Annotated in this window: 54 protein-coding genes (1 of these 54 running past the window's edge); 26 read left to right on the top strand and 28 right to left on the bottom strand. The window is 43.6% G+C overall.

The genetic code is table 11. The annotated features are described in order from the left end of the window. From sucD to sdhC, 8 genes are all read right to left on the bottom strand, one after another. Positions 1 to 248 carry the 5' portion of a succinate--CoA ligase subunit alpha gene (gene sucD / locus ACED48_RS12950; protein WP_004734209.1) on the bottom strand. 625 nt of this gene lie to the left of the window's left edge, so 248 of the gene's 873 nt are visible here — the first part of the coding sequence; its start codon is at positions 246 to 248; the stop codon falls past the left edge of the window. Then, complete coding sequence (gene sucC / locus ACED48_RS12945; protein ID WP_010436793.1) at positions 248 to 1,414, bottom strand: ADP-forming succinate--CoA ligase subunit beta; 1,167 nt, start codon at positions 1,412 to 1,414, stop codon at positions 248 to 250. Before sucC ends, sucD begins: the two co-directional genes overlap by 1 nt. A gap of 206 nt (positions 1,415 to 1,620) precedes the next feature. Continuing rightward, entirely contained in the window at positions 1,621 to 2,829 is a 1,209-nt protein-coding gene (odhB, locus tag ACED48_RS12940; protein ID WP_017056410.1) for a 2-oxoglutarate dehydrogenase complex dihydrolipoyllysine-residue succinyltransferase, read from the bottom strand. Positions 2,830 to 2,850: 21 nt separating this feature from the next. Beyond that, positions 2,851 to 5,667: a 2-oxoglutarate dehydrogenase E1 component gene (gene sucA, locus ACED48_RS12935; protein WP_017056409.1), complete on the bottom strand. Its 2,817-nt coding sequence runs from the start codon at positions 5,665 to 5,667 to the stop codon at positions 2,851 to 2,853. Between the two features lie 98 nt (positions 5,668 to 5,765). Next, positions 5,766 to 6,479, bottom strand: a complete 714-nt coding sequence (locus tag ACED48_RS12930) for a succinate dehydrogenase iron-sulfur subunit (RefSeq protein WP_017056408.1) — start codon at positions 6,477 to 6,479, stop codon at positions 5,766 to 5,768. Positions 6,480 to 6,491: 12 nt separating this feature from the next. Continuing rightward, complete coding sequence (gene sdhA / locus ACED48_RS12925; RefSeq protein ID WP_017056407.1) at positions 6,492 to 8,258, bottom strand: succinate dehydrogenase flavoprotein subunit; 1,767 nt, start codon at positions 8,256 to 8,258, stop codon at positions 6,492 to 6,494. Further along, positions 8,259 to 8,606 (bottom strand): succinate dehydrogenase, hydrophobic membrane anchor protein, encoded by a 348-nt coding sequence (sdhD, locus tag ACED48_RS12920; RefSeq protein ID WP_017056406.1) that lies wholly within the window; start codon positions 8,604 to 8,606, stop codon positions 8,259 to 8,261. After that, on the bottom strand, positions 8,600 to 8,992 hold the full coding sequence (gene sdhC, locus ACED48_RS12915; protein WP_019820486.1) for a succinate dehydrogenase cytochrome b556 subunit: 393 nt from the start codon (positions 8,990 to 8,992) through the stop codon (positions 8,600 to 8,602). Before sdhC ends, sdhD begins: the two co-directional genes overlap by 7 nt. A gap of 417 nt (positions 8,993 to 9,409) precedes the next feature. Here sdhC and ACED48_RS12910 point away from each other — a divergent pair, with 417 nt between their 5' ends. Beyond that, entirely contained in the window at positions 9,410 to 10,699 is a 1,290-nt protein-coding gene (locus ACED48_RS12910; protein ID WP_017056404.1) for a citrate synthase, read from the top strand. A gap of 136 nt (positions 10,700 to 10,835) precedes the next feature. On the opposite strand, the gene ACED48_RS12905 is transcribed toward ACED48_RS12910, so the two are convergent. Continuing rightward, entirely contained in the window at positions 10,836 to 11,594 is a 759-nt protein-coding gene (locus ACED48_RS12905; protein WP_017056403.1) for a Nif3-like dinuclear metal center hexameric protein, read from the bottom strand. Positions 11,595 to 11,701: 107 nt separating this feature from the next. Here ACED48_RS12905 and ACED48_RS12900 point away from each other — a divergent pair, with 107 nt between their 5' ends. Next, positions 11,702 to 12,460, top strand: coding sequence for a DUF1853 family protein (locus tag ACED48_RS12900; protein WP_017056402.1), 759 nt, complete (start codon positions 11,702 to 11,704; stop codon positions 12,458 to 12,460). A 113-nt stretch (positions 12,461 to 12,573) separates the two neighbouring features. On the opposite strand, the gene pgm is transcribed toward ACED48_RS12900, so the two are convergent. Further along, positions 12,574 to 14,220, bottom strand: coding sequence for a phosphoglucomutase (alpha-D-glucose-1,6-bisphosphate-dependent) (pgm, locus tag ACED48_RS12895; RefSeq protein WP_017056401.1), 1,647 nt, complete (start codon positions 14,218 to 14,220; stop codon positions 12,574 to 12,576). Between the two features lie 91 nt (positions 14,221 to 14,311). Beyond that, the gene (gene seqA, locus ACED48_RS12890) at positions 14,312 to 14,851 is read right to left on the bottom strand and encodes a replication initiation negative regulator SeqA (RefSeq protein WP_017056400.1); all 540 of its coding nucleotides are present in this window, start codon (positions 14,849 to 14,851) and stop codon (positions 14,312 to 14,314) included. A 93-nt stretch (positions 14,852 to 14,944) separates the two neighbouring features. Here seqA and ACED48_RS12885 point away from each other — a divergent pair, with 93 nt between their 5' ends. From ACED48_RS12885 to fldA, 3 genes are all read left to right on the top strand, one after another. Further along, the gene (locus ACED48_RS12885) at positions 14,945 to 15,706 is read left to right on the top strand and encodes an alpha/beta fold hydrolase (protein WP_017056399.1); all 762 of its coding nucleotides are present in this window, start codon (positions 14,945 to 14,947) and stop codon (positions 15,704 to 15,706) included. 108 nt (positions 15,707 to 15,814) lie between these two features. After that, positions 15,815 to 16,033, top strand: coding sequence for a DUF2788 domain-containing protein (locus ACED48_RS12880; protein ID WP_017056398.1), 219 nt, complete (start codon positions 15,815 to 15,817; stop codon positions 16,031 to 16,033). Positions 16,034 to 16,091: 58 nt separating this feature from the next. Beyond that, positions 16,092 to 16,625 (top strand): flavodoxin FldA, encoded by a 534-nt coding sequence (gene fldA, locus ACED48_RS12875; RefSeq protein WP_017056397.1) that lies wholly within the window; start codon positions 16,092 to 16,094, stop codon positions 16,623 to 16,625. A 94-nt stretch (positions 16,626 to 16,719) separates the two neighbouring features. On the opposite strand, the gene ACED48_RS12870 is transcribed toward fldA, so the two are convergent. Continuing rightward, positions 16,720 to 17,229 carry a DUF4442 domain-containing protein gene (locus ACED48_RS12870; RefSeq protein WP_017056396.1) on the bottom strand — a complete coding sequence of 170 codons (510 nt, stop codon included), beginning with the start codon at positions 17,227 to 17,229 and terminating at the stop codon, positions 16,720 to 16,722. A gap of 207 nt (positions 17,230 to 17,436) precedes the next feature. On the opposite strand from ACED48_RS12870, the gene fcrX reads away from it, so the two are divergent. After that, entirely contained in the window at positions 17,437 to 17,886 is a 450-nt protein-coding gene (fcrX, locus tag ACED48_RS12865; RefSeq protein WP_004734226.1) for a ferric iron uptake transcriptional regulator FcrX, read from the top strand. Positions 17,887 to 18,054: 168 nt separating this feature from the next. Here the strand turns inward: fcrX and glnS are convergent, their stop codons facing one another. Both glnS and nagE read right to left on the bottom strand, forming a co-directional pair. After that, positions 18,055 to 19,722, bottom strand: a complete 1,668-nt coding sequence (gene glnS, locus ACED48_RS12860; RefSeq protein WP_017056395.1) for a glutamine--tRNA ligase — start codon at positions 19,720 to 19,722, stop codon at positions 18,055 to 18,057. A gap of 302 nt (positions 19,723 to 20,024) precedes the next feature. Then, a complete protein-coding gene (nagE, locus tag ACED48_RS12855; RefSeq protein ID WP_032547903.1) occupies positions 20,025 to 21,584 on the bottom strand; it encodes an N-acetylglucosamine-specific PTS transporter subunit IIBC in 1,560 nt (519 codons plus the stop codon). A 473-nt stretch (positions 21,585 to 22,057) separates the two neighbouring features. On the opposite strand from nagE, the gene nagA reads away from it, so the two are divergent. The 4 genes from nagA to asnB all read left to right on the top strand — a co-directional run bounded on the left by nagA (position 22,058) and on the right by asnB (position 27,984). Then, a complete protein-coding gene (nagA, locus tag ACED48_RS12850) occupies positions 22,058 to 23,194 on the top strand; it encodes an N-acetylglucosamine-6-phosphate deacetylase (protein WP_017056393.1) in 1,137 nt (378 codons plus the stop codon). A 2-nt stretch (positions 23,195 to 23,196) separates the two neighbouring features. Continuing rightward, positions 23,197 to 24,411: an ROK family protein gene (locus ACED48_RS12845; RefSeq protein WP_017056392.1), complete on the top strand. Its 1,215-nt coding sequence runs from the start codon at positions 23,197 to 23,199 to the stop codon at positions 24,409 to 24,411. Between the two features lie 84 nt (positions 24,412 to 24,495). Continuing rightward, positions 24,496 to 26,082, top strand: coding sequence for a cation:proton antiporter family protein (locus ACED48_RS12840; RefSeq protein WP_017056391.1), 1,587 nt, complete (start codon positions 24,496 to 24,498; stop codon positions 26,080 to 26,082). 231 nt (positions 26,083 to 26,313) lie between these two features. Then, positions 26,314 to 27,984 carry an asparagine synthase B gene (asnB, locus tag ACED48_RS12835; protein WP_017056390.1) on the top strand — a complete coding sequence of 557 codons (1,671 nt, stop codon included), beginning with the start codon at positions 26,314 to 26,316 and terminating at the stop codon, positions 27,982 to 27,984. Between the two features lie 83 nt (positions 27,985 to 28,067). Here asnB and rfaH read toward each other — a convergent pair whose 3' ends face one another. Beyond that, a complete protein-coding gene (rfaH, locus tag ACED48_RS12830) occupies positions 28,068 to 28,574 on the bottom strand; it encodes a transcription/translation regulatory transformer protein RfaH (RefSeq protein WP_017056389.1) in 507 nt (168 codons plus the stop codon). A gap of 499 nt (positions 28,575 to 29,073) precedes the next feature. Here rfaH and ACED48_RS12825 point away from each other — a divergent pair, with 499 nt between their 5' ends. Next, entirely contained in the window at positions 29,074 to 30,471 is a 1,398-nt protein-coding gene (locus ACED48_RS12825) for a peptide MFS transporter (protein WP_029626982.1), read from the top strand. A gap of 87 nt (positions 30,472 to 30,558) precedes the next feature. Here the strand turns inward: ACED48_RS12825 and hemH are convergent, their stop codons facing one another. The 3 genes from hemH to htpG form a co-directional block, all read right to left on the bottom strand. Continuing rightward, positions 30,559 to 31,521 carry a ferrochelatase gene (gene hemH / locus ACED48_RS12820; protein ID WP_017056387.1) on the bottom strand — a complete coding sequence of 321 codons (963 nt, stop codon included), beginning with the start codon at positions 31,519 to 31,521 and terminating at the stop codon, positions 30,559 to 30,561. Between the two features lie 268 nt (positions 31,522 to 31,789). After that, positions 31,790 to 32,434, bottom strand: a complete 645-nt coding sequence (adk, locus tag ACED48_RS12815; RefSeq protein WP_017056386.1) for an adenylate kinase — start codon at positions 32,432 to 32,434, stop codon at positions 31,790 to 31,792. Between the two features lie 388 nt (positions 32,435 to 32,822). Further along, complete coding sequence (gene htpG / locus ACED48_RS12810; RefSeq protein WP_017056385.1) at positions 32,823 to 34,727, bottom strand: molecular chaperone HtpG; 1,905 nt, start codon at positions 34,725 to 34,727, stop codon at positions 32,823 to 32,825. Positions 34,728 to 34,997: 270 nt separating this feature from the next. On the opposite strand from htpG, the gene ACED48_RS12805 reads away from it, so the two are divergent. The 4 genes from ACED48_RS12805 to ACED48_RS12790 all read left to right on the top strand — a co-directional run bounded on the left by ACED48_RS12805 (position 34,998) and on the right by ACED48_RS12790 (position 37,628). Next, positions 34,998 to 35,909, top strand: a complete 912-nt coding sequence (locus ACED48_RS12805; protein WP_017056384.1) for a transcriptional regulator — start codon at positions 34,998 to 35,000, stop codon at positions 35,907 to 35,909. Between the two features lies 1 nt (position 35,910). Further along, a complete protein-coding gene (locus tag ACED48_RS12800) occupies positions 35,911 to 36,426 on the top strand; it encodes a regulatory protein ToxS (protein ID WP_017056383.1) in 516 nt (171 codons plus the stop codon). A gap of 115 nt (positions 36,427 to 36,541) precedes the next feature. Next, positions 36,542 to 37,297: a sulfite exporter TauE/SafE family protein gene (locus ACED48_RS12795; protein WP_017056382.1), complete on the top strand. Its 756-nt coding sequence runs from the start codon at positions 36,542 to 36,544 to the stop codon at positions 37,295 to 37,297. Positions 37,298 to 37,316: 19 nt separating this feature from the next. Then, positions 37,317 to 37,628, top strand: a complete 312-nt coding sequence (locus tag ACED48_RS12790; protein ID WP_017056381.1) for a SelT/SelW/SelH family protein — start codon at positions 37,317 to 37,319, stop codon at positions 37,626 to 37,628. Positions 37,629 to 37,653: 25 nt separating this feature from the next. Here the strand turns inward: ACED48_RS12790 and yfcE are convergent, their stop codons facing one another. From yfcE to ACED48_RS12765, 5 genes are read right to left on the bottom strand one after another with little or no spacing between them, the layout of a single operon-like run. After that, the gene (gene yfcE / locus ACED48_RS12785) at positions 37,654 to 38,199 is read right to left on the bottom strand and encodes a phosphodiesterase (RefSeq protein ID WP_017056380.1); all 546 of its coding nucleotides are present in this window, start codon (positions 38,197 to 38,199) and stop codon (positions 37,654 to 37,656) included. A gap of 47 nt (positions 38,200 to 38,246) precedes the next feature. Beyond that, positions 38,247 to 38,654, bottom strand: coding sequence for a CBS domain-containing protein (locus ACED48_RS12780; RefSeq protein WP_017056379.1), 408 nt, complete (start codon positions 38,652 to 38,654; stop codon positions 38,247 to 38,249). Further along, positions 38,651 to 39,001, bottom strand: a complete 351-nt coding sequence (locus tag ACED48_RS12775) for a P-II family nitrogen regulator (protein WP_017056378.1) — start codon at positions 38,999 to 39,001, stop codon at positions 38,651 to 38,653. Before ACED48_RS12775 ends, ACED48_RS12780 begins: the two co-directional genes overlap by 4 nt. Continuing rightward, the gene (locus ACED48_RS12770; RefSeq protein ID WP_017056377.1) at positions 38,991 to 39,785 is read right to left on the bottom strand and encodes a DUF1538 domain-containing protein; all 795 of its coding nucleotides are present in this window, start codon (positions 39,783 to 39,785) and stop codon (positions 38,991 to 38,993) included. The genes ACED48_RS12775 and ACED48_RS12770 overlap by 11 nt, the downstream gene beginning before the upstream one ends. After that, positions 39,782 to 40,516 (bottom strand): DUF1538 domain-containing protein, encoded by a 735-nt coding sequence (locus ACED48_RS12765; protein ID WP_017056376.1) that lies wholly within the window; start codon positions 40,514 to 40,516, stop codon positions 39,782 to 39,784. The genes ACED48_RS12770 and ACED48_RS12765 overlap by 4 nt, the downstream gene beginning before the upstream one ends. A 301-nt stretch (positions 40,517 to 40,817) precedes the next feature. Between ACED48_RS12765 and ACED48_RS12760 the strand changes: the two genes are divergently transcribed. The 6 genes from ACED48_RS12760 (at position 40,818) to ACED48_RS12735 (ending at position 45,934) form a co-directional block, all read left to right on the top strand. Further along, positions 40,818 to 41,732, top strand: coding sequence for a TIGR01777 family oxidoreductase (locus ACED48_RS12760; protein ID WP_017056375.1), 915 nt, complete (start codon positions 40,818 to 40,820; stop codon positions 41,730 to 41,732). 43 nt (positions 41,733 to 41,775) lie between these two features. Continuing rightward, positions 41,776 to 42,603 carry an SDR family oxidoreductase gene (locus tag ACED48_RS12755; protein WP_017056374.1) on the top strand — a complete coding sequence of 276 codons (828 nt, stop codon included), beginning with the start codon at positions 41,776 to 41,778 and terminating at the stop codon, positions 42,601 to 42,603. Positions 42,604 to 43,001: 398 nt separating this feature from the next. Further along, entirely contained in the window at positions 43,002 to 43,856 is an 855-nt protein-coding gene (locus ACED48_RS12750) for a co-chaperone YbbN (RefSeq protein WP_017056373.1), read from the top strand. Positions 43,857 to 44,052: 196 nt separating this feature from the next. Beyond that, complete coding sequence (locus tag ACED48_RS12745; protein ID WP_017056372.1) at positions 44,053 to 44,982, top strand: SPFH domain-containing protein; 930 nt, start codon at positions 44,053 to 44,055, stop codon at positions 44,980 to 44,982. A 3-nt stretch (positions 44,983 to 44,985) separates the two neighbouring features. Further along, on the top strand, positions 44,986 to 45,435 hold the full coding sequence (locus ACED48_RS12740) for an NfeD family protein (RefSeq protein ID WP_017056371.1): 450 nt from the start codon (positions 44,986 to 44,988) through the stop codon (positions 45,433 to 45,435). A gap of 319 nt (positions 45,436 to 45,754) precedes the next feature. After that, on the top strand, positions 45,755 to 45,934 hold the full coding sequence (locus ACED48_RS12735) for a hypothetical protein (protein WP_017056370.1): 180 nt from the start codon (positions 45,755 to 45,757) through the stop codon (positions 45,932 to 45,934). A gap of 69 nt (positions 45,935 to 46,003) precedes the next feature. On the opposite strand, the gene cueR is transcribed toward ACED48_RS12735, so the two are convergent. The 5 genes from cueR to zipA form a co-directional block, all read right to left on the bottom strand. Then, positions 46,004 to 46,396 (bottom strand): Cu(I)-responsive transcriptional regulator, encoded by a 393-nt coding sequence (gene cueR, locus ACED48_RS12730; protein WP_017056369.1) that lies wholly within the window; start codon positions 46,394 to 46,396, stop codon positions 46,004 to 46,006. A gap of 93 nt (positions 46,397 to 46,489) precedes the next feature. After that, positions 46,490 to 47,293 carry a DUF2057 family protein gene (locus tag ACED48_RS12725; RefSeq protein WP_017056368.1) on the bottom strand — a complete coding sequence of 268 codons (804 nt, stop codon included), beginning with the start codon at positions 47,291 to 47,293 and terminating at the stop codon, positions 46,490 to 46,492. A gap of 97 nt (positions 47,294 to 47,390) precedes the next feature. Beyond that, the gene (locus ACED48_RS12720) at positions 47,391 to 48,491 is read right to left on the bottom strand and encodes a porin (RefSeq protein WP_017056367.1); all 1,101 of its coding nucleotides are present in this window, start codon (positions 48,489 to 48,491) and stop codon (positions 47,391 to 47,393) included. Positions 48,492 to 49,015: 524 nt separating this feature from the next. Continuing rightward, a complete protein-coding gene (gene ligA / locus ACED48_RS12715) occupies positions 49,016 to 51,028 on the bottom strand; it encodes an NAD-dependent DNA ligase LigA (RefSeq protein ID WP_017056366.1) in 2,013 nt (670 codons plus the stop codon). Positions 51,029 to 51,120: 92 nt separating this feature from the next. Beyond that, entirely contained in the window at positions 51,121 to 52,155 is a 1,035-nt protein-coding gene (gene zipA, locus ACED48_RS12710) for a cell division protein ZipA (protein WP_017056365.1), read from the bottom strand. A gap of 228 nt (positions 52,156 to 52,383) precedes the next feature. On the opposite strand from zipA, the gene cysZ reads away from it, so the two are divergent. From cysZ to crr, 5 genes are all read left to right on the top strand, one after another. Beyond that, positions 52,384 to 53,142, top strand: coding sequence for a sulfate transporter CysZ (gene cysZ / locus ACED48_RS12705; protein WP_017056364.1), 759 nt, complete (start codon positions 52,384 to 52,386; stop codon positions 53,140 to 53,142). A 222-nt stretch (positions 53,143 to 53,364) separates the two neighbouring features. Beyond that, entirely contained in the window at positions 53,365 to 54,333 is a 969-nt protein-coding gene (gene cysK, locus ACED48_RS12700) for a cysteine synthase A (protein WP_017056363.1), read from the top strand. Positions 54,334 to 54,635: 302 nt separating this feature from the next. After that, positions 54,636 to 54,893 (top strand): HPr family phosphocarrier protein, encoded by a 258-nt coding sequence (locus tag ACED48_RS12695; RefSeq protein ID WP_004734263.1) that lies wholly within the window; start codon positions 54,636 to 54,638, stop codon positions 54,891 to 54,893. Between the two features lie 136 nt (positions 54,894 to 55,029). Continuing rightward, on the top strand, positions 55,030 to 56,754 hold the full coding sequence (ptsI, locus tag ACED48_RS12690; RefSeq protein WP_017056362.1) for a phosphoenolpyruvate-protein phosphotransferase PtsI: 1,725 nt from the start codon (positions 55,030 to 55,032) through the stop codon (positions 56,752 to 56,754). Between the two features lie 106 nt (positions 56,755 to 56,860). After that, positions 56,861 to 57,370, top strand: coding sequence for a PTS glucose transporter subunit IIA (crr, locus tag ACED48_RS12685; protein ID WP_004737851.1), 510 nt, complete (start codon positions 56,861 to 56,863; stop codon positions 57,368 to 57,370). The last annotated feature ends 301 nt before the right edge of the window (positions 57,371 to 57,671 follow it).

Below are 57,671 nucleotides of genomic sequence, written 5' to 3'. Positions count from 1 at the left end.
AGGATTGCATCTTTACAGAAAGGAGCTGGTACGTAAATAACTGTTGCAGTTGCGCCAGTTACTTCTACTGCTTCACGTACTGTGTTGAATACTGGAAGGCCTAGGTGAGTTTGACCACCTTTACCAGGTGAAACACCACCAACCATTTGCGTACCGTATGCGATAGCTTGGTCTGAGTGGAATGTACCTTGACCGCCAGTGAAACCCTGACAGATTACTTTAGTGTCTTTGTTAATTAATACAGACATTATTTAGCCTCCGCAGCAGCAACAACTTTCTGAGCAGCATCTGTTAGAGATTCAGCTGCAATGATATCAACATCAGAATTAGCAAGTACTTCGCGACCTAGGTCTGCGTTTGTACCTTCTAGACGAACAACGACAGGAACTGTTACGCCTACTTCTTTAACTGCACCGATAATACCTTCAGCGATCATGTCACAACGAACGATGCCACCGAAGATGTTTACTAGTACTGCTTTAACATTGTCATCAGAAAGGATGATCTTGAATGCTTCAGCTACACGTTCTTTTGTCGCGCCGCCGCCTACATCAAGGAAATTTGCTGGCTTGCCGCCGTGTAGGTTTACGATATCCATCGTACCCATCGCAAGGCCTGCACCGTTAACCATACAGCCAACGTTGCCATCTAGTGCTACGTAGTTCAGTTCCCACTGTGCTGCGTGTGCTTCGCGCTCATCTTCTTGAGATGGATCGTGCATTTCACGCAGTTTTGGCTGACGGTACATTGCGTTTGAGTCAATGTTGATCTTGCCGTCAAGACAAAGCAGGTTGCCTTCGCCAGTAATTACAAGCGGGTTGATTTCTAGTAGGGCTAGGTCGTACTGAGAGAACATTTGGCCAAGACCCATGAAGATCTTAACGAACTGTTTGATTTGATCGCCAACTAGACCAAGTTTGAACGCCAGTTCACGGCCTTGGTAAGCTTGAGGGCCCACTAGAGGATCGATCGCTGATTGGTGAATCAACTCTGGAGTTTCTTCAGCGATTTTCTCAATGTCCACACCGCCTTCAGTTGACGCCATGAATACAATTTTGCGCGTTGCACGGTCAACAACAGCACCTAGGTAAAGTTCGTTAGCAATGTTTGATGCTTCTTCAACTAGGATCTTTGTTACAGGCTGACCATTAGCGTCTGTTTGGTAAGTCACTAGGTTTTTACCTAGCCACTTTTGTGCAAACTCTTTAACGCCTTCTTTCGTGTCATGTAGCTCTACGCCGCCTGCTTTACCGCGGCCACCAGCGTGTACTTGACACTTAACGACTTTCTTGGCTGTACTGATACGACCTGCAGCTTCGAAAGCTTCTTGTGCAGTATCACATGCGAAACCTTCTGGTACAGGCAAACCGAATTCTGCAAACAGCTGTTTGGCTTGGTATTCATGCAAATTCATTTTGATATTCCGTTTATTTTCCCTTAAGGGATTATTATTTCCATAACGACACAGTTTCCTGTGTTACGTCTGTAGGGTCTTCTCAAATCAACTGCTGTCCATTTTCTAATGGCTTTACAGTTCAATTGAAGGCCAGACGTTGAGCAGCCTAGCCTTTGAAACTTTTTACGTCTAGCTAACGGGGTTAACTAGACGTTTTAGCGATACTAAACGTCTAATAGCAGACGTGCAGGATCTTCTAGAAGCTCTTTGATGGTCACTAGGAAGCCAACTGATTCACGACCATCAATTAGACGGTGGTCGTAAGAAAGCGCTAGGTACATCATTGGTAGAATCTCTACCTTGCCATCAACAGCCATTGGACGGTCTTGGATTTTGTGCATACCCAAAATTGCCGCTTGAGGCGGGTTGATGATTGGCGTAGACATTAGAGAACCAAAGACACCACCGTTTGTGATAGTGAAGTTACCGCCCATCAGTTCATCAACAGTTAGCTTGCCGTCACGGCCTTTGATCGCTAGCTCTTTGATGCCTTTTTCGATATCAGCGAAACCTAGTGTGTCACAGTCTTTCAGTACTGGAGTCACTAGACCACGTGGCGTAGATACCGCCATGCTGATGTCGAAGTAGTTGTGGTAAACGATATCGGTACCATCGATAGAAGCGTTCACTTCTGGGAAACGCTTCAGTGCTTCTGTTACTGCTTTCACGTAGAAAGACATGAAACCAAGACGCGTATCGTGACGCTTCTCGAATTGGTCTTTGTACTGCTTACGAAGGTCCATGATTGGCTTCATGTTCACTTCGTTGAAAGTCGTCAGCATTGCTGTGCTGTTTTTCGCTTCTAGAAGACGGTTTGCAACTGTCTTACGTAGGCGAGTCATTGGCACGCGTTTTTGGCTGCGAGCCGCTGCTGGCGCTTCAACTGCTGGTGCAGATGCTGCTGCAGGAGCCGCTTTCGCTGCTGCTAGGTGTGCGTCGATGTCTTCACGAGTAATACGACCACCCACACCAGTGCCTTTAACGTCAGCTGGTTGTAGGTTGTGCTCAGCAAGCAGGCGACGAACAGCTGGGCTTAGTGCGTCGTTGTTCTCTTCTGTTAGCGCAGCTTTATGGCGCTTATCAGGAGATGCTTCTGTATCTTCAGTGGTGTCTTTCGTTGGTTCACCAGCGACAGCACCCGGCTTGATTTTAGCCAGAAGCTGCTTCGAAAGTACCGTAGCACCCTCTTCTTCGATGATAGCTTCCAGAACACCCGCTTCAGGAGCTGGTACTTCTAGAACTACTTTATCTGTTTCGATATCTACAATGACTTCATCACGTGCAACCGCTTCGCCCGGTTTTTTGTGCCAAGTAGCAACTGTTGCATCAGCCACAGATTCAGGTAAATCTGGAACCAGAATTTCAATTGTCATGTGCGTATTTTCCTTTTACTTCTAGTTCTTAAGTAGGGTCAAAGCGTCGTCAACTAACGCTTTTTGTTGTTTCAAGTGTACCGACATATAGCCAACAGCTGGTGATGCTGATGCAGGACGACCTGCGTATTGAATATCAGCACCTACTGGGATAGCAGCTCGGAAATTATGTTGGCTACTGTACCAAGCACCTTGGTTTTGTGGCTCTTCTTGACACCAAACGTAATCGACTACATTTGTGTACTGTGCGATAGCAGCTCTCACATCCTCATAAGGGAACGGGTAAAGTTGCTCAATACGTACAATAGCGACATCGTCTTGCTCGTTCTTACGTCTTTGGTCAAGCAGGTCAAAGTAAACCTTACCTGAACAGAACACGACGCGTTTTACGTTCTCAGGAACCAGATCATCGATTTCTGCGATAGCTGGTTGGAACGTGCCTTCTGCTAGGTCTTCCATAGAAGAAGTACACAGAGGATGACGAAGCAATGATTTTGGTGACATTACAATCAGAGGACGACGCATTGGACGAACAACCTGACGACGGATCATGTGGTAAACCTGAGCCGGTGTTGAAGGTACAACAACCTGCATGTTTTGTTCAGCACATAATTGAAGGTAACGCTCAAGACGAGCAGAAGAGTGCTCAGGGCCTTGGCCTTCATAACCGTGAGGAAGTAGCATTGTTAGACCACATAAACGTGCCCACTTTTGCTCACCTGACGAGATAAATTGGTCGATAACCACTTGTGCACCGTTTGCGAAGTCACCGAATTGTGCTTCCCAAAGCGTTAGACCACCGGGCTCTGCTGTCGCGTAACCATACTCAAACGCCAGTACAGCTTCTTCAGATAACACGGAGTCAAACACTTGGAATGGCCCTTGTTTATCATGAATGTTCTCAAGAGGAACATAAGTGCTAGCATCAGATTGGTTGTGCAGTACTGAGTGACGGTGGAAGAAAGTACCACGACCAGAATCTTGGCCAGAAATACGAATACGCTTCCCGTCGTCGACCAGTGTTGCGTAAGCTAAAGTTTCAGCCATACCCCAATCGACTTGCTTCTCACCATTCACCATAGCAATTCGATCGTTGTACAGTTTATTTACTCGGCTTTGCAGCTTATGGCTGTCTGGGTATTGGCAAAGTTTGTTACCAAGCTCTTTCAGACGCTCGAGATCAACTTTGTTATCCCACTCAATATTCCAGTCGTGCCCTAGATAAGGGGACCAATCTACTGAATGAAGAGCCATCGGACGCCACTCTTTAACCACGACTTCACCGTGATCAAGAGCATCACGATATTCGTTAACGAGTTGCGTAGAAGTATCGATACCAAACTCACCACGCTCCATCAACACGTCTGCATAAAGCTTGCGTGGTGTTGGGTGCTTCTTGATTTTTTGATACATCAAGGGCTGTGTTGCATTCGGCTCATCGGCTTCGTTGTGACCGTGGCGACGGTAACAAACCAAATCAATAACAACATCACGTTTGAACGTATTTCGGTAGTCTAATGCAAGGCGAGACACAAATGCCACCGCTTCTGGATCATCCGAATTAACGTGGAAAATAGGCGCCTGAACCATCTTTGCAATATCAGTGCAGTACATAGTCGAACGAGTATCGCGAGGATTAGATGTTGTAAAACCAACTTGGTTATTTACAACGATACGAACCGTACCGCCTACACAGAAACCACGAGCTTGAGACATGTTAAACGTCTCTTGTACCACACCTTGGCCAGCAATAGCAGAATCACCGTGGATAGTAATTGGAAGTACACGGCTGCCATCTTTATCGTCTAGGCGATCTTGGCGAGCACGTACTGAACCGATAACTACCGGGTTTACGATTTCTAAGTGAGATGGGTTAAATGCTAATGCTAAGTGAACGTTGCCGCCTGGTGTTGCGAAGTCCGCAGAGAAACCTTGGTGGTATTTCACATCACCGGTTCCCCATGTGTCGTCGTGCTTACCCGCAAATTCGTCAAATAGGTCTTGTGGCTTTTTACCTAGCACGTTGACCAACATATTTAGACGACCACGGTGAGCCATACCAACAACGACTTCACGCATGCCTTGTCCACCAGCATGACGAATAAGTTCCTTCGTCATTGGGATCAACGCATCACCACCTTCCAATGAGAAGCGTTTTGCACCTGGGAACTTAGCACCAAGATAGCGCTCAAGACCTTCAGCAGCGGTTAGCTCTTCTAGGAAAGCTTGCTTTTCTTCTTTATCGAAGGAGGGTTGACCAGAAACAGACTCTAAACGTTGTTGAATCCAACGTTTTTGCTCTGTATTCGTCATGTGCATGTATTCAGCACCAATCGAACCACAATAAGTTTGCTTTAGAGATTTGTAGAGATCTTTAAGTACCATCGTCTCTTGGCCAATGGCGTAAGATCCGACGTTAAACGTCTCATTGAGGTCATCTTGGGTAAGAGTGTGGAAAGAGGGATCCAGTTCAGCGACTGTATCTCTTTTCCATAAACCTAGGGGGTCTAAATTTGCAGCTTGATGCCCTCGGAATCGATAAGCATTGATAAGTTGCAGAACCTTTACTTGTTTCGCATCGACATCTGGATCACTAACTTGGACATTGTAATGCTTTGTTTCTTGAGCGAGTCGACGGAAGTATTCACGAATGCGAGAGTGTGGTTGTTCCACCGTTTCTGAAGCTTGCACAGGCAATTCTTCGAAAACACTTCTCCATTCGTCACTTACCGAGTCGGGGTCACTTAGATACAGTTCGTAGAGTTCTTCTACGTACGTTGCATTGGCGCCAGCCAAGTGTGAAGACTCGAGCCATGCCTTCATCACGCCGTTGTGCATATTTTCCCTTAACCAGTAGTTTTCACGTTTGCTGCGGTCTATGCCGAGCTATTAAAAGGCCGCCCCAAAGCTTCTAGGGCGGCAATTTTTTATATCACTTAAACCGAGCGATTCACTAACATGGTCTTGATGTGACCAATCGCTTTCGTCGGATTTAATCCCTTAGGACAAACACTTACACAATTCATTATGCCATGGCAACGAAAAACGCTAAATGCATCATCAAGATCGGACAAACGTTCGTCTGTCGCAGTATCTCGGCTATCAATTAGCCAGCGGTACGCCGCCAGCAGGCCTGCTGGCCCGATGAATTTATCAGGGTTCCACCAGAATGATGGGCAAGATGTTGTACAACATGCACACATGATACATTCGTACAATCCATCTAAGTGCGCACGTTCCTCAGGACTTTGTAAGTTTTCGCGTGCCGGTGGTACATTGCCATCAGACACTAGGAATGGTTTCACTTTCTCGTAGTTATCGTAGAACTGAGTCATGTCAACAATCAGGTCACGAACAACAGGCAAGCCAGGCAATGGACGAATAACAATCTTGTCTTGGCCAGAAAGCGCAGACAACGGCGTAATACACGCTAGACCGTTCTTACCATTCATGTTCAAACCATCCGAACCACATACACCTTCACGGCATGAGCGACGGAATGAGATGGTTGGATCTTGCTCTTTTAACAGAATAAGCGCATCCAAAAGCATCATGTCTGAACCTTCATCCACCTCTAAGGTATATTCCTTCATATAAGGCTTCTGATCGACATCTGGATTGTAACGGTATAAAGAGAAATTCAGTTTCATGGTCATATCTCCTTAGTACGTACGTGCTTTAGGTGGGAACGCTTCACGATGGATAGGTTCCATATTTACACCACGCTTAGTCATGCTCTCTGACTCTGGATTGTAAAGAGAGTGGCATAGCCATTGCTCATCATCACGGTCAGGGAAATCGAATCGAGCGTGTGCACCACGGCTCTCTGTACGGAAGTTTGCAGCAACAGCCGTTGCGAATGCCGTTTCCATCAAGTTTTCAAGCTCTAGACACTCGATACGTTGAGTGTTGAACTCTGTAGACTTATCAGATAGGTGTGCATTATTCAGACGCTCGCGAATTGCTTTAAGCTCTTCTAGGCCTTCAGCCATTGCTTTGCCTTCACGGAATACTGAGAAGTTGTTCTGCATACATTGCTGAAGATCTTTACGGATTTGCGCTGGATCTTCGCCGTCTGTGCTGTTTTCCCAACGGTTGTAACGCTCTAGTGAACGCTCAATGTCAGCTTCAGTTGCAGGCTTAGCTTCGTCTTGCTTCTTCAGTGTCTCACCTAGGTGTAGACCTGTCGCACGACCAAATACCACTAAATCAAGCAGTGAGTTACCACCTAGACGGTTGGCGCCATGTACTGATACTGATGCGATTTCACCACAAGCAAATAGGCCCTGGATTTCAACATCGCTTCCGTCTTCCGTTTGCTTAATAGCTTGACCAGAAACTTGTGTTGGAACACCACCCATCATGTAGTGGCATGTCGGGATTACTGGGATTGGCTCTTTCACTGGATCAACGTGAGCAAAGGTACGAGAAAGTTCACATACGCCAGGAAGACGAGATTCAAGTGTCTCTTTACCTAGGTGATCAAGCTTAAGCTTGATGTGCGGACCCCAAGGGCCATCGCAGCCGCGACCTTCACGAATTTCAACCATCATTGAACGAGCAACAACATCACGACCCGCTAAGTCTTTAGCGTTTGGTGCATAACGTTCCATGAAGCGTTCGCCATCTTTATTGAGAAGGTACCCCCCCTCACCACGGCACCCTTCTGTTACCAATACACCTGCGCCAGCGATACCCGTTGGGTGGAACTGCCACATTTCGATGTCTTGCATAGGAACGCCAGCACGAATCGCCATACCAACACCGTCACCAGTGTTAATGTGTGCATTGGTTGTTGATGCGTAGATACGACCAGCACCACCAGTCGCAAGGATTGTTGCCTTCGCTTTGAAGTAGCAAACTTCGCCCGTTTCCATACAAAGCGCGGTTGTACCTAAGATTGCACCATCTTCGTTCTTAACAAGATCCAGTGCATACCACTCAGAGAAAACCGTCGTTTTGTGCTTAATGTTTTGTTGGTAAAGTGTGTGAAGCAGTGCGTGACCAGTACGGTCGGCTGCAGCTGCGGTACGAGCCGCTTGCTCACCACCAAAGTTTTTAGATTGTCCACCGAAAGGACGCTGGTAAATAGTACCGTTCTCGAAACGAGAGAAAGGTAGGCCCATTTTTTCAAGTTCGATTACCGACTCAGGACCGTTTTTACACATGTATTCGATAGCGTCTTGGTCACCGATGTAATCAGAACCTTTAACGGTGTCGTACATATGTTGTTCCCAATGGTCTTCGTGCGCGTTACCAAGAGCAACAGTGATGCCGCCTTGTGCTGAAACCGTATGAGAACGAGTAGGGAAAACTTTAGAAAGCAATGCACAAGATAGGCCTTGCTCAGAAATTTGCAGTGCGGCACGCATACCTGCACCACCAGCGCCGATAACTACGGCATCAAACTCACGAACAGGAATAGTCACTTACGCACCCCACAAAATAAACAGACCAGAGAAGAAATATCCAAGAAGAACTGCAACAACACCGACTTGAAGACCAACACGCAGTTTTGCGCATTTGATGTAGTCAGTTAGTACTTGCCATAATCCGATCCACGCGTGAACCAAAACAGAAGTAAGCGCTAACATGGTGAATACTTTAGTGAAGGTTCCACCAAAGAATTGAGTCCAAGATACGTAAGAGATATCACCAGAGAAAGCACAGAAGCTCACTAGGTAGATAGTGTAAAGAGTCATAATGATGGCAGTTGCACGAATAAGTAGATAATCGTGAACACCATTACGACCAAAAGTGGAAACGTTGTTTACCATACTAAGATCCCCGCTAATAGAGACAATACCGCTGTTGCTGCGAATGCAACCTTAGCGCTCTTAGCGCCAGACTCCAGCTCTTCAAAGTGACCTAAGTCCATAAGAAGGTGACGAATACCACCAGCAATGTGGTAAGCCAAAGCGGTTAAAATGCCCCACAGAATAAACTTCACGAAGAAACCATCGACAATGTCGCTAGCTTCCATAAAGCCTACTGGGGATGAGAGGGAAATGGATAGTAACCAAAGCAAAATTCCAATCGCGACAAAAGTTATCACCCCAGACACACGGTGTAGGATGGAAGCTATTGCTGTGATCGGAAAGTGGATGGTCTGTAAATCTAAATTAACAGGTCTTGTCTTTCTTTCTTTCACGGGCTTGCTCACTCAGCTCCATTGAGCATTATGGTCATTAAATAACCTTATGATATTGTTATGGACAAAATTTGATCGCAAACCTTCAAAATTTAACATTAACTTAACAAATAACTGAAGTTGAGCCTTAGATAATTGTAAAATATTTGTTAATCGCTAGACTAAGAAAGCCACCTCACATTTCTTCTTAGCCTTTCGTTTATAAGGTTTTAACCAAACTTTTCAGCGCCACTATACGGCTGGCAACATTCTAATACAATTGACGTAACAAATAATGCTACACAGACCAGACTTTTAACGAATTTAATCTAAAAAACACTAACAAGTGCACACAAAGCTGCAGAAAAATTGACTTTCTCACGTAAGACCAGTAAAAAAACGGCACATAAACATCCTGGATGGATTAAATAATAAACAAAGGAGATTGTTATGGCGGATAAGAAAGCGACCCTTCACATTGAAGGTCAAGCGCCAATCGAGCTGCCGATTACAGAGGGTGTACTCGGTACGCCTGTGATCGATGTTCGAACACTAGGTTCTAACGGTTTTTTCACTTTTGACCCTGGTTTTCTTGCCACTGCATCCTGTGAGTCTCAAATCACTTTTATTGACGGTGGAAAAGGTATTCTTTTACATCGTGGTTATCCAATAGACCAACTTGCCAATAACGCTGATTACTTAGAAGTGTGTTATATACTTCTTTACGGTGAAGCCCCATCTCGAACTCAGTACGAAAAGTTCAAGACTACCGTAACACGTCACACTATGGTGCATGAGCAAATTGCTAGTTTCTTCCACGGTTTCCGCCGTGACGCTCACCCTATGGCTGTAATGTGTGGTGTTGTAGGCGCTCTAGCAGCGTTCTACCACGACTCACTTGATATTCACAACGACACACACCGTGAAATTGCGGCTTACCGCTTGATTTCAAAAATGCCAACACTGGCCGCAATGTGTTATAAATATTCAATCGGTCAACCGTTTATCTACCCACGTAACGACCTAGGTTACGCGGAAAACTTTTTACACATGATGTTTGCAAATCCATGTGAAGAGTATGAAGTGAATCCTATCGTTGCTCGTGCTATGGATAAGATCTTGACCCTACACGCAGATCACGAACAGAATGCTTCAACGTCCACTGTACGTCTGGCTGGTTCATCGGGTGCTAATCCGTTTGCGTGTATCGCAGCTGGTATCGCATCACTTTGGGGCCCAGCTCACGGTGGTGCAAACGAAGCTTGTCTGCGTATGCTTGAAGAGATCGGTAGCGTAGATCAAATTGAAGAATACGTTGCGAAAGCAAAAGATAAAGATGACCCATTCCGTTTGATGGGCTTTGGTCACCGTGTTTACAAAAACTACGATCCACGTGCAACAGTAATGCGCGAAGCATGTCACGAAGTACTTAAAGAGCTAAATATTCAAGATCCACTACTTGACGTAGCCATGGAACTTGAACGTATCGCTCTTTCTGATGAGTACTTTGTTTCTAAGAAGCTATACCCGAACGTAGATTTCTACTCAGGTATCATTCTGAAAGCAATTGGCATTCCAGTATCTATGTTTACGGTAATCTTTGCGATGTCTCGTACTGTCGGCTGGATTGCACACTGGAACGAAATGCACAGCGATCCGACGAATCGTATCGGTCGCCCTCGTCAGTTGTATACTGGTCAAGAGCAGCGTGATTTCCAAGCGATACACGAACGCGAATAGTAAGGTTTCGACTTTTCTAATCAATTGAAATCAAAAAGGGTTGATGTATTAACATCAACCCTTTTTTGTATACCAGTATTTCGTATCACTTCAATGAAGGTACAAATATCCAGAGAGTTACAACCTCTAAATGTGGCTATACTGGGTTATCAATATCGATAAATTCAACATCTATACCATGTTCGTTTGCTAGCCACTCACCTAATGCCTTTACACCATAGCGCTCTGTTGCGTGATGACCTGCAGCGAAGTAATGAATATCTTGCTCACGAGCTGAGTACGTTGTGCGCTCTGAAATTTCACCAGAGATAAAAGCATCAATACCTTGAGACGCGGCAAGTTCAATGTAATCTTGACCGCCACCAGTGCACCAACCCACAGTGGTAATCAGTTTGTCTTGGTTTTCAGGAGCGATATGCAGTGGTTTACGACTCAGAGCTTGGTTGACTTTATCTGCAAGCTCTGCACCTGTCATTGGCGCTTTCAACTTACCAAACATAGCAACCGATTGTGGGTGCCCTTCTAAGCCTCCTTCTATCTCAATATCGAGTAGCTCAGCTAGCTTGGCGTTGTTGCCAAGCTCAGGATGAATATCGAGAGGTAAATGATAACCAAAAAGGTTAATGTCATTTTTAATCAGAGTGCGAATGCGCTTGCCTTTCATACCGCGAATGGCTTCTGACTCACCTTTCCAAAAGTAACCATGATGAACTAACAAAGCATCGGCACTCAATTCTACCGCTTTATCAATCAGTGCTTGAGAAGCTGTTACACCAGTTACAATTCGCTTCACTTCAGAAGCACCTTCTACTTGAAGACCATTAGGACAGTAATCTTTAATCTGCTGTGGCTGAAGTTTTTCGTTCAGTAGCTTTTCTAATTGTAAGTTATTCATTTTTATTTCCAGCTTACCTTTATAATAACGCCGTTATATCAATTTACGGGTAGAATGTCGAAAGCCCCAGGGTTATGTTTATAAAGAGCTATGTTTATGAGGAAAAGATGACAGCACTGCAACGTTTTTACCAATGGGTTATCGACTCGCCACCGTTACTGGAAATCAAACCACCCGTTTCTGATCTCAAGGGCTTCTCAGGCCCTCATACTATCGATTCATCACATACATATAATGGTAACCCTAGGTTAGGTTTCCTCTACCAGCACCTATGTGAACAAGTTATCGGTGCTTCGGATAATTATTCGATCAAGTACGATGAGATTCAGATTAATGTTGAAGGTAGAACACTAGGTGCTATCGACTTTATTCTCGAAGAAGAGAGCAGCCAAAAACTGCAACATTGGGAAGTGGCGATTAAGTTTTACCTACTTCATGAACAAACATGGTTTGGTCCTAACGCTCATGACCAATTAGATAAGAAGCTCGATAGGATGTTGAGCCACCAATTGGGTATGTCGTCTTCAACGGCCTTTGTTAAGCAATATCCAGAGATCGATGTCGACTCAAAACATCTCCTCATGCAGGGTCGTCTATATACCAACCCCTTCTTAGATCAAAAAGTACCTACTGAATGTTTGGGTTACGACATTAATTCAAGCCAAGTAAACGGTTTTTGGTGCTATCAAAACCAAGCCCATTTAATCTCTGAAGTACTCTACCCTCTCACCAAAGAGCAATGGGCAGCTGGCACTGATGACTTCACCTGTGAACCTCTTACTGAGTTTGGTGATCGCTTCGTTCACGGACAAACCAAGTCTGGGCAGTTCTGGTTTGTGATGCCACCAAGTTGGCCACACGGCTAATCCATTGAGTTGACTTAGTCTTAGCCACTTACTCACAGACAAATAAAAAGGGCTGATGCTTTCACATCAACCCTTCTACTATTTATTTGGTGACTCTAGTAATCGAGATTTGATTATAGACCAGCGGCAGCAAATACTTGGTTAACTATCTCTTGAGCTTCTGCTTCGATTGCTTTTAGGTGATCTTCACCTTTAAAGCTTTCACAGTAGATCTTGTAGATGTCTTCCGTGCCTGATGGACGAGCAGCAAACCAACCGTTCTCTGTCGTCACTTTTAGGCCGCCAATCGCAGCGCCATTACCTGGAGCATGCGTTAGGCGCGCAGTAATTGCATCACCAGCAAGCGTCTCAGCTGAAACCATCTCTGGAGATAGCTTCTTAAGCACGTCTTTTTGTGCGCCATTGGCTACTGCTTGAATACGGTTGTACTTAGATTCACCGTGTTTAGCAGCAAGTTCTTCGTAGTATTCTTGTGGGTTCTTACCAGTAACTGCTGTGATCTCAGCCGCAAGTAGACAAAGAATCAGTCCATCTTTATCTGTTGACCAAGGCGTACCGTCTTTACGTAAGAAAGATGCACCTGCACTCTCTTCACCACCGAAACCAAACTGACCGTTATAAAGGCCATCAACGAACCATTTGAAACCAACTGGCACTTCGCAAAGCTCGCGACCTAAATTAGCAACAACGCGGTCAATCAGAGCGCTTGATACCAGTGTCTTACCAACAGCAACATCTTTGCCCCAACCTTCACGGTTACGGTATAAGTAGTCAATACATACTGCTAGGAAGTGGTTTGGATTCATTAAGCCTTTTGGCGTAACAATACCGTGGCGATCGTAATCAGGGTCATTACCAAACGCTAGTTGATAGTCATCTTTAAGCGCCAGTAAACCTGCCATCGCGTACGGAGAAGAACAATCCATACGAACCACGCCATCTTTATCTAAAGACATAAACTGGAACGAAGGATCAACGGCTTCACTTACCAAAGTAAGATCTAAGTTGTACGCTTTACCTATTTGACGCCAGTAATCGATACCGCTGCCACCTAGTGGATCAACACCAATTTTGATGTTTGCTTTCTGAATCGCTTCCATATCAACCACGTTAACCAAATCAGCAACGTATGGGGCAACGAGATCTACTTCCTTCACTAACTCGGACTGTTTAGCCTGTGCGATAGGAGTGCGCTTAACACCCTGCATTTGCTCAGCGATAATAACGTTCGCGCGATCTTCAATCGCTTGAGTTAATTCAGCTCCAGCAGGACCACCGTGTGTCGGGTTGTATTTGATACCGCCGTCTTGAGGAGGATTATGTGAAGGTGTGATAACAATGCCGTCAGCTTTTTTATCATTCGCTAGGTTGTGCGTAAGGATCGCGTGCGAGACACCTGGTGTTGGAGTAAAGCCATTTTTTTCTTGAATAATAACTTCAACACCGTTCGCTACAAGCACTTCGATAACAGTAGAAAACGCAGGCTCAGATAGAGCATGAGTATCTTTACCTAAGAAAAGTGGGCCTGTTGTCCCCTGCTCGGCACGAACCTCAGCAACTGCCTGTGCAATCGCTAGAATGTGATTTTCGTTAAATGTTGATTTGTCTGCGGTACCACGGTGGCCAGAAGTACCAAACGATACTTTATGATCTGGGTTGTTAGCATCCGGTTGCTGTAAGAAATAGTTAGCCACTAAAGCCGGAATATTATGAAGATCTTCCTGCTGAGCTTTTTGCCCAGCACGAGGGTGCATAGCCATTTTAGACATCCTTATATATAAAATTTAAAAACAAAAAAACCTCATAATATCTACTTATCCATGGATATTATGAGGTTTAAATCAGGTTTCGTTAAATTGAACCTGTTACTTTTTCTATCAATTCTGCTTGAAAACTCATACGGCTCATAAGCTGCTCAACCATCTGTCTTTTACGGCTAGTGTTGTTATTAGTAATAACCCAAAAAGGACTTTGTGGGATGGCCTTAGGCTTAGTTGTATTGCCATTTTCTAGCAAAGTCGCTTCGTTATCTGCAAAGTAAACACGCTTGCGGCCTTTTACTTGAGTTGCTTCTGAAAAGCTTTCAGGGTCGATTTTATGCAGTGTCGATAACACCAGCATGAAACGATCAATGGCTTTCTTTAGTGACGCAAACTCATCTGATATTAGTAGTGAGCGCATTTCTTTAACGCCATCGACCTTCTCTGGAGTAAAGCCGACTTCTTTGCTAACAACGATACCTTTTGGCTCAACGATCTCTTCGATCGGAGCCATACCTTGGCTATCAACCTGTAACAAGCGGCGCAGAATATCTGAAGCGCTTTCGCCAATACGTTCTGTCTGACCCGCAATAAAACGGTATAGGTCTTCATCAACCTCAATTGTTTTCATTCGCTTTTCACAATCTCAATGTTTAAACTCTGGGGGATTATAGCGAGATCCGCGCGGATACTCTACGTCAAACCCACCATGAATAAGATAAAAATGTCAGTACAGCTCAACTATAAAATTGAAGGTGAGGGTCACACCATTGTTTTGATCCATGGATTATTCGGTAATCTGGACAACCTTGGCTTACTCGCTAGGGATCTAAAAGCCGATCATCAGGTGCTTAGTGTCGATCTACGCAACCACGGTCAATCTTTCCATAGTGACACTCACAACTATCAAGCGATGGCACAGGATGTCGCTCAATTGTTGAATGATCTTGAGCTACAAGATGTCACTGTCATTGGGCACTCAATGGGAGGCAAAGTAGCGATGGCACTGACAGAGCACCTTACACTGCGCAAGTTAGTTGTCTTAGACATGGCACCTGTCGCCTACACAAAAAACCGCCATGACAACGTCTTCGCTGGCCTGCAAGCTGTGATCGAAGAACAACCGACCTCTCGCTCAGAGGCGCTAAAGGTTCTCGCAAAACATATCGAGATTGATGGCGTTCGTCAGTTCTTGACCAAATCTTTGTTTAAATCAGAGCAAGGGGTTATGGAATGGCGTTTCAATGTTGCGTCACTGCTCGCTAATTACTCGCAGATCATTGGTTGGAAACCTATTGATAAAACGTCGGTCAAAACCTTGCTGATAAAAGGTGGGGATTCTGATTACCTCACGGCTGAACATCAAACTGCTGTTCAGCAGCAATTTTCTAATGCGAAAGCTCATGTCATCGCAAACACGGGGCACTGGCTGCATGCAGAAAAGCCAGCCGAAGTACTCAGAGCAATCAGAAAGTTCATCGCTTAAGTACTCTTTTTCATGCAGATAAATGAGAACTGTGTAATCAGTGTAGATTAACTTTATCTCACAACAGTGATATAGTGCGCCCAAGCAAAATTGGTATATAAGGTTCCCATGCTTTACGACTACATGAACATCATTGAATCTGTTGGTTTAGATCTCCTATTTGCCGCGATTTTCTTTTTGATCGGTATGGCAATTAGAGATGTTCTAAAGCAGGGAAACGTCCCTGTATTTGGTCGTCGCATCGTATGGTTAGTACTTTTCCTTGGTTGTGCAGGTTTTATCGCCAAAGGGATAATCCAACTAAGCTGGGAAGGAACAGGGATCTAATGACTCCCTTCCGAACTTTATTACACCGACAACAGACAAAATGAAAGGTAATGATTCTATGGCAAGTGTAGGTCTCTTCTTTGGTAGCGATACAGGTAACACTGAAGCTGTTGCTAAGATGATTCAAAAGCAATTGAGCAAACAACTCGTTCACGTTCAAGACATTGCAAAAAGCAGCAAAGAGGATATCGATAACTTCGATCTACTGCTGCTTGGTATTCCTACGTGGTATTACGGCGAAGCTCAATGTGATTGGGATGATTTTTTCCCAGAACTAGAAGCAATTGACTTCTCAACCAAACTTGTTGCTATCTTCGGTTGTGGCGACCAAGAAGATTACGCAGAGTACTTCTGTGATGCTATGGGTACTGTCCGTGACATCGTAGAAGCGAAAGGTGGTACGATCTTAGGTCACACATCAACTGAAGGCTACGAATTTGAAGCATCAAAAGGTTTAGTTGAAGGTGACGACAGCCAATTCGTTGGTCTATGTATTGATGAAGATCGTCAACCAGAGCTAACCGATGAGCGTGTATCTAACTGGGTTAAACAAATCCACGAAGAGATGTGCCTTGCAGAGCTAGAAGACTAATCCTCTAACGGTTGTTAATTGTTACAATTAATTACAACTATATAGATAATGAAAAACCTCCTAAATGGAGGTTTTTCTGTTTAATACTCAAAGACTAACATTCCGCTTCTAAGGCTTTATCGTCATCTTCTCTAAATTGTGGCTTCTTCCTTACATACAAGGTTCGCTGGATTTCTGATACCACATTCCCCTGTTTATCTTTTACATAGATAATGAATTCTGGGAAACACTTTTCTCCAAGCTGCGTCTGCCGATAAATCTCATCAAGTTGTCCTTGGCTTATCTCAAAGTCTGCATACAAGTCAGATTGGCCAGGCTTGATAAAGTTAATGCTCGCTTCCTTATCCCACACATAGTATCTCTCACCTAAAATTCCCATTAACATCAACGAGTAAACCGGATCGGTTAAGGAGAAGATACTACCTCCATATTGAGTACGATTGGCATTTTTATTCCACCAACGCAGCTTGAGCACCGTCTTTACTACCCTGAAATCAGAGCTAATATGGGCTATCTTAATACCAGCGCCCCAAAACGGAGGCCAAACATTGAGTGCGAACCTTACAATGCTTGGTTTATATATTCTTGCAAGTTGCTTGTTCATGACAACATTCCATGTTCACATTAGAAATCCCGCGACCGTTACTGGTCTTACCTCCACTATAAGTGAGATACTTCCAATTTACAAAACAGATTGTGATGCTGGATAGAAACCCTTATAAGTTCGTGGTTTATTGTTATGCCTGACTAAACTATAATGGTATTAATATTGAATACTGTTAATTGCTGCAGATCATCAACAGGAAAGTATATGTCAGACAACAATCAAGCGCTAAAAGATGCTGGTCTTAAAGTGACCCTCCCAAGGCTCAAAATTTTAGAAGTATTACAACAACCAGACTGCCAACATATTAGTGCTGAAGATTTATATAAAAAGCTGATCGACCTAGGTGAAGAGATCGGGCTTGCGACCGTTTATCGAGTGCTTAACCAATTCGATGACGCTGGCATTGTAACTCGCCACCACTTCGAAGGCGGTAAGTCTGTATTTGAACTTTCAACACAGCATCACCATGACCACCTAGTGTGTCTAGACTGCGGTGAAGTTATCGAATTCTCTGATGATCTTATCGAAGAAAGACAAAAAGAAATCGCTCAACGCTACAACGTACAGCTAACTAACCACAGTTTGTATCTGTATGGTAAAAGCATCACTGGGGATTGCAAAGGCAACCCAGACGCACATAAAGCGAAGAAGTAACAAAGAACGCTGGCTAGGCCGGCGTTTTTTATTTGGGCTCATGCGGTAGTAAGATTCACATCAGCTTGACCCACAATTTGTTATTTTATCCAGATACAAAAAAACCGGCTCTAAGCCGGTTTTTTATTAATCGCATCTTGAGAAACTAAGCTTTGAGAAACAGAGCTATTAAGCTTCAGCTTTACCCCAAGTGTCACGCAAGCCAACTGTACGGTTGAATACTAGCGCGTCTGCTTTAGAGTCTTTCGAATCTACGCAGAAATAACCGGTACGTTCAAACTGGTACGCTTGCTCTGCCACGCCTTCAGCTAAGCTAGGCTCAACAAAACCGTTTAGCGTAACCAGAGATTCAGGGTTCAGCGTTGCTGCAAAGTCGTCAGCAGCGGCTGGGTTTGCCACTGTGAATAGACGATCGTATAAACGAATCTCAGCAGGCAGTGCTTTATTAGCTGATACCCAGTGGATAACGCCTTTCACTTTACGGCCATCTGCAGGGTTCTTACCCAGAGTTTCGTTATCGTAAGAACAGAAGATGGTCGTAATGTTACCTTCTGCATCTTTTTCGATACGTTCTGCTTTGATCACGTAAGCGCCACGTAGACGAACTTCTTTACCTAGAACCAAACGCTTGTACTTCTTGTTTGCCTCTTCACGGAAGTCATCACGCTCAATCCAAACTTCACGTGTAAATGGTACTTCACGAGTACCCATTTCCGGCTTATTTGGGTGGTTTGCAACGGTTAGCGTTTCTACTGTATCTGCTTCGTAGTTCTCGATCACTACCTTCACAGGATCCAGAACAGCCATCGCACGAGGTGCATTTTCATTCAGGTCATCACGAATACAAGATTCAAGCGAACCGAACTCAATCATATTCTCTTGCTTCGTTACACCAATACGCTTACAGAATTCACGAATCGAGCTTGGAGTAAACCCGCGACGACGTAAACCAGAGATAGTAGGCATACGAGGGTCATCCCAACCTTGAACTAGATTCTCAACCACAAGTTGGTTCAGCTTACGCTTAGACATCACTGTGTATTCAAGATTCAAGCGGCTAAACTCATACTGGCGAGGTTGGCTGTCAATCGTAATGTTATCTAACACCCAGTCGTACAAACGACGGTTGTCTTGGAATTCAAGAGTGCAGATAGAGTGAGTAATACCTTCCAACGCATCAGAAATACAGTGAGTGAAGTCGTACATTGGATAAATGCACCACTTGTCACCTGTCTGATGGTGGTTAGCAAAACGAACACGGTAGATAACAGGATCGCGCATCACCATGAATGAAGAGCTCATGTCGATCTTAGCACGTAGACACGCTTTGCCTTCTTCGAAACCACCGTCACGCATTTTTTCAAACAACGCTAGGTTCTCTTCAGGGCTGCGGTCGCGGTATGGGCTCGCTTTACCTGGCTCTTTTAGCGTGCCACGGTACTCACGGATTTGATCAGGACTTAGCTCGTCAACATACGCTAAGCCTTTATTAATTAATTCCACAGCATAAGCGTAAAGCGTATCGAAGTAGTTTGATGAGTAACAAATATCACCAGACCATTCGAAGCCTAACCAACTTACATCATTCTTAATTGACTCAACGTATTCAACGTCTTCTTTTTCAGGGTTTGTATCATCGAAACGAAGATTACATTGTCCCTGGTAGTCCTGAGCAATACCAAAGTTCAAGCAAATAGATTTAGCGTGACCAATGTGCAGGTAGCCATTTGGCTCCGGCGGGAAACGAGTATGCACGCTACTGTGTGTACCATCAGCTAAATCTTTATCAATAATTTGGCGAATGAAATTCGATGGACGAGCCTCAGCTTCACTCATCTATAGCACCTCTATGTATTTAGTATTGTCAGAGAAAGTTATCTTCCGCCTCCAAGAAAACGCTCGCTTGTAGCGCCAGTCAAAGGTAGAAAGATCATTGTTGCTAATCATCCACAATTCTTTGCCTTTGCACAATAAGAACCGTCCGTTAATTGTGATTATTTCTACTATTCGGTAAAGAATAGAACGAACCTTGTTCACCGAACTTAAATCACAGGCACAAAAAAGCCTCCCATGTGGGAGGCTTTCAATTTGACACTTACTTAAGAGTAACTTTACGTCTTAATTAAGTACTTCCCTTACTATGGAAGTTTTACATCAGATAGGTCTTCGCCTGCACCGATAGCTTTCATTTCGCCAGCTACGATTTCAGCTAGTGGGCCTAGGATAACCTGTAGGTTGTTTTCACCTAGTTTAACCACACCTTTAGCACCTAGTTTCTTAAGAACAACTTCATCTGCAACAGAGCGGTCTTTAAGAGTTAGACGTAGACGAGTGATACAAGCGTCGATTGAAGTTAGGTTGTCGTGACCACCTAGAGCTTTCAGGTATTGACGTGCAAGGTCGCCCTTTGGTGCATCGCCAACAGGAGCAGCAACAGCTTCGTCATCATCTTCACGACCTGGCGATTTCAAGTTGAAAGCGCGGATTGCGAAAGAGAAAGTGAAGAAGTATAGAGCACCGAAGCCAAGACCGATTAGTAGTAGTACGAATGGTTTAGTTGCTAGACCCCAGTTCAATACGAAGTCGATAAGACCAGCAGAGAAACCGAAACCGTGCAGAGTACCAAACATGTTAGCAACGACTAGAGACAGACCTGTAAATACAGCGTGCATTGCGTATAGAGCAGGAGCAAGGAATACGAACATGAATTCTAGCGGCTCTGTGATACCTGTTAGGAATGAACAGAATGCAACTGAGAACAGTGCACCACCAACTTGGCTACGCTTTTCAGCAGGAGCAGCTAGGTACATTGCAAGTGCTGCACCTGGTAGACCGAACATCATTACTGGGAAGAAACCGTTCATGAATACGCCAGCGCCTTTATCGCCGCCGAAGAAACGGTGTAGGTCGCCAGATTTAACAGTTTCAGTCACTTCTTTAACTACAGTAGTGATTTCTGGAGTTACAGAGTTAGCGAATGTGAATGTGTGCTCTTGGCCAACAACTAGAGTTTTAGCAAGCGCTGGGTCAACACAAAGTTGAGTGATGTTAGCGAATGCGCCTTGACCAGCAACGATGATTTCTTGACATGTACCCATACCAAACCAGAAGTATGAGTTCAATACGTGGTGTAGACCTACAGGGATAAGTGCACGGTTAAGCGTACCATAAACGAATTGGCCGATAGCGCCAGACGTTGAGACAGCATGAGCTAGCGTATCTAAACCGGATTGAACTCCAGGCCAAACCACACCAGATACAGCACCAGCAACAAGTGCAAATAGACCAGCCATAATCGGAACTAAACGTTTACCCGCAAAGAATGCCAGCCACTCAGGAAGACGTGTCGCATGAAAAGCATTGTAAGAGTGACCTGCGATGATACCCGCGAAGATACCGCCAAAGAATGACATGTTAACGTCTGCGTTAATTGTCGTTGCTGTCGCTGTTAGTACAAAATAAGCCACAGCGCCAGCAAGACCTGCAGCACCGTTACCGTCTTTAGAAAGACCAATTGCGATACCTAGACCAAATAGCAATGGTAGGTTACCGAAGATAGCGCCACCAGCTTGAGCCATAAATGGAATATCAAGTAGATCGCCTTGACCTAAACGTAATAGAAGCGCCGCAATCGGAAGCGTTGCGATAGGTAGCATTAACGCCTTACCTAACTTCTGTGCATATCCTAAAATATTCACCAGTTGTTTCCCCCTATAGGATTTTTAGAATTCGTTTGAGAAACTTATTTTAGTCGCTCAATTTAGTCCTTTTCAGTGTATTCAATTAATTTTGCCCCGCAAATTAAAACCTTACCATTTGTGATCCTAATCACCAGTTTTTACCAAATCCAGAGGTTTTTGCTAGCGAGATCATAAAACTTATTTTATCATTCAAAAAATGGGTATTTATAGATAAGATTTAAATCTAATTCATAGTTGGAAAAGAGGGGGCTATTCGTATATCTAGCCATGTGAATAACAGTTAACGTTCAATATTAATGTATGGCTAACATTTAATTAAACCTTAAATTTCAAAGCTTTGAGTTAACTTCATTTTTAAATCTGTTTGACCATAGGGAATAAATCGTTATGTAAATGATGCCTGCAAACTAAGTCCACATTTACGTAACGAAGAAATTTTAAAGATCTCACGAAATAAGGATTAGCTGACTATGTACGCGCTAAGTAACTGTAAAATTTACACAGGTAGTGATGTTCTCACTGATCATGCTGTTGTAATCGAAAACGAACTAATCAAAAAAGTCTGTCCAATCTCTGAAATTCCAGAAGGCATTGAGATTCGCGACCTAAATGGTGCGAACCTAAGCCCGGGTTTCATTGACCTACAACTGAACGGTTGTGGCGGTGTAATGCTGAACGATGAGATCACTGCTGACACAATGCAGATCATGCACAAAGCAAACCTGCAATCCGGTTGTACTAGCTTCCTTCCAACGCTAATCACTTCATCAGATGAAGACATGCGCGCCGTTATCACGGCAGCTCGCGAGTACCACAACCAATACCAAAACCAATCTTTAGGCTTGCACCTTGAAGGTCCGTACCTAAACGTTGCTAAGAAAGGCATCCACAACGTAGATCACATTCGTAAATCCGATAGCGATATGATTGAGCTTATCTGTGAGAACAGCGACCTTGTTGCAAAAGTAACACTAGCTCCCGAGCTTAACGACCCTGAACATATCGAGCGTCTACACAAAGCTGGCGTAGTAGTTTCTATAGGTCACACCAACGCAACTTACGCAGAAGCGCGTCAAGGTTTTGAATCAGGTATTACCTTCGCCACTCACCTATTCAACGCAATGACTCCGATGGTTGGTCGTGAACCAGGCGTTGTTGGTGCGATTTACGATACCCCTGAGGTTTACGCCGGTATTATTGCTGACGGCTTCCACGTTGATTACGCTAACATCCGAATTGCGCATAAAATCAAGGGAGAAAAGTTGGTATTAGTGACGGATGCCACAGCTCCTGCAGGTGCTAACATGGAATACTTTATTTTTGTCGGTAAGAAAGTATATTACCGTGATGGTAAGTGTGTTGATGAAAACGGCACACTGGGCGGCTCAGCTCTGACTATGATTGAAGCAGTTCAGAATACAGTTGAGCACGCTGGTATCGCTTTAGACGAAGCTCTCCGCATGGCTACGCTATACCCAGCTACAGCTATTGGTGTAGAAAGTAAGCTAGGTCGAATCAAAAAAGGCATGGTCGCAAACCTCGCTGTATTTGACCGAGACTTTAACGTTAAAGCGACTGTTGTTAACGGACAATACGAGCATAATTAAGTATGAATGGCGGACAAATAGGTAACGTAGACTTAGTTAAACAACTAAACAGTGCAGCGGTATATCGACTAATAGACCAACAAGGGCCTATCAGTCGTATACAAGTGGCAGATGTAAGCCAACTCGCACCGGCAAGTGTTACAAAAATTACCCGCCAACTTTTAGAACGCGGCCTAATTAAAGAGGTAGCGCAACAAGCGTCTACTGGCGGTAGGCGCGCTATTTCTCTAACTACAGAAGTAGAACCTTTTCATTCCATTGCTGTACGCTTAGGGCGAGACTACATTCAAGTGAGCCTTCATGATCTAGGTGGTCGTGAATTGGCTTTTCAGCAGCAAGACCTTGATTATTCAGATCAATCAGACCTGACCCAAGGTTTGCTCAATAATTTGAAGACTTTCATTGCAGAACATCAACCAAAGATCGACCAACTGATTGCCATTGGTATCACTCTTCCTGGCTTGGTGAACCCTACGACAGGCGTCGTTGAGTATATGCCAAACACGGATATCGATAACCTAGCATTGAGCGACATTATTCGCGACACATTCCATGTGGCTTGCTTTGTTGGCAATGACGTTAGAGGGATGGCGCTTGCCGAACACTATTTCGGTGCAAGTAAAGACAGCCAAGATTCGATCTTAGTGAGCGTTCACCGTGGTACTGGAGCTGGCATTATCGTTAATGGCCAAGTCTTCCTTGGCCACAATCGTAACGTTGGGGAAATTGGCCATATCCAAATTGATCCCCTAGGTGAACAGTGTCAGTGTGGTAATTTCGGTTGTCTTGAAACAGTAGCTGCGAACCCTGCGATTATTGAACGAGTACAGAAACTGATTAAGCAAGGCTATAAGTCTTCTTTAACAGAACTTGAACATATTACTATTCAAGATGTTTGTGACCATGCTATCAACGGTGACGAACTGGCCAAGCAGAGCTTAGTTCGCGTAGGGAACCAATTAGGTAAGGCTATCGCAATGACGATTAACTTATTTAACCCTCAAAAAGTGATCATTGCCGGTGACATTACGAAGGCACAAGAGGTTGTTTTCCCTGCAATTAAGCGCAATGTAGAGAATCAGTCTTTAACGACTTTCCATAGCGGCTTACCTATTGTAGCATCGCAGATCGACAAACATCCTACGATGGGAGCTTTTGCCATGATTAAGCGCGCTATGCTCAACGGCGTGTTACTTCAAAAGCTACTCGAAGACTAAAGAAAACCATTCTGATTTTCCGCGGGCCGTGTTTGTATGAACACGGCCCGTTTTTTTTAAGCTAGGGAACTAAAACAACAAGTTATGGAACTTATATTAATATCCACTGCGTTTATCGCAGGATTTATTGCTTTAAAGTGTCACCTTCCCCCGTTAGTTGGCTTTCTGGTCGCAGGTTTTGGGCTCTATGCTCTAGGCTTTCAAACCAATGACACCATCATTACCTTAGCGGACCTCGGTGTCACGCTACTCCTGTTTACTATTGGCTTAAAGCTCGACATCAAAACCTTACTCTCTAAGGAAATCTGGGCAGGGGCAACAATCCACAATCTTTTATCGACTCTGTTTTTTGCGGCCGCCCTATTTGGTTTTAAGCTCTTAGGTATTTCATCGCTAGCTGCCATGTCGATGGAACAAATCGTTTTACTTGGCTTTGCCCTCTCTTTCTCTAGTACCGTATTCGCAGTTAAGTCCCTGCAAGAGAAAGGAGAAATGAATGCGACCTACGGAACATTAGCGATAGGTATTCTGGTAATGCAGGATATTTTTGCCGTGGTCTTTTTGACAGCATCTACAGGAAAAATTCCAGAGTGGTATGCCATCGCATTATTCGCTCTTCCGTTCTTACGCCCCCTTTTCTACAAAGTACTTGATTGGGTTGGGCACGGTGAAATGTTAGTTCTGTTCGGCATTTTCTTTGCGTTAGTGATAGGCGCCGGCCTGTTCGAGCTTGTTGGCATGAAACCAGATCTAGGTGCCCTTATCCTAGGTATGTTACTAGCAGGCCACCCTAAAGCCTCAGAGCTATCAAAATCACTGTTTAACCTTAAAGAGCTTTTCCTTATTTGCTTCTTCTTGAACATTGGCTTATCCGAGCAACCAACCATTCAAGGATTTATGCTCGCTGTCCTATTCTTATTGTTGCTACCAGTCAAAGGTTTACTTTATTTCTTAGTACTCAACCGCTTTAAGTTCCGTGTTCGAACATCACTCCTCGCTTCTCTATCACTGTTTAACTACAGTGAGTTTGGCCTCATAGTCGGTGGCCTCGCTTTTAAAATGGGTTGGATGTCTGGTGACATCTTAGTGGCCGTGGCTATTGCCGTATCACTTTCGTTCTTAATCGCCGCTCCTCTAAATAGAGCTGGTCACAAACTTTATCAACAATCCAGAAAGTGGCTAAAAGAGCACGCCGCAGAGAAACTTCACCAACGAGACCAACTTATCGACCCTGGTCGTGCTCAAGTGCTTATCCTTGGCATGGGACGAATTGGTACCGGTGCCTACGACGAGCTACGTTCACGCTACGGCAAAGTCAGCTTAGGTGTGGAGGTGCGTGAAGATGCTGCGCACAACCACAGAAGCCACGGAAGAAACGTAATTTCTGGCGACGCAACTGACCCAGACTTTTGGGAACGAATTTTAGATACAGCCAATGTAAAACTGGTGATATTAGCGATGCCTCATCACCAAGGTAATCAAACCGCTATAGAACAATTGAAGTCGCGTAATTTTAAAGGTCAAATTGCAGCGATTGCCGAATATCCGGATCAACTCGAAACATTAAAAGAAAATGGCGTCGATGCGGCATTCAACATTTACAGTGAAGCGGGTAGTGGCTTTGCTCGGCATGTATGTGAACAATTAAACCCAAACATCAATAAAATCTAGTCTAAAACCTCTCTCCAAACCTCTCAAAATTGCGAACTTGTGCACTTTTGAGAGGCTTTCGTATAAAAAACCAACTGCAATTAGATAGGAAACACAAAAACAACACTATTATTAGATTATTTCTAATGTACGAGCCTTTATATTATTTTTTTACTCACATCTGGTTGCTTTTTTTAGCCAAAATGGCAAATTGAATACAGTTGATTTAGAAATTATTTAAAAGGAAGTTCTATGTGTTCAGTATTTGGCATTCTCGACATTAAAAGTGATGCCGCAGCACTTCGCCCTATTGCTTTAGAAATGTCTAAAAAGCTTCGTCACCGCGGCCCTGATTGGTCTGGCATCTATGCTGGTGAGAAAGCCATCCTCGCTCACGAGCGTTTAGCTATCGTTGGCCTTAACAGTGGTGCCCAGCCGCTATACAGCCAAGACAAAAAGCACATTCTTGCAGTAAACGGTGAAATCTATAACCACAAAGAACTTCGCGCACGCTATGAAGACAAGTACCAGTTTCAGACGGATTCTGACTGTGAAGTGATTCTTGCCCTATACCAAGAAATGGGCGCAGAGCTATTAGAAGAACTTAACGGTATTTTTGCGTTCGTATTGTATGACGAAGACAAAGACGAGTACCTAGTGGGTCGTGACCACATCGGAATCATCCCGCTTTATCAAGGCTATGATGAGCACGGTAACTACTACGTCGCTTCTGAAATGAAAGCGCTAGTACCTGTATGTAAGACGATCAGTGAGTTCCCCCCTGGTAGCTTCTACTCTTCAAAAGATGCAGAGCCTCAACGCTACTACATTCGCGATTGGAACGAATATGCTGCCGTTCAAGGTAACAGCACAAGCAAAGAAGAACTGACTGAGGCATTAGAAGCTGCTGTTAAGCGTCAACTAATGACTGATGTTCCCTACGGTGTACTTCTATCTGGTGGTCTTGATTCATCAATCACTTCAGCAGTCGCTAAACGTTTTGCTGCCATGCGTATCGAGGATGATGAGCAATCTGAAGCTTGGTGGCCACAGCTGCACTCATTCGCAGTTGGCCTAGAAGGCGCACCAGATCTTATCGCTGCTCGTGAAGTTGCGGACAAAATCGGGACTGTACACCATGAGATGACTTACACCATTCAGGAAGGCTTAGATGCCATCCGTGATGTTATCTATCACATCGAAACTTATGATGTAACGACGATTCGTGCATCAACGCCAATGTACTTGCTTGCTCGCAAGATAAAAGCAATGGGCATCAAAATGGTACTGTCTGGTGAAGGTGCTGATGAGATCTTTGGTGGTTATCTGTACTTCCATAAAGCGCCAAACGCGAAAGAATTCCACGAAGAAACCGTTCGTAAACTGCTTGCTCTAAGCATGTTCGATTGTGCTCGTGCAAACAAATCGCTAGCGGCATGGGGTGTTGAAGGCCGAGTACCATTCTTGGATAAAGAGTTCATCGATGTCGCAATGCGTCTGAACCCTGAAGATAAGATGTGTGGTAACGGTAAGATGGAAAAACACATCCTACGTGAGTGTTTCGAGGACTACCTTCCAGACTCAATCGCTTGGCGTCAAAAAGAACAGTTTTCTGATGGTGTAGGCTACGATTGGATTGATACGTTGAAAGCAACAGCTGAAGCGAAAGTCACGGATCAACAAATGGAAGCTGCTAAGTTTCGCTTCCCTTACAACACGCCAACAACTAAAGAAGGTTACGCTTACCGCGAAATCTTTGAAGAGTTATTCCCTCTAGATTCAGCGGCAGAATGTGTACCCGGCGGCCCTTCAGTCGCTTGTTCATCAGCGAAAGCGATTGAGTGGGATGAGTCATTCAAAAACTGTGTCGACCCATCAGGCCGTGCAGTTCAAACCGTTCACAACGATGCTTACAACGCTTAACGTGTTTTGAACAATCCCTAAAGACTAAAAAAGGCGCATAATGCGCCTTTTTCGTTTTAAGCCTGTTTTTTGTATTGCTGCACTTATGCGTGAGCTTGTAGTGCTTCGTTCTCAATACTGATTGGAACCACTTGGCTGATCATTTTTACCAGCATAATAGAGCGAGCTTCACCGTCTTTCTGATCGAAAATAGCTTCAACCCCAGCAAACTGGCCACTCTGAATCTTAACTACCTGCCCAGATTCAAACTCAACACAACAGTCTTCCACTTCGTTACTGCAGCACTTCTCAAACTCTTTGAGCTCAAACACCAAGTCTCCTTGGACCTCATGTGGCCTTGCACCAAACTTAATAAAGTCCACAACACCACGGGTTGAACGAACGGTTGTGAAGCTAGGACCTTGCTCATAGTCGAAGCGGACAAATATATAAGAAGGGAATAACGGTTCTTTGACCCGTTTTTCTTTTCCTCGAACTGACTTTTCAACTTCGATTTGGGGATAAAAGCACTCTACCCCCTGATTTTCCAAGTGCTGCTGTGCGCGTTTTTGATCACCACGCTTACAGTAGACTAAATACCAACGTTTCATTTTTACTAGCCATTTATTTTATTTTGGGACATCTTACCACAGCATAAAACGGTTTAATTAGGCGTAATAATATGAACCGTTATCAACAGAGTAATCTTCCGAATAGAGCTATTTACCAAGAAAATAGCCTTCAAAAATGCAATTAGATATTGTACAGCGATAAGATTTACATACAAATAAGGAATATAGAAGGTATTGGCATATAAAAAACCTATTAGATCGCATTTTCATTTTCGACCAACCCATACACCGTACTAATACATAAGTAAAACACCATTCGATAGGCACTAAAGAAGGCGCATTAATCATCCAGTTCAAATCTGGAAAATTAGTTTTCATCGCCTCCTTTCAGAACAAAACTCAATAAAAAACCATTAATATCAGCACCTTACATAGATACACTTTTAAAACTACAAAAAACATCTATTGCAGTTTTTTATTCCACTCTGTATACATAAGTTACTATAAAATCTTTTAATACCTGAAGTTAGTAAAACTTATGCCAAGCAATCACAATATCTTTGGCCATCCTAGAGGCCTATTCCTACTTTTTAGCACAGAATTATGGGAACGTTTTTCCTATTACGCAATGCGTGCAATTCTGGTTTTATTTTTAACCGACACCACTATTAACGGTGGGCTCGGTTGGTCGACGAAAGACGCACTTGATCTCTACGGTATTTATACTGGCTTAGTCTACATTACACCCTTAATCGGTGGCTGGATTGCTGATAATTACTTAGGACAACGTAAATCGATCCTGATTGGCGGCTTATTAATGGCGCTAGGCCAATTTACACTTGCTCTACCCAATGGCTTTATTGGCTTAGACCAAGTAAATGCTCTTTACCTCGGTTTAGCTCTGCTTATCAGTGGTAACGGTATGTTTAAACCAAACATCTCGACCATGGTTGGTGACTTGTACCAAGAAGGCGACAACCGACGTGATGGTGCTTTCACTATTTTCTATATGGGCATCAACTTAGGCGCACTGCTTGGTGGATTAATTTCAGGTGTTGCAGTCGACTCTTTCGGCTGGAAAGCCGGCTTCCTAGCCGCTGGCATTGGTATGATTATTAGTTTGATCATGCAAGTGACTATGGCTCAATCGTGGTTAGGTAACATAGGTTCAGTGCCTGCTGCAGCTCGAGCAAAAGCCTTAAACAAATCTAAAGAAAAAGATCCACTAACCAAAGAAGAATTTGACAGACTAAAAGTGATTTTAATTATGGGTCTGTTCGTGATCGTTTTCTGGGCTGGCTTTGAACAAGCAGGTGGTCTGATGAACATCTACACGCAACAATATACTGACCGTATGATTGGTGGTTTTGAAGTGCCTGCCGCGTGGTTCCAGTCCCTAAACCCATTCTTCATCATTACTCTTGCGCCATTCATTGCCGCATTTTGGGTCAAGCTTGGTAAGCGTGAACCAAATTCCCCGGTGAAGTTTGCTATGGCTTTGTTCTTCTTAGCTTTGGGTTTCGTGTGCATGATGGGCGCGGTAATGGAACAAGGTGGTGACCTAACAGTGAAAACATCAATGTTATGGCTGGTGGGTGCTTTCTTCTTCCATACCCTTGGTGAGCTTTGTCTATCGCCCATTGGCCTGTCGTTGGTCACTAAGCTAGCTCCGCTTCGTTTAGCCTCTCTGATGATGGGCGCTTGGTTTGGCTTCAACGCGGTGGCAAACTACGTAGCAGGTCTGGTTGGTTCTCATGTTGGCGAGTTTGGTGCTATGGCAATCTTCAGTGGTATAGCGATTACCGCAACGGCTAGTGGCATATTATTGCTGCTTTGTGCTGGTAAACTTGTGTCATGGATGCATGGCGTAGAAACCAACATGACGCTTGACACAGAACCAAAAGCAGATCAATCAGCAGAAACATCTGTCGCTTAATATCTAAAATGACTTCAGAACATTAATTAAAAAGGGCTGCTCAATCAATGAGCAGCCCTTTTGTTATGTATAGAACCTACATATCAATTAACGGTGAAGTGCCACTAGCTCTGCCATCATATCGATGTGCGAATCTCTGTCGTTAAGGCACATAATATAACTAAAGTCCGCGCCACCAGCTTCAATGAAGGTATCTTTACACTGATCAGAAATTTCTTCCAATGTTTCCAAGCAGTCTACTGAGAACGCCGGTGCCATAATATCGATACTCTTAATGCCCTTACTTGGTAGTAACTCAAGCGTTTCATCTGTGTAAGGCTTCAACCACTCTTCTCGACCAAATCGCGACTGATATGTCATGGTGATATCTTCCTCAGATAAGCCTAACTCTTCAGCAAGCAGTTTTGTTGTCGCCTCACAATGTTGAGGATAGATGTCACCTTCATCAGCTAAGCGCTTAGGAATACCATGGAACGAACAAACCAAGTGATCGGCTCTGCCATTTTGCTCCCAATGACTGCGAACGCTTTCAGCCAGTGCTTTGGCATAACTAGGGTGCGCGTAGTAATCACGAATAAAGCGATAGCTTGGAATTACTGGCATCTGCTTAAACGCTTTGGTTAAACCATCAGAAACAGCCGCTGTGGTTGTTCCAGAGTACTGAGGATATAAAGGCAGTACGATGATATCTTCAACGCCCTGCTCCATCAGCTGCTCAACACCCGACTTTAGGCTTGGGTTGCCATAGGTCATACCCAGTGCAACCGGCATCTCTAGTTTTTTCTGGAGTTTTTTAGCTTGTCTTTGGGAGTACACAAGCAGTGGTGAGCCTTCATCCATCCAGACCGACTGATATAGCTTAGCCACTTTCGGCGCTCTAATCGGTAAAATCACCCCGTGCAAAATAGGACACCAGAGCCAACGCGTTAGGTTAACCACTCGCTTGTCATGTAAGAACTCACTCAAAAATCGACGAACGCCAGCTGGGGTCGCCGAATCTGGAGTCCCTAAGTTCACCAGTAAAACGCCCTGCTTTTTATTATTTTCCATAGATACCTGAGACTCATATGTAATTTTCTGGAAAGTAATATACTAATCTAAATAAGTTCAAGATCATTGAGCATACCAAATGTTTGAATAATCATTCTGAACGTGAGGTACCTCAAACTCTAAACTACTATCCATTATCAGGGCTAAAAACCTTAAATCAGCGCAATCAAACTTATCGAGATTGGTATCGTACTAAAATTTGGAACAAAAAAAGCGACCCATAAGGTCGCTTCTAATATATCAAATTCTAAAACTGGCTGTTAGCCAATTATGCTAGTGCTTTCTCAAGTTCTGCACTAACTTCAGCAACTTGCTTAGTACCGTCGAATTTAAGGTACTTAGTGTTGCCGACTTCCGCTTCTTTACCGTAGTAAGAAATAAGCGGCGCTGTTTGATCGTGGTATACACCTAGACGTGCACGAACTGTTTCTTCTTTGTCGTCATCACGTACCACTAGCTCTTCGCCAGTTACGTCATCTTTGCCCTCTTCTTTAGGCGGGTTGTACACAGTGTGATATGTACGACCTGAAGAAAGGTGAGCACGACGACCAGCCATACGCTCAACAATCACATCGTCAGCTACGTCAAATTCAACAACGTAATCAACAGCAATACCCATTTCTTTTAGGCCATCAGCTTGTGGGATTGTGCGTGGAAAGCCGTCTAGTAGAAAACCTTTTTCGCAGTCATCTTGAGCGATACGCTCTTTGATAAGACCAAGGATAATTTCATCAGAAACTAGCTGACCAGCGTCGATTACTGATTTTGCTTGCTTACCAAGCTCAGTACCCGCTTTGATAGCAGCACGTAGCATGTCACCAGTTGAAATTTGAGGGATACCAAATTTGCTCATGATGAAGTTAGCTTGAGTACCTTTACCCGCGCCAGGAGCACCTAGAAGAATGATGCGCATGTTTAATCCTCTTATAAAATTATGATTTATACCGAAGCTCACTATCCTACCTTTCTAGTTCATTTGTAAGATAAACAGAAAGCGTTAGATAACAGTAGAGGTTAAGCAAAACTGTAAACAGAAGCAAAACGGTAAGTTTCGGTATAACGTTTAAAAATCATACAGCTGGAGACGATGCTTTCTCTCTCTCAGCTGATTAGGTCGAGCATTCTATCACATTAATATTCAATTTGGCTGAATTTACGACTAAAGAATGCATTGGTAGTATTTATTGCCACGATAACGGTGACGTTGACCACGTTTAATGAGTTTTCAAAGACGTTCATAAAAAAAGCCCGCATTTGCGAGCTTTTTAATACAATTATTGGCTTAGCCCAAAGTCGAAAGACTAACGTTTTGTTAGTAGCTCGTTGATTGCACCCAAGAATTGTGACGGATCTTCCATTGAGCCTTTTTCAGCCAGCATAGCCTGGCCAAGTAACAGCTCAACCCAACGGCCGAACGCATGCTCGTCCGCTTCGTCTGCCATCTGTTTAACTAGAGCGTGCTCAGGGTTAATCTCAAAGATGTACTTAACTTCAGGTGCAGCTTGACCCGCAGCTTCGAGAAGCTTAGCCATTTGCGTACCCATTTCGAAATCATCAGTCACAACCACTGCTGGCGTTGTTGCTAGCTTGAAAGTAGTACGAACCTCTTTAACACGATTACCTAGGTAAGCTTGAGTGCGTTCGACAACAGATTTGAACTCTTCTTCTGTCTCTTTTTGCTTCTCTTTCTCTTCTTCGCCTTCAAACTTGCTTAGATCTAAGCCCGCTTTAGTGATCGATTGGAACTGCTTACCGTCAAAATCAGTTAGGTAGTTCATTACATACTCATCAATGCGATCGTACATTAGAACGACTTCAATACCTTTTGCTTTGAACTGCTCCAAGTGTGGGCTGTTCTTAGCGGCAGCGTAACTATCTGCTGTTAGGTAATAGATCTTGTCTTGGCCTTCTTTCATACGCTCAACGTAAGACGCTAGGCTGATAGTTTGTTCAGCAGAATCCACTTCCGTTGACGAGAAACGAAGCAGACCAGCGATCTTCTCTTTGTTCGCCATGTCTTCAGCTGGGCCTTCTTTCATTACTAGGCCAAACTCTTTCCAAAACTCTAGGTACTTGTCGTTGTCATTCTTCGCCATGCGCTCAAGCATCGTTAGAACACGTTTAGTACATGCACCACGTAGAGATTGAGTTACCTTGTTATCTTGCAGGATTTCACGAGACACGTTGAGAGGTAGATCGTTTGAGTCAATCAAGCCGCGAACGAAACGCATGTAAGATGGCATGAACTGCTCAGCATCATCCATAATGAATACACGCTGCACGTAAAGCTTTAAGCCGCTCTTATGGTCACGGTTCATCATGTCCCAAGGTGCTTTAGCTGGGATGTAAAGCAGACTTGTGTAGTCGTTCTTACCTTCAACTTTGTTATGGCTCCACGTTAGTGGGTCAGCAAAGTCATGAGATACGTGCTTGTAGAACTCTTGGTACTCTTCTTTGTCGATATCAGATTTGTTACGAGTCCAAAGCGCTTGCGCCTTGTTGATCTGTTCCCAGTGTTTCTCTTCGGTGTCTTTACCTTCGTCATCTTTAACCGCAGTTAAGATAGAAACTGGGATACCGATGTGATCAGAGTATTTACCAATCACTTCACGCAGACGCCATTCATTTAGGAACTCTTTCCCGTCTTCACGCATATGAAGAATAATATCAGTACCACGAGACTCTTTGGTGATGTCTTCAATGGTGTAATCGCCTTCTCCCGCAGAGTGCCATTGAACGGCTTCATTGCTCGCTAAACCTGCCGCACGAGTGCGAACGGTTACTGCGTCTGCCACTATGAATGCAGAATAAAAGCCAACACCAAATTGACCAATCAGTTGAGAGTCTTTACTTTGGTCTTCAGACAATTTTGAGAAAAAGTCCGCAGTGCCTGATTTAGCGATCGTACCTAAATGTTCAATAACGTTGTCGCGGCTCATGCCGATACCATTGTCTGAAATCGTTAGGGTGTTTGCTTCAGCATTGAATGAAAGTTTTACACCTAAATCTGCATCACCTTGGTAAAGGTCACCATTTGATAAGGCTTGAAAACGAAGCTTATCAGCCGCGTCAGATGCGTTAGAGATAAGCTCACGTAAGAAGATTTCTTTATTTGAATACAGTGAGTGAATCATTAGATGAAGTAGTTGTTTTACTTCAGATTGAAAGCCACGAGTCTCTTTATTTTGCGTTGCTGTTTCGCTCATTTTTACTCCAAAACATCTATACTTTATGTTGAATAATTTTAAGGGCGTAACACTTTATGTCACTCTTGTGTTCATTAACATGAGGATGACAAATGTAAATTCAAGGTCAAAAACCATAAAAACACTGTTTTTTTGATCTGTTTTTATTATCCTTGAGTGTTATAAATATAAAAGAACATAAAAGAAGCCATGATTTGGTGAAGAATTGACTGAACTTCACCTAATGTTTGTCTATTTCTCACCCAAAACCACCCAAAATAGAAGAATTCAATGAGCAATATCGGCACAAAGCTTATTCTCGCACAGCGGTTTGTATTTGATCCAAACAGCAATTCACTTGTTGATCAACTAAGCGATGGCGAAGTCGTACGTCTTGGTAGTAATGAAAGCCGCATTCTCCTAATGCTGTCAGAAAGGCCCAATGAAGTTATCACTCGCAATGAATTGCATGAATATGTTTGGCGAGATCAAGGCTTTGAGGTCGATGACTCAAGCTTAACTCAAGCAGTATCGACGCTAAGAAAGATGCTGAAAGATTCGACCAAATCTCCAGAATTTGTAAAGACGGTCCCAAAGCGCGGATATCAATTTATTGCGACCGTTGAACGTTCAGCACCAATGTCATCAAATGATCAGCCAGTATCCGCTGAAATTACCGAAGATGACGTAGAACCTATCTTAACGTTCGCTAACACGACAATGACGGAAGAAGTCATTGCTGAAACGGCTGAACCAGAACCAGTAACAAAGGTTCAAGAAACCGATGTAGAAGCTGAGCCAACACGAGCTCCTAATGTAACTCCGACTAAAAGCACAAATAAGTGGTTAACGTTTTGGTTGCTACTTGTTGCTTTCATTATGCCGGTTCTGGTTTTAACATTGACTAACCCGGCAGAATCCGAGTTCAAAACATTAGCTGAAGTGGATGGCGTGAAAGTGCAGTCACCAATCAACCACCCAGATCTAACCAGTTGGCTACCCGCAATTAAAAAGTGTGTCTTGTACTACAACAAAAATCACGCAGGTATATTGAAGCCAACGGAAGTGATTGCAACAGGTGGGCAAACCAATAATCTTGCTCTTAACTATATCCACCCACAAGAATATTCGAGCGAGAATATAACCCTTAAAATTTACGCCAACCAGTCGGATTTAAACGACATTTGTAAAGGTGATCAGTAACATGAAATTAAAAGTATCCATTATTCTACTGGTTATTTCCGCGTTTTTAAGTGGTTGGTTGTATTGGGGTAATGATGCAAAAATAGAACACCTATTAACTCAACACGAGTGGCAAGCAAAAATGGTGACTCTGATTAGCGACAACAAGCAAGCCGACTCTATCGGCCCACTTCGTAAAGTAGAACTGTCATCGAATGCGAAATATTTACCAAACGGTACCTACTTAAGAATGTCAATAGTCAGGCTTTACAGCACCCAAACTGCGCCAGCGAATGTGATCAACATATCCGAAACTGGCCAGTGGGACATCAACGATAATTACTTACTCATCTCTCCGACTGAGTTTAAAGATGTCACGTCGGCTCAACGTCAGGATTTCTCTAAAGATCAATTAGACCTCATAACTCAGGTGATCAAGATGGATGCTGAACAAAGCCGTCGAATTGATATCATTAATCCGAAAGCGCTGTTACTGACTAGCTTAAATCACGGTTCTACCGTATTGTTTTCAAACTAATAATGGGGCGCTATTTACTGTATATGAATAGCTGAATACCATTAAGCGGTAGACCAATAGAAAAAGGGGCATGATGCCCCTTTTTTGTTCGCTGTTTTGACAAATACGAGACTCTATGGACTGGATTAACTCACTTGCCCTCTTCTTTGGTTCATTAATCGCCAATACCCTCGCCTCCTTATCAGGTGGCGGTGCCGGGCTGCTTCAATTCCCATTGCTTATCTTTCTTGGCCTACCCTTTTCGGTCGCCTTAGCGACTCACAAAGTCGCGAGTGTCGCGTTAGGTTTGGGGGCTGCCTATAGCCATATTAAAGGCGGAACGCTAAGCTGGAAAATTTGTTGTTACCTGATAGCTGTGGGTAGTATCGGTGTGGTAATTGGGGCTAATATCGTGCTCCTGATTCCCGACGACATTGCACAGAAAGTGCTTGGGGCGATGATCTTAGCACTTGGCGTTTACTCCCGACTAAAGAAGCAGTTGGGACAAGATGAACAACTCAAAAACCGAGACACCAAAGGTTACATCATAGGTGGTATTGGGCTTGCGCTAATTGGTATCATCAACGGCTCACTTACTGCCGGTTCAGGGCTGTTGGTGACCTTATTTCTGGTTCGCTGGTTTGGTTTTACTTATAAGCAGGCCGTGGCACTAACTATGATATGCGTTGGTTTGTTCTGGAATGGCATTGGTGGTATCGCAATCGTACAGGCTGGTGCGCCGATATACTGGTTGTGGCTACCGATACTTCTACTTAGCTCATTTATAGGCGGGAGCCTAGGTGCATTTCTAGCCAACCGTTCAAGTAATCAGACGGTCAAAACGGCCTTTGAAATATTGACGTTTGCCGTTGGCGTCAAACTATTGATATAGAAAATTAAAAGGATTAACTATGAATACGGAATCAAATCCAACAACCCCAACAGTATCGCAAGCAACGATAGCAATACACTACTGCCGCCAATGTAATTGGATGCTGCGCTCAAGCTGGCTATGCCAAGAGTTGCTTCATACCTTTAGTGAAGAGATTAATCAAGTCAGTCTTCACCCAGATACGGGTGGGAGATTCGAGATCTTTTGTAATGGGATACAGATTTGGGAAAGAAAAGCGGACGGAGGTTTTCCTGAGGCTAAAGTTCTGAAGCAAAGAGTACGAAACATCATTGCTCCAGATAGAGATCTGGGCCACTCAGACTCAAAGTAAACCTTTCATAGCTGCAACCATATATTTAGAGTAGTCCACTCACCAGTAGCTCTCCCTCAAGGCTGATCACTTTAAACGTATTGTTTTCATACAAGCCATAGCTTGCTGCGTGCCCTTCTCGTGGGAATGTTACCGAGCTAGGGTTAAAAATGAAGATATCATCTTGGTACTCAGCAACTGGAATATGGGTATGGCCGTGAGCAATAATATCGCCCGCTTTCAGTGCTGGTCGCTTCGTTGTGTTGTACAGGTGACCATGAGTTAAGAAAATACGCTGACCCGATTCCAATAACACCCATGAGTAATCCATCATCATTGGAAAAGACAACAACATCTGATCCACTTCACTGTCGCAGTTACCACGAACGGCAATGATCTCTTGAGAAAACGCATTCAACTTCTCTGCAACCGCTGGTGGATTGTATCCTTCTGGAATCGGATTTCTTGGCCCATGATTCAGAATGTCACCCAATAGCACTAAATATTGCGCACCAGACGCTTGGTAGAGTTCTAATGCCTTTTCTGTTGCTGGCAGCGAACCGTGTAGGTCTGAAGCAAAAAATAATTTCACACGTACTTCTCCATAAAATTTATGAGTCTATTGTACGTATCTAAATGCTACACGTCATCTCTCGCCATACCGTTGATCACGATATTATTGTAACTAACCATACCGACTATTTTGTGCTCACGGACCACTGGAGCACGGCTGATACCAAAGCGCTCAAACAAACGAGCACAATACTTTACATTCATATCTGCAGACACACTCAAAGCTGGTTTAGTCATAATTTCATAAACATTGGTTCGCTTAGGAGATCGATTCTTCGCTAACACTTTCTTGGCAATATCATTCATCAAGACGATACCGTACTCGTCATCATCGTGGCGCTTATCGACAATGATCGCTTTCACTTTGTGCTTTTTCGCCATATCAATAGCTTCTAACACCGTGGTTAGCCCATCGATAATCACATACGTATTGGCCATGACATCGCCTACTCGGATCTTTTCACTGGTACTCATAGCTCATCCTCCACAACCTTTGTTAAAGTCTCAACTTGGTGCGCGACCCCGACCGCATCTTCTACATCGATCTGTACTGCGATCCCTTGTCCTGATTCTTGGTCGAACTCCCCAACTTCACCGATGGTTTCTAAAATATGTCTCGCCAAATGCTCTTCGACGACAAACAACAACACATCTTTTTGCACCTCTAACGTTAATCCGAAGAAGGTGCGTTTTTGGTTCAGGCCTTGCCCTCTAGCATTGTTAATCACCGTTGCTCCAGTGGCGCCAGCATCACGGGCGGCATCGAGCACACTGTCTGTCTTGCTCTCTTCTACAAACGCTAAGATAAGTTTAAAGCGCATCTTTACTCTCCTTAGGGGGGGATGAACGATTTAACCATTGTGTTATTTGGGCATAGCTCATTACCGAAATAATCGGGAATAAGCTGGCAAAGGCAATTAAGCCGAATCCATCAATCACTGGGTTTCGTCCAGGGACGGTTGAAGCGAGCCCTAATCCAAGAGCCGTCACTAAAGGCACAGTCACGGTAGATGTCGTCACCCCGCCAGAATCATAGGCCAATGGAATAATAAGCTTAGGGGCGTAAAAGGTTTGGATGACCACAACGACATAGCCAAAAATGATGTAGTAATGGATAGGATCGCCCGCAACGATCCGATAGCTTCCGAGTGAGATACCAATAGCGACACCCAATGCCACCGCAATTCTCAGCCCATTAACGCTGATACTGCCACCTGAGACTTGGTTCGCCTTAATCGCCACCGCAATTAACGAAGGCTCGGCGATAGTGGTACTAAAACCGATGCAGAATGCAAAAAAGTAAACCCAGTAGTAATCAAACCAAACCAATGCTAGGCCAGAGCTGAACTTAAAATCAGTCAGAAAGCTTATCTCGGTCAATTGCATTGCCATCGTCTCCCCCAAAGGAAACAACGCGAGCTCCAACCCCATCAAGAATAGAGACAAACCGAGGATGACATAAAAGAAACCGATCAGCACTTTGGCTAGGTTATTGACTGGCTTACGCAGCACCGCAAGTTGAAAACCAAATATGATCACCGTAATTGGAATCACATCCATCACGGTGCCTAAAAAAGTATCAATAAATTTCTGAGCAGTGATCATGTCACCACCATCCCATAAACCATGACAAACATCATCGGCAGCAGTGACGCAAAGGCGATCAACCCAAAGCCATCAACCATAGGATTGCGGCCTTTGATTGCTGAGGCTAAGCCGACCCCTAAAGCTGTCACCAACGGAACGGTGATCGTGGATGTAGTCACTCCACCAGAGTCATACGCTATCCCAATGATATTTTCAGGGGCGAAAGCGGTGAGCACCACCACACCAATATAACCACCGATGATCATGTACTGAATTGGCCACCCTTTTAAGATTCGCAGCACCCCAAGTAAGATGGCGATACCCACCGACAATGCTACAGTGAAACGCAGACCGTCTGCATATTCTTCCATTTCATCTAACGTATTGGGGATAACACCTCCCTCGGCTGCCACTTCCGCAGCCTCAGCCGCCACCGCAGTTAACGCAGGCTCGGCTATGGTGGTACCGAACCCCAAACAAAAAGCGAAGATCAACAACCAGAACACACTCCCCTTTCTGGCAAATGCTTGAGCCATCGATTCGCCAATTGGAAACAGCCCCATTTCAAGGCCAAAGATAAAGAAAGTGAGCCCAAAAACGACTAGCACTAATCCGGTTAAAATCGAAAAAATATGAGGAAGCGGCTCTTGTAAGACGGCAAGCTGGAAGAAGGCGATCACCGCGACGATAGGCAATAGATCTCGCAAGCTACCTAACATGGCTCGAAACAAAGCAAGCACTGCCGTCATCGTAACTCCTTATTGCTTAAATTGGTTCTGGTTATAGGTTACTAATAATCATGGCAAATCCTTATCATTCCTTATGTGATAAATATTACGCAGTTGGTAACATATCCAAGTAAAATCCATAAGTGTGATAGCGATACACATCTTGACCTGATGAATTTAACTTCACTCTTTAGTAAATTGAAAAAGGCGTAATTTAGGTATCACACGATTGAAACCAATTGATCGCTATAGTGATTTTTTCGTATTGATTGGCGATAAAAAACAAGTCATGTCTATAATTATGTTTAATAGGGAGATTGGTATGAAGATATTGTTAACGGGTGGTACGGGGTTTATTGGGTCTGAATTAGTCAAGAGTTGGAACACTGATGATGTGACATTGCTGACGCGGAGCCCTGAAAATGCAAAGAAAAACCTAAATCACCTGAACCAGAACAACCTTCATTACATTCAGTCCCTTGATGAACTGAGCGATCTCAATGACTTCGATGTGGTGGTTAACCTTGCAGGCGAACCGATTATAGACAAACGTTGGACCGAAGCTCAAAAAGCGAGAATCTGTAACAGTCGCTGGCAGATCACCGAGCAGCTAGTCGAGTTGATTAATGCTAGCAACAACCCACCCAAGGCTTTTATTAGTGGCTCAGCCGTCGGTTACTATGGCGATCAACAGCAGCATCCGTTTGATGAATCGTTGCAAGTAAAGGATGAAAGCTTTCCTCATAAAGTTTGTGCTCACTGGGAAGAGATTGCTAGGCAAGCCCAATCAGATAGCACGCGTGTAATACTACTCAGAACGGGTATTGTGTTAGGCGAAAATGGCGGCGCGCTAAAGAAGATGCTGATGCCCTACAAACTCGGTGTCGGTGGACCATTGGGTTCAGGCAAACAGTACATGCCATGGATTCACATGCTGGATATGGTGAGAGCCATCAACCACTTATTGTCTATTCCTCACGCTCAGGGCGAGTTTAATATGTGCGCTCCGCACCCTGTGACTAACAAGCTGTTCAGTAGCACATTAGCCAAACAATTAGGTCGACCACACTTCTTGTTCACGCCAAAATGGGTAATGTCATTTCTGATGGGTGAATCCGCTTGTTTATTATTCGACAGCATTCGCTCCAAACCAAAGAAACTCACCGAAATGGGATTTATCTTTAGTTACTCAAGAATCGAGCCTGCACTAAAAAACTTGTTACAACATCAAGACTAATTCTTTACCCTAGAGTTATAGAGACTCTAATAAAGGATTAAGCGTGAAAAAGTCGATTCTTATCACCGGTTGCTCAACGGGTATTGGCTATACATGTGCTCATGCACTGCAAAAGCGCGGTTTTCATGTCATTGCATCTTGCCGTGACCCACAAGATGTTCAACGCCTTCAAGATGAAGGTCTCACCTGCATTCAAATAGATCTTTCCAACCAAGAAAGCATTGAACATGGGGCCAAGCTTGCGATTGAGTTCGCACCTAACGGGTTGTATGGATTGTTCAACAACGGCGCTTACGGTCAGGCAGGCGCGTTGGAAGACCTACCAACTCAAGGGCTCAGAGAACAATTCGAAACGAACGTCTTCGGCTGGCACCATCTTGTTTGTCAGCTACTCCCTCACATGCGTGAACGTGGCGAAGGGCGCATCATACAAAACAGTTCAGTGTTAGGCTTCGCCGCTATGAAATATCGCGGTGCCTACAATGCTTCCAAATTCGCGATTGAAGGCTGGACGGATACACTGCGTTTAGAGCTTTATGGGAGTGGAATACATATCTCGCTATTGCAGCCAGGCCCGATTGAGACTCAATTTAGAACCAACGCCCTGAAAGCGTTTAATAAATGGATCAACATTTCTGGCAGTGTGCACCAGGAAGCTTACCAGCAACAAAAAGACCGACTTGAAAAAGAGTCGTCGAACAACGCCTTTGTCCTTCCTGCTGAAAGTTGCATTGAGCCCGTTTTTCACGCTCTAACAGCCGATAAGCCTAAGTTAAGGTACCGAGTGACTACACCAACCAAGGTGTTCGCAGTGTTAAAAAGGATCCTACCAAGCCGGTTGCTAGACCCTATTTTGAGAAAAGCCGCATAAATTACTAACTTTGAATGCACGATCGCAAACTTTAATGTAACGATGTAATTTATTCGTAACAATAAGATGTCATTATTTAGCCAATATCATCAATTATTCCCAACTGATGAATCGACTTCTGGATATTTCATGACTTTAAAACGCCTTAATTGGGTAGGTGTGAGTCTGGCTATTACGTTGTTTATTCTGTTTTGAGTATCCCACGCTACGCCTCACTGAACACCTCAATGATAACGCTATGCCTTCCATGTTGAGATAACAACTCTATCAACATCGAAGCATAGCGTTTTTCTATTTTTGGGGCTTTTTATCTGAGATAACCGAGTTAGATCTTGAAGTTACCGACTAATCCCCCCATATTTGCAACGTATCCACAAAAAAAACCTCAAGGAACGTAAATGCAATCTCCGCATGTTGTTGAACTTAATGAGCAGAACTTTCGTCAAGTATTAGAAGGTTCGATGCAGACCCCTGTACTCATCCATTTTTGGGCACCAATGAGCCAAGAGAGCGCCCAAATCATTCCTGAACTACAAACATTAACTCAGCAATACAATGGCGCTTTCACCTTAGCCTTGTTGAATTGTGAGCAAGAACAAGCCATTGCTAGCCAGTTCGGTGTTCAAGCACTGCCGACCGTTGCACTTTTTGTTAATGGCCAACCTGTTGATGGACTCGGTGGTCCCCAAAGCATAGAAGCAATTGTAGAAATGCTTAGTAAACACCTACCTAGTCAAGATGAACTCGCTTTACGCCAAGCTTTAGAACAAATGCAAACCGGTGCACACGCACAGGCACTAGCCGCGATACAGCAATTACCGGCAGAGTTAACAAGTAAGGGTGAAGTAAAACTGGCGATCGCTGAATGTTTATTAGAAACGCAACAGTTTGACCTTGCTGAAACTCAACTAGCGACAATCCCCCTAGAGTACCAAGACAACTACTACAAAGGCTTAGTTGCGAAACTGGAACTTCACAAACAGGCATCAGACAGCCCAGAGATACAAGCATTAGAAACCGCTCTTCAGCAAAATCCAAGCGACGCTAAAACGGCATCTGAACTGGCACTGCAATACCATCAAGTAAACCGTAGCGAAGAATCAATGAACCTACTGTGGTCCTTTTTAGCCAAAGATCTCAACACTCTCGATGGCGACATGAAAAAAGAGTTCATGGATATTTTAAGTGCACTTGGACAAGGTAATCCCGTTGCGAGTAAGTACCGTCGCCAACTGTACTCATTGCTCTACTAACAATCAGTAAAGCATGCTATTGAAATGAACTATAAGTGATAAAGTCACCCTTTAGCTTGTCGTAAAAAAAAAGCAAAACGGGCTATAAAATCAATGTTTTATAGCCCGTTTCTCATTTATAAATTTGCTCAGATTTTAAATATGAGCCAGTATCAATAGTGGACTATCAAAAACTTACACTTACAAAGGATTTTGTATGGATATTGATACATTAATTACTATTGGCATCTTTACTGCCGTCGCATTACTATTTATTTTCGCTGGTGTGAAAACCGTCCCACAAGGCAATAACTGGACAGTTGAACGCTTCGGGCGATATACCTTAACGCTCAAGCCGGGTCTTAACCTAATCATTCCATTTATAGATAAAGTAGGACAGCGCATCAGCATGATGGAGCGCGTTCTCGACATCCCTGCGCAAGAAGTCATCTCTAAAGACAACGCGAACGTAGTTATTGATGCGGTTTGTTTTGTTCAGGTTATCGATGCCCCTAAAGCGGCCTACGAAGTGAACGATCTTGAGCATGCGATTCGCAATCTAACCCTCACCAATATCCGTACAGTACTTGGGTCTATGGAGCTGGATGAAATGCTCAGCCAGCGTGACATGATTAATACCAAGTTACTGAATATCGTCGATCAAGCAACCAACCCTTGGGGCGTAAAGGTGACGCGTATCGAAATTAAAGACGTACAACCACCCGCCGACCTTACCGCTGCGATGAATGCCCAGATGAAGGCAGAGCGAAATAAGCGTGCTGATATACTAGAGGCAGAAGGTGTTAGACAAGCCGAAATATTGAAAGCGGAAGGTCACAAGCAATCAGAGATCCTGAAAGCAGAAGGTGAAAAACAAGCAGCGATATTGCAAGCCGAAGCTCGTGAGCGTGCCGCAGAGGCAGAAGCGAAAGCAACAGAGATGGTTTCGACAGCGATTGCTCAAGGTGATATGCAAGCCGTAAACTACTTTATTGCGCAGGGCTACACTGAGGCACTAAAGTCGATTGGCCAAGCTGAAAACGGCAAGATCATAATGCTACCACTCGAAGCCACAGGCCTAATGGGTTCTGTAGCTGGTATCGCTGAAATGTTTGCACATAAGAGTGACAAAGGCAGTAAGGACTAACTTATGGTCGAATTACTAGAACAAGTAAACCATTGGCATTGGTTGGCGTTTGGTCTAGCGTTGCTAGCACTTGAGTTAATTGGAACCGCTGGTTACTTTTTATGGATAGGCATATCTGCCATGCTGGTCGGTGTCCTTTTGGGTGCTCTACCTATTGGCTGGCAGATGCAATGGTTATCCTTTGCTAGCTTCTCGTTGATCACCACTTGGTTGTGGTGGAGAAGACAACTGTCTAATGACAAGCACTCAGATGCGGGGCGAGAGTTAAACCAAAGAGAAAAACAACTGGTAGGTCAAACCGTTTTTCTTACCGAAGCAGTTAACAAAGGTAGCTGTAGAATTAGGGTCGGTGACTCTTCTTGGTCTGCAAAAGCCAGTCAAGATATTTCATCTGGCACCGAAATTAAGATTGTCGCTTTAGACGGAATAGTTCTAATAATAGAACCTTTATAATAAAGTGCTATATAAAGCCTGCAGTTTCAACAGATGCAGGCTTTTTTGATTTTCGTGTCTTAATAATATTCGAATTATCATTGCGATAGATTGAATTGAAAAGAAAATAAGTTCTTATTTCGTCAAGCTAAAAAGTTTGATTGAGCTAAAAAGCTATAAGAAAGTCAGATTTCTTTTCCATTATATATATGAATAGTTAGCCTTATTGCCGCTTAATTATAATTATTAAAAATGTTAAGTCCGCCTAGTTTTTGAAATTTTTATTTCCTTGTCCATACTTTGACTTATCTCAATCAGAGATAAACCTAATGGAGTTCGTATGAGACATCTTTTAATAATTCTAACGGCTGTTTTCAGTTTATCATTTGGAAGCGCTCTAGCGAGCAGTCAGTCTCCAGGTAACGGAAATATGGGGCCTATAGTTAAGTGTTTGGATGGTAACGCGGTCACGCATGTGCCATTGCTGATCTGTAAACATTACGGCGGAAAAGTGCTGTGATAAGAGATTAAAGTCAGGCTAGTAATATAATTTACAGCCTGACAATTATTGGTAACGGAAATAACCTAACTAACTGCGGCCAGATAGATTGTTTAAAATAGGGCATTCCGTTGAAGCATCGCCGGGGCAGTCTTGTACCCAAGCTTGGAGTTGAGTTTTCATCTTATTTAATTCAGCAAGCTTTAATTCTATTTCATCTAACTTCTGCGTTGCTTTCTGCTTGACCTCGTAGCTTTGCCTATTGGGATTCATTGCCAACTCAACCAGTGATTTACACTCATCAAGGGTAAACCCAACCATTTTAGCTCTTAATACAAATTCTAACTGTTCGATGTGAATCTCGCCGTATTGTCTGTAGCCGTTTTCTGAACGAAGTGGAGGACTCATCATTCCTTTGCTTTCGTAAAAACGAATGGATTTCGCTGTTGTACCAACACGTTTCGCTACTTCACCAATATTCACAATCTTACCTGTAAGCCTAAAATGTATCACCGCAGTACTGTTGTTATACAATACTGCGGTTGAAAAACATAGCTAGAGCGTAACGTTAGAGGCTTACTCTTGCTCTAAAAGCCAAATCATAGTTTGAGATTTTTCTTCACTGTCTAGCTTGTTGAACCAGTATGAAACCATTTCGATTTCTTTGGAGCCTTCTAGTAGTGCAGGTGTTGCGTTCTTGCGATTTTGGAATGCCCAATTCGTCACTGCCGATTGCTCTTCTTTTGTCGCTTGACCATACCAGTAGTTAACCATCTCTTGAGCTTGTGACGCCTTTGGCTCTTCAGCAACTACAGCTGCAACAGGCGCAGCTACTGGAGCGATAGCAATCGCAGTATGATTATTGGCGCCATTGTAAATTGTGTCGATATACGCTTTCGGCACAATGAAAGTTGTACTCATTATTGAGTTTTGTCCATCAAGCGTAAACTCTAAATTCTTTTCTCTTGCTTGCTGGATATCAGCTTCGCTTAGAGGAAACTTAATATATTGAGTTTTTGTACAGTGTTCGCTGCAGCTCTCTCTTGGAACTTGTCTATCTTCTAACTCTATCGTCTTACCAAAAAAGCTTACGGTTTGGTACTCTTTGTAACTTTGGAAGTAACTTACATCCATAGTAATTGACGATTCTGGAGCTGAATTCTGTGTTACTTCTTTATTGTACGTAAAGTAGAGCGATGACTTGATAATGTCTGCGCCTACATTTGCTCTGTTTTCTGCAACATAAGATTGGCCAGTCACTTGAATGTAGCCACCTTTTGACTGCACATCTGCAACTGAATCTGCGAAATTACTTTGTGAATCGAGTGAACTACAAGCTCCCAAAAATAATGATAATACAACCACACTAACTTTATTCATTATGACTAATTCCTTATGTTCACTATGGAAAAACGCTGGCAAAAAAATTTACCAGCGTTTGGGTTTTTATCTAACTGTTTAAGCTGATAATTCTAGCTTAGAAACCGTACTCAAGACCAACGCGAGTTACGATATCTGTATCAGCGTCACCAACAGTACGGCCCGCAACACGTAGGTAAGGTACGAATCCGTTGTGCACTGCCATTAGCTGACCAGAGATAGTATTGCTATCTGTATTAGCTTCTTTGCTACCGTTAAGTTCAGACTCTAGGTTCGCTGCGTAACCCAGTTTAAAACCAATTGGACCATTCCAGTATTGGCCAATGATAGAGTAAGAATCTTGTGTTTGCTTACGGATGCCGTTATCTAGCTCTTCACCTTTAAATGCAGCCGCAAAGCCGAATCCTGCAGGTAGGCTAGCCTCAAAACCAACGATGTATGCGAATGTATCATCATCGTAGCCAGCGACTTCAGGAGCTTGCTCAGGGTTACCATTCTCATCAAATGACCAATCACCACCAGTAGCGGCAACTACACGAGTACCAGATTCAACTGCACCCATAAATGTTACTTTTTCGAAGCTGTATTTAGCGCTTGCGCCAAAGAAGTTAGCATCACGAGTCGCTGCACCACCACCGTTGTCGTTATCATCACGACCAACAGAAGCTGCAAAAGAGAAACCACCAAATTTAGCTGAGTCGTAACGTACTTGGTTAGATTGACGATCGTAGTGACCATTGATACCGCCCCAATCGAATACAGAGCCTAGACCAGGGTTAGAGAATGGCCAGTCGACAATTTCGTATAGTGGCGTAAGAACACGACCCACACGTAGATTACCCCAAGAGCCAGAAGCACCAACAAAAGTATCACGGAAACCAAGCACACCGCCTGAAACGCCACCATGTCCCCAGTCTGTACTATCTACGTAACCAGATTCGATCTGCATTGTAATTAATACGTCATCAAACATATCTTTATGAGCACGGAAGCCGATACGAGATTCATTCTCTACTGCGTAACCAGAGCTAGAGTCATTATTATCAGTTGTGTTGTAGTTAACTAAAGAGATAGCCGCAACACCGTAAACATCAACGTTGAAGTCAGAGTTAATACCAACTTCTTTCGCCATTACGCCTGTTGATAAAAGTGCAACTGAGGCACCTAGTAGAGTACGTTTGAAAATTTTGTGTTCCATGGAATAAAACTCCTAAAAATGGATATAGCTGTTTAAATATTCCTCACCTAAAGTTGGCCGCCGTAGAGAGAAATACCTTTTCTTGTTTGAGAACCCTTAACACAGAATTCTCTATTTCCTTTCTGGTTATACACATCGTGTGCATCCATGGCATTAAGACTAACTTCGCCCTCAAAAAGATCAATGAGAACTTAATTTTCATCTAAAAAAATATGAGTTAGTGCAAATTTACTGGGTGCTTAGTGATCTCAGTCGATAAATTGTAAAACCTATACAACAAACCAGTTTAGTTCATTTAAATCAATGCTTTGACTTAAATTTAATTTCCATAAAATTGAAGTGACTCGCATTTATCTTACAACCAAAATGGTATTTCATTAATATTGAGCGCCATCACTGTCCTAACTTAATAGTTCGTATAGGAACAAAATTCTCAACAATTAAAAAGACTATCAATTTATAACAAACACAAAAAAGGCACTCCCTTTAAGGAGTGCCTTTGAGCTTTTTTTATCTGAATTTACTTACGAAATAAGGGCAATTAGATCTTCTTCTGTTCTTACTTCGATACCTAAATCTTGTGCTTTAGTTAGTTTAGAACCTGCCGCTTCACCAGCGAATAAGATGTCGGTTTTCTTAGATACGCTGCCCGTTACTTTCGCACCTAGCGCTTGTAATGCAGCTTTAGCTTCACTTCGACCAAGTTGAGAGAGTGAGCCTGTTAACACAACGACCTTACCTTCTAATGGTAGTTCTTGGTCATCGGCAGCCTCTTCGAGCTGTGGCCAGTTCACACCAAGCTCTACTAGCTGGTCGATTACTGCTCTGTTTTTCTCTTGTGAAAAGAAACCAGTGATATGGCTAGCGACGATGTTACCAATATCTGACACTTCGACTAACTGCTCGTGAGTTGCCGCTTGAACCAGCTCTAGCGTCTTGAAGTGCTGCGCTAGGTTCATTGCCGTTGCTTCACCTACTTCACGAATACCGAGTGAATAAAGAAAACGCGCTAATGTCGTCTCTTTGGCCTTATTAAGCGCACTCACCACGTTTTGTGCTGACTTAGGCCCCATTCGGTCAAGAACCGTAATCACGCCTGCACTGAGCTTAAACAAGTCTGCTGGAGTTTCGACCATTTCGCGATCTACAAGCTGTTCTATTACTTTCACGCCCAGCCCATCAACGTCGAGAGCCTTTCTCGAAACAAAGTGTTTAAGCGCTTCTTTTCGCTGTGCTTGACACACCAAACCACCAGTACAACGCGCAACAGCCTCACCTTCGACACGCTCAACGGCAGAACTACATACAGGGCAAGCATCAGGGAAAACAATGTCTGTCGCCGTAGCTGGGCGGCGATCTTGTACAACGGCCACAATTTGCGGAATCACATCACCAGCTCGGCGGATAATAACGCTGTCGCCTACCTTCACACCTAAACGAGCTATCTCATCAGCGTTGTGCAGCGTGGCATTACTTACCGTTACGCCGCCAACAAAGATAGGCTCTAGTTTAGCGACAGGCGTAATAGCCCCTGTACGGCCAACTTGAAACTCAACGTCATTTAACAGAGTGATTTCTTCTTGAGCCGGAAACTTGTAAGCAATAGCCCAACGAGGCGCCCTAGCAACAAAGCCAAGCACTTCTTGCGCCGCAATATCGTCGACTTTGATAACCACGCCATCGATCTCATAAGACAGAGCATCACGACGTGCCATAATATCTTGGTAGTACGCCTTTACATCCTCTAACGAGCTCAACTGTTTAGTTTCAGGACACATTGGCAAACCCCAGCCTTTCAGCTGCAAGAAGCGTTGATAGTGGCTCTTGGAAAGCTCTGCGCCTTCTACAACACCAACACTGTAGGCATAAAAAGCCAGAGGTCGTTTAGCCGTAATACGTGAATCAAGCTGACGTAGGCTACCAGCAGCGGCATTACGTGGGTTAACAAAGACTTTCTCACCTTTTTTCAACGCCAGTTCGTTCAGTTTATTGAAGCCCGCTTTTGGCATAAATACTTCACCACGAACTTCAATACGCTCTGGCCAACCTTTGCCTTGCAACTTAAGTGGAATCGAACTGATCGTGCGCACGTTTTCTGTGATGTTTTCACCAACAGCACCGTCACCACGAGTCGCAGCCTGAACCAAGGTTCCATTCACATAGAGCAAGCTTACTGCAAGGCCATCAAGCTTAGGTTCACAACAGAAAGTTTTGAGGTTTGCGGTTGGAGCTCTATCCGACATGCGCTTATTGAACGCATCCAAGTCTTCGTCAGAGAATGCATTGTCCAGAGAAAGCATTGGGATTTCATGGGTCACTTGAGTGAAGCCATCTAAAGGCTGACCGCCGACACGTTGACTTGGCGAATCAGCCGTCACGAGTTCAGGGTTTTCTTGTTCGATTTTTAGCAACTGTTGCATTAATCGATCGTACTCGACATCAGGAATCTCTGGAGTATCTTCTACGTAATAACGAACGGCATGATAATGCAGAGTTTCTCTTAACTGCTCTAAGGTAACTTGAATCGATTCTTTCATATCATTCTCTATCGTGATTGAAATATCAAAAAGGGCTCCCTTAGGAGCCCTTTTCTATAAATATAGATTATTTACAAGGCTAAAGAATACGGCTAGGCATTCGATGCCATCATAAAGTCTCTGATTTGTTTACGGTAGTCAGACAAACGGCTTGGTGTCATTAAATTGCGAGACTCATCTAGGACATTTCCACCCATATCGTCAGCAATTTTTTGCGCTGCACTCAACATCACATTGAAGTTTTGATCAGCTTGACCGTAGCATGGCAGCGTCATAAAGAATGAAATGCCTTTCGTTGTAAAGTCAGCAGGATCATCGTGTTCTAGGGTACCGGGTTGCATCATATTTGCTACGCTGAAAATAACTTTTGGATCATCACTAGGTTGTGCAAAGCAGTGATAGATAGACATTTCACCATAAGTTAGACCATTGCTCTCCATGCTACGGAAGAGTTCAGTGCCAATAAATGGAACCTCTCCAGCGCAATGTACATTAAGAACGATCACTTCAAGACCAAGGTCTTCATCTTGCTTTACTTCTGACTCAATTGATGAGGCACCTTGTGGAACAATGGTTTCTTCAGCAACGACCGGCTCACTGGACACCAATGGTTCTTCAATCGTTTCATCTACTTTTTCATCAAGCGAGCCATATTGTTCTTGAAAACCAGCGTGACTTTCTTTTTGCTCATCGGTCAGCTCAAAACTTGGAACTTCAGGCTCAACAACCTTCTGTTCTTCAATCTCTTTAGATTCGCTTTCAACCTTGATTGGCTCTTCAACACTGAAAGAAGGAAGATCATTCAATTCAATATCATCTTCGTAAACTTCTTTCGTTGGTGGTGCTGTTAGCGGGTCTGAGTCAATCAAAGGATCAGTCTCAGATGGTGAAGCAGCAAAATCCGGCTCTTTACGTTCTTTTCTGATTATCTCGAAATCATCTTCTGGGGCGAATGAGCGGTTTGGGATATTTTCAGGCTCACCTAAGCGATCGTTTTCAAGCTTACCAAGCGGCTTATCTCCAAACTTTGCTTTCCCTTCTTTCTTACTCGTCCACAAACCGTGGAACAATAATGCGGCGATAGCTAATGCGCCAACAATAATGAGTACAAATCGCAATTCCTGCATTTTTCGCTCTCAGCTTTCGTAGTCACTAGCTATTAAAACGCTGTCACTAAGTTAGGTTAATTTGACCAATCTCACTACTCTATCAAAAGTAGCCACCGTTTTAGAACAACTTAATACAATTAGTTCCTTACTTGATGTGATTTTCGCCACGCTTTTTTTCTTAATTTCGGTCGAGTACACTAGAGATGTTTGCTATTTAACCAAATTCACATGTGACCCAATTTAAATATGACTATTGAATCTATTCCTCGCTCAGGCTTTGGCTACTTTATTTTCGGAATAAAGATCGCTTTATCACCGAGTATTCGTAAGTTTGTACTACTTCCTCTTATCGCTAACGTATTACTTGTTGGTGGTGCTTTGTTTTATATCTTCTCTAACCTAAACACTTGGATTGAAGGATGGATTGGGGCATTACCAAGCTTCTTATCATGGTTGTCATATATTTTATGGCCACTACTAGTACTAACCGTATTGGCAACATTTTCGTATTTTTTTAGCACACTCGCTAACTTCATCGCCGCACCGTTCAATGGCTTGCTCTCGGAGAAGGTAGAAGAACTGCTTAGCGGCAATAAAGTCAATGAGGACGGTTTACTCGATGTTCTCAAAGATACGCCACGTATATTAGCCAGAGAATGGCGCAAGCTTGTCTACGTTTTGCCAAAAGCGATCGGCTTATTCCTACTTTTATTAATTCCAGCACTGGGGCAAACCGTTGCACCATTTTTATGGTTCATCTTCACCGCATGGATGCTCGCAATCCAGTACGCTGATTACCCATTTGATAACCATAAAATAAAATTTGATGATATGAGAAACAATTTGAAACAAAAGCAAGGTAAGACCTATAGCTTCGGCGCGCTTGTTTCTGTTTTTACGACAATCCCAATTTTAAACCTGATCGTGATGCCAGTCGCGGTTTGTGGCGCCACAGCCATGTGGGTTGTTGAGTTTAAAGACCAAGCTCTGCGTTCTCGTCTATAACCTTCACTCTCTCTTTAACAACGCCTATCTTCTTTAAGTTCTGACTTCAATAAAGGTAGGCGTGACCTCCGCTACATATCTATATGATATAACTTTTTAATCCTTTTACTTTTTTTCAACTTGTTTACCCTAAATTCAAGCTAAACAAACATCGAAAGACACTAGACGGTAAAGTGATTGATATACTACGTTTAGTTCTGTCATTAAATGAAGGAATATCGCATGAGCAAGATCTACGAAGACAACACCCTAACGATTGGTAACACGCCTCTAGTCCGCCTTAACAAAGTAAGCAAAGGTAACGTTCTAGCTAAGATCGAAGCTCGTAACCCAAGCTTCAGTGTCAAGTGTCGTATCGGGTCAAACATGATCTGGGAAGCAGAAAAAGCAGGTACTCTGAAACCAGGTATCGAGCTTGTTGAGCCGACCAGTGGTAACACAGGTGTTGCACTTGCATTTGTAGCAGCCGCACGCGGTTACAAGCTAACGCTAACGATGCCTGAGTCAATGAGCCTAGAACGTCGTAAGCTACTTAAAGCGCTTGGTGCAAACCTAGTGCTGACTGAAGCACCAAAAGGCATGAACGGCGCAATCGCCAAGGCAGAAGAGATTGTTGCTTCAGATCCAGAGAAATATCTACTCCTACAACAATTCAACAACCCAGCAAACCCACAAATTCATGAACAAACAACAGGTCCTGAAATTTGGGAAGCAACTGATGGTGAAGTCGACGTGTTTGTAGCTGGTGTAGGTACTGGTGGCACCATCACTGGTACGAGTCGCTACATTAAAGGTGAAAAAGGCAAAGCCATCACCTCAGTAGCAGTTGAACCAGCAGAGTCTCCAGTGATTGCACAAGCGCTTGCGGGCGAAGAAATCAAGCCGGCTCCGCACAAAATCCAAGGTATTGGTGCTGGTTTCATCCCAGGAAACCTAGATTTAGACATTATTGACCGCGTAGAATCGGTAACTTCTGAAGAAGCGATTGAGATGGCTCAACGGCTAATGAAAGAAGAAGGCATCCTAGCAGGCATATCATCTGGCGCGGCAGTGGTAGCGGCAAACAGAATTGCAGAACTCCCTGAATTTGTAGGAAAAACCATTGTTACCGTGCTACCAAGCTCTGGTGAACGTTACCTAAGTACAGCCCTATTTGCAGGTCTCTTTACGGAAAAAGAGAACCAACAATAATATGTGGTCAAATCAATTTTTCGTCCAAAAAAGCCCCGTTTAGGGGCTTTTTTGTTGATCCCTGCCCTACCTTTGGTAATATCGGGTCTGTTTTATTTTTCGCTTCAAAATAAAAGAAGCAATAAACAAATTCAGAAAGTCATGAGTACTCAACAAAAGATGACCATGGCTGGATAAAAATTTATAACCAGTCTAAGTTCTAACACGAACATGGCGTACCAGTCTCTAGCGCATTTGGGCTAAAGCAGTTAAGCTAATCTGGTTACAAACTTACAAAAAATAAATTAATTGGGGTATATAAAATGTACGAGAAGCAAGTAGAAATCACAGCAGAAAACGGCCTTCACACTCGTCCAGCTGCACAGTTTGTAAAAGAAGCAAAATCTTTCGACGCTGACATCACTGTGACTTCTAACGGCAAAAGCGCTAGCGCGAAAAGCCTGTTCAAACTACAAACTTTAGGCCTAGTAAAAGGGACTAACGTAACTATTTCAGCTGAAGGCCCTCAAGCTCAACAAGCTGTAGACCACCTAGTTGCTCTTATGGATCAACTACACTAATACGGTCTCCTTCTTTCAAAGCCATTTTGCATATCAAAGTGGCTTTGTTCGAAATAGATAGGAATAAGCGCGGCATTAGTCGACGACTTAAATTTACACACTCTCCCGTTTACAGTTGAACAACTAAGGTAAAGCTATGATTTCAGGCATCCTAGCATCTCCTGGTATTGCTTTCGGTAAAGCACTACTACTTCAAGAAGATGAAATTGTCCTAAACACTCAACCTATCTCAGACGCTCAAGTTGAAGCAGAAGTTCAGCGTTTCTTTGACGCTCGCAACAAATCTTCTCAACAACTTGAAGTTGTTAAGCAAAAAGCACTTGAAACTTTTGGCGAAGAAAAAGAAGCAATCTTTGAAGGCCACATCATGCTGCTTGAAGATGAAGAGCTAGAAGAAGAGATTTTAGCACTCATCAAGAAAGATAAAATGCACGCAGACAACGCGATCCACACTGTGATCGAAGAGCAAGCTGTTGCACTAGAGTCTCTTGATGATGAGTACCTAAAAGAACGTGCAACTGATATCCGTGATATCGGTACTCGTTTCGTTAAAAATGCACTAGGCATCAACATTGTTTCTCTAGCAGACATCAATGAAGAAGTTATCCTAGTTGCTTACGACCTAACGCCATCTGAAACTGCACAAATCAACCTAGACTACGTTCTTGGTTTTGCTTGTGACATCGGCGGTCGTACATCTCATACTTCAATCATGGCACGTTCTCTTGAGCTTCCAGCTATCGTTGGTACTAACGATATCACTAAGCAAGTTAAGAACGGCGACATGCTTGTGCTGGACGCGATGAACAACAAGATCATCATCAACCCTTCTGAAGCAGAACTAACAGAAGCTAAGAAAATCAAAGCAGATTTCGAAGCAGAAGCGGCTGAACTAGCAAAACTAAAAGATTTGCATGCTGAAACTCTAGACGGTCACCGTGTAGAAGTTTGTGGCAACATCGGTACAGTAAAAGACTGTGACGGTATCCTGCGTAACGGCGGTGAAGGTGTTGGTCTGTACCGTACTGAATTCCTATTTATGGACCGTGACGCGCTTCCTACTGAAGAAGAGCAATACGCTGCTTACAAAGAAGTAGCAGAAGCAATGGAAGGCGAGTCAGTGATTATCCGTACTATGGATATTGGTGGCGACAAAGACCTACCATACATGGACCTTCCACAAGAGATGAACCCTTTCCTAGGCTGGCGTGCAGTACGTATCAGCTTGGATCGTCGTGAAATCCTACGTGACCAACTGCGTGGTATCCTACGTGCATCTGCACACGGTAAACTACGTATCATGTTCCCAATGATCATTTCTGTTGAAGAGATCCGTGAACTGAAAAAAGCAATCGAAGAGTACAAAGTTGAACTTCGCGCTGAAGGCCTAGCTTTCGATGAAGAAATCGAAATCGGCGTAATGGTTGAGACTCCAGCAGCTGCTGCAATCGCACATCACCTAGCGAAAGAAGTATCTTTCTTCTCTATCGGTACTAACGACCTAACGCAATACACTCTTGCGGTAGACCGTGGTAACGAAATGATTTCTCACCTATACAACCCGCTATCTCCTGCTGTTCTTACAGTAATCAAGCAGGTGATCGACGCATCACACGCTGAAGGTAAATGGACAGGTATGTGTGGTGAGCTTGCTGGTGATGAACGTGCGACGCTACTTCTTCTTGGTATGGGTTTAGATGAGTTCTCTATGAGCGGTATCTCTATCCCTAAAGTTAAGAAAGTAATCCGTAACTCTAACTTCGCTGAAGTTAAAGCTATGGCTGACGAAGCACTATCTCTACCAACAGCTGCTGAAATTGAAGCTTGCGTAGAAAAGTTCATCGCTGAGAAAACTCAGTAATCGCCAAATGCTTAATAAAGTTAGACGGCTAAAAATAGTCGTCTAATTTGTTAGATTGGTATAGTATATTCTATAGAATAAAACTAAACGTTAGGAGCATGACACAATGGGTCTGTTTGACAAACTGAAAAAGCTTGTATCTGATGACAGCGCTGATGCTGGTGCAATCGAAATCATCGCACCTCTTTCTGGTGAAATCGTAAACATCGAAGATGTGCCAGATGTAGTTTTCGCTGAAAAAATCGTTGGTGACGGCATCGCGATCAAACCAGCTGGCGACAAAATGGTAGCTCCAGTTAACGGTACTATCGGTAAGATCTTCGAAACTAACCACGCATTCTCTATCGAGTCTGACGACGGTGTTGAGCTTTTCGTTCACTTCGGTATCGATACTGTTGAACTTAAAGGCGAAGGTTTCACTCGCGTAGCTGAAGAAGGTCAATCTGTTAAAGCTGGTGACACTATCATCACTTTCGACCTAGCGCTTCTAGAAGAGAAAGCGAAATCTACGCTTACTCCAGTTGTTATCTCTAACATGGACGAAATCAAGGAGCTGAACAAGCTTTCTGGTTCTGTAACTGTTGGCGAAACTCCAGTTCTTAAAGTAACTAAGTAATCTCGATTACTTATCTGCTTTAATTAAAACGCTATCTTAAGGGTAGCGTTTTTTTGTGCCTGCTAACTTTGCTAGTTCCTTGAATAGCTGTGCTAAGTCACACCTCACCTCGTTGTAAATACGCCCTCAGTCAACTACAGCAATACCAATCATTAGTTGCCAACATCACCCTTACTTTCTTGTTAAAGCGACTTAAAGCCACCCTAGACGCTGCCCCTAATGTTAGAGCACGCGGTATAATTTCGACAAACAACAGGCAATAAAAAACCCAGCCGAAGCTGGGTCTGTTTAGCGCTCATCT

The organism is Vibrio sp. 5S239 (assembly GCF_041439575.1).
Lineage (GTDB): Bacteria > Pseudomonadota > Gammaproteobacteria > Enterobacterales > Vibrionaceae > Vibrio > Vibrio kanaloae.
Note: the sequence above shows the minus strand (reverse complement) of the source record. Positions and strands in the feature narration are given on the sequence as shown.

Coding starts and splice junctions, on each gene's coding strand:
- sucC (WP_010436793.1), bottom strand. CDS start 1,414: ATGAATTTGCATGAATACCAAGCCAAACAGCTGTTTGCAGAATTCGGT.
- odhB (WP_017056410.1), bottom strand. CDS start 2,829: ATGACAATTGAAATTCTGGTTCCAGATTTACCTGAATCTGTGGCTGAT.
- sucA (WP_017056409.1), bottom strand. CDS start 5,667: ATGCACAACGGCGTGATGAAGGCATGGCTCGAGTCTTCACACTTGGCT.
- ACED48_RS12930 (WP_017056408.1), bottom strand. CDS start 6,479: ATGAAACTGAATTTCTCTTTATACCGTTACAATCCAGATGTCGATCAG.
- sdhD (WP_017056406.1), bottom strand. CDS start 8,606: ATGGTAAACAACGTTTCCACTTTTGGTCGTAATGGTGTTCACGATTAT.
- ACED48_RS12910 (WP_017056404.1), top strand. CDS start 9,410: ATGGCGGATAAGAAAGCGACCCTTCACATTGAAGGTCAAGCGCCAATC.
- ACED48_RS12905 (WP_017056403.1), bottom strand. CDS start 11,594: ATGAATAACTTACAATTAGAAAAGCTACTGAACGAAAAACTTCAGCCA.
- ACED48_RS12900 (WP_017056402.1), top strand. CDS start 11,702: ATGACAGCACTGCAACGTTTTTACCAATGGGTTATCGACTCGCCACCG.
- pgm (WP_017056401.1), bottom strand. CDS start 14,220: ATGGCTATGCACCCTCGTGCTGGGCAAAAAGCTCAGCAGGAAGATCTT.
- seqA (WP_017056400.1), bottom strand. CDS start 14,851: ATGAAAACAATTGAGGTTGATGAAGACCTATACCGTTTTATTGCGGGT.
- ACED48_RS12885 (WP_017056399.1), top strand. CDS start 14,945: ATGTCAGTACAGCTCAACTATAAAATTGAAGGTGAGGGTCACACCATT.
- ACED48_RS12880 (WP_017056398.1), top strand. CDS start 15,815: ATGCTTTACGACTACATGAACATCATTGAATCTGTTGGTTTAGATCTC.
- fldA (WP_017056397.1), top strand. CDS start 16,092: ATGGCAAGTGTAGGTCTCTTCTTTGGTAGCGATACAGGTAACACTGAA.
- ACED48_RS12870 (WP_017056396.1), bottom strand. CDS start 17,229: ATGAACAAGCAACTTGCAAGAATATATAAACCAAGCATTGTAAGGTTC.
- fcrX (WP_004734226.1), top strand. CDS start 17,437: ATGTCAGACAACAATCAAGCGCTAAAAGATGCTGGTCTTAAAGTGACC.
- glnS (WP_017056395.1), bottom strand. CDS start 19,722: ATGAGTGAAGCTGAGGCTCGTCCATCGAATTTCATTCGCCAAATTATT.
- nagA (WP_017056393.1), top strand. CDS start 22,058: ATGTACGCGCTAAGTAACTGTAAAATTTACACAGGTAGTGATGTTCTC.
- ACED48_RS12845 (WP_017056392.1), top strand. CDS start 23,197: ATGAATGGCGGACAAATAGGTAACGTAGACTTAGTTAAACAACTAAAC.
- ACED48_RS12840 (WP_017056391.1), top strand. CDS start 24,496: ATGGAACTTATATTAATATCCACTGCGTTTATCGCAGGATTTATTGCT.
- asnB (WP_017056390.1), top strand. CDS start 26,314: ATGTGTTCAGTATTTGGCATTCTCGACATTAAAAGTGATGCCGCAGCA.
- rfaH (WP_017056389.1), bottom strand. CDS start 28,574: ATGAAACGTTGGTATTTAGTCTACTGTAAGCGTGGTGATCAAAAACGC.
- ACED48_RS12825 (WP_029626982.1), top strand. CDS start 29,074: ATGCCAAGCAATCACAATATCTTTGGCCATCCTAGAGGCCTATTCCTA.
- hemH (WP_017056387.1), bottom strand. CDS start 31,521: ATGGAAAATAATAAAAAGCAGGGCGTTTTACTGGTGAACTTAGGGACT.
- adk (WP_017056386.1), bottom strand. CDS start 32,434: ATGCGCATCATTCTTCTAGGTGCTCCTGGCGCGGGTAAAGGTACTCAA.
- htpG (WP_017056385.1), bottom strand. CDS start 34,727: ATGAGCGAAACAGCAACGCAAAATAAAGAGACTCGTGGCTTTCAATCT.
- ACED48_RS12805 (WP_017056384.1), top strand. CDS start 34,998: ATGAGCAATATCGGCACAAAGCTTATTCTCGCACAGCGGTTTGTATTT.
- ACED48_RS12800 (WP_017056383.1), top strand. CDS start 35,911: ATGAAATTAAAAGTATCCATTATTCTACTGGTTATTTCCGCGTTTTTA.
- ACED48_RS12795 (WP_017056382.1), top strand. CDS start 36,542: ATGGACTGGATTAACTCACTTGCCCTCTTCTTTGGTTCATTAATCGCC.
- ACED48_RS12790 (WP_017056381.1), top strand. CDS start 37,317: ATGAATACGGAATCAAATCCAACAACCCCAACAGTATCGCAAGCAACG.
- ACED48_RS12780 (WP_017056379.1), bottom strand. CDS start 38,654: ATGAGTACCAGTGAAAAGATCCGAGTAGGCGATGTCATGGCCAATACG.
- ACED48_RS12775 (WP_017056378.1), bottom strand. CDS start 39,001: ATGCGCTTTAAACTTATCTTAGCGTTTGTAGAAGAGAGCAAGACAGAC.
- ACED48_RS12770 (WP_017056377.1), bottom strand. CDS start 39,785: ATGATCACTGCTCAGAAATTTATTGATACTTTTTTAGGCACCGTGATG.
- ACED48_RS12765 (WP_017056376.1), bottom strand. CDS start 40,516: ATGACGGCAGTGCTTGCTTTGTTTCGAGCCATGTTAGGTAGCTTGCGA.
- ACED48_RS12760 (WP_017056375.1), top strand. CDS start 40,818: ATGAAGATATTGTTAACGGGTGGTACGGGGTTTATTGGGTCTGAATTA.
- ACED48_RS12750 (WP_017056373.1), top strand. CDS start 43,002: ATGCAATCTCCGCATGTTGTTGAACTTAATGAGCAGAACTTTCGTCAA.
- ACED48_RS12745 (WP_017056372.1), top strand. CDS start 44,053: ATGGATATTGATACATTAATTACTATTGGCATCTTTACTGCCGTCGCA.
- ACED48_RS12740 (WP_017056371.1), top strand. CDS start 44,986: ATGGTCGAATTACTAGAACAAGTAAACCATTGGCATTGGTTGGCGTTT.
- ACED48_RS12735 (WP_017056370.1), top strand. CDS start 45,755: ATGAGACATCTTTTAATAATTCTAACGGCTGTTTTCAGTTTATCATTT.
- ACED48_RS12725 (WP_017056368.1), bottom strand. CDS start 47,293: ATGAATAAAGTTAGTGTGGTTGTATTATCATTATTTTTGGGAGCTTGT.
- ACED48_RS12720 (WP_017056367.1), bottom strand. CDS start 48,491: ATGGAACACAAAATTTTCAAACGTACTCTACTAGGTGCCTCAGTTGCA.
- ligA (WP_017056366.1), bottom strand. CDS start 51,028: ATGAAAGAATCGATTCAAGTTACCTTAGAGCAGTTAAGAGAAACTCTG.
- zipA (WP_017056365.1), bottom strand. CDS start 52,155: ATGCAGGAATTGCGATTTGTACTCATTATTGTTGGCGCATTAGCTATC.
- cysZ (WP_017056364.1), top strand. CDS start 52,384: ATGACTATTGAATCTATTCCTCGCTCAGGCTTTGGCTACTTTATTTTC.
- cysK (WP_017056363.1), top strand. CDS start 53,365: ATGAGCAAGATCTACGAAGACAACACCCTAACGATTGGTAACACGCCT.
- ACED48_RS12695 (WP_004734263.1), top strand. CDS start 54,636: ATGTACGAGAAGCAAGTAGAAATCACAGCAGAAAACGGCCTTCACACT.
- ptsI (WP_017056362.1), top strand. CDS start 55,030: ATGATTTCAGGCATCCTAGCATCTCCTGGTATTGCTTTCGGTAAAGCA.
- crr (WP_004737851.1), top strand. CDS start 56,861: ATGGGTCTGTTTGACAAACTGAAAAAGCTTGTATCTGATGACAGCGCT.